This is a genomic window from Citrobacter sp. wls615 (assembly GCF_005281355.1).
GTDB lineage: Bacteria > Pseudomonadota > Gammaproteobacteria > Enterobacterales > Enterobacteriaceae > Citrobacter > Citrobacter werkmanii.
Genome location: NZ_SZXM01000062.1, coordinates 57,672 through 115,342 on the forward strand (window position 1 = coordinate 57,672; position 57,671 = coordinate 115,342).

At 52.0% G+C, this 57,671-nt stretch carries 53 protein-coding genes and 1 pseudogene (2 of these 54 cut by a window edge); 30 read left to right on the plus strand and 24 right to left on the minus strand.

Annotated elements, in window-relative coordinates:
* Together codB and FDX04_RS17225 are read left to right on the plus strand one after the other, a co-directional pair.
* Positions 1-946, plus strand: the 3' portion of a protein-coding gene (gene codB / locus FDX04_RS17220) for a cytosine permease (protein ID WP_137360140.1). The gene continues 308 nt to the left of window position 1, outside the view; 946 of the gene's 1,254 nt are visible here — the last part of the coding sequence; its start codon lies off the left edge, out of view; the stop codon is at positions 944-946.
* Complete coding sequence (locus FDX04_RS17225) at positions 933-2,213, plus strand: cytosine deaminase (protein ID WP_137360141.1); 1,281 nt, start codon at positions 933-935, stop codon at positions 2,211-2,213. Before codB ends, FDX04_RS17225 begins: the two co-directional genes overlap by 14 nt.
* Positions 2,214-2,272: 59 nt before the next feature.
* Here FDX04_RS17225 and nanQ read toward each other — a convergent pair whose 3' ends face one another.
* The 5 genes from nanQ to nanR all read right to left on the minus strand — a co-directional run bounded on the left by nanQ (position 2,273) and on the right by nanR (position 7,137).
* Positions 2,273-2,740, minus strand: coding sequence for an N-acetylneuraminate anomerase (gene nanQ / locus FDX04_RS17230; protein ID WP_137360158.1), 468 nt, complete (start codon positions 2,738-2,740; stop codon positions 2,273-2,275).
* A gap of 2 nt (positions 2,741-2,742) precedes the next feature.
* A complete protein-coding gene (gene nanK / locus FDX04_RS17235) occupies positions 2,743-3,612 on the minus strand; it encodes an N-acetylmannosamine kinase (RefSeq protein ID WP_137371273.1) in 870 nt (289 codons plus the stop codon).
* A 106-nt stretch (positions 3,613-3,718) separates the two neighbouring features.
* Complete coding sequence (nanT, locus tag FDX04_RS17240) at positions 3,719-5,209, minus strand: sialic acid transporter NanT (protein WP_038634306.1); 1,491 nt, start codon at positions 5,207-5,209, stop codon at positions 3,719-3,721.
* Between the two features lie 108 nt (positions 5,210-5,317).
* Positions 5,318-6,211: an N-acetylneuraminate lyase gene (gene nanA, locus FDX04_RS17245; protein ID WP_137371274.1), complete on the minus strand. Its 894-nt coding sequence runs from the start codon at positions 6,209-6,211 to the stop codon at positions 5,318-5,320.
* A 134-nt stretch (positions 6,212-6,345) separates the two neighbouring features.
* Positions 6,346-7,137 (minus strand): transcriptional regulator NanR, encoded by a 792-nt coding sequence (nanR, locus tag FDX04_RS17250; protein WP_137371275.1) that lies wholly within the window; start codon positions 7,135-7,137, stop codon positions 6,346-6,348.
* 359 nt (positions 7,138-7,496) lie between these two features.
* Between nanR and dcuC the strand changes: the two genes are divergently transcribed.
* Positions 7,497-8,864, plus strand: coding sequence for an anaerobic C4-dicarboxylate transporter DcuC (gene dcuC, locus FDX04_RS17255; RefSeq protein ID WP_042311319.1), 1,368 nt, complete (start codon positions 7,497-7,499; stop codon positions 8,862-8,864).
* Positions 8,865-8,920: 56 nt separating this feature from the next.
* Here dcuC and sspB read toward each other — a convergent pair whose 3' ends face one another.
* The 5 genes from sspB to zapE all read right to left on the minus strand — a co-directional run bounded on the left by sspB (position 8,921) and on the right by zapE (position 12,546).
* Positions 8,921-9,403 (minus strand): ClpXP protease specificity-enhancing factor, encoded by a 483-nt coding sequence (sspB, locus tag FDX04_RS17260; RefSeq protein WP_137371276.1) that lies wholly within the window; start codon positions 9,401-9,403, stop codon positions 8,921-8,923.
* A 5-nt stretch (positions 9,404-9,408) separates the two neighbouring features.
* Positions 9,409-10,047: a stringent starvation protein SspA gene (gene sspA, locus FDX04_RS17265; protein ID WP_003025132.1), complete on the minus strand. Its 639-nt coding sequence runs from the start codon at positions 10,045-10,047 to the stop codon at positions 9,409-9,411.
* Between the two features lie 316 nt (positions 10,048-10,363).
* Positions 10,364-10,756 (minus strand): 30S ribosomal protein S9, encoded by a 393-nt coding sequence (gene rpsI / locus FDX04_RS17270; RefSeq protein WP_003025138.1) that lies wholly within the window; start codon positions 10,754-10,756, stop codon positions 10,364-10,366.
* 15 nt (positions 10,757-10,771) lie between these two features.
* Positions 10,772-11,200 carry a 50S ribosomal protein L13 gene (gene rplM / locus FDX04_RS17275; RefSeq protein ID WP_003025141.1) on the minus strand — a complete coding sequence of 143 codons (429 nt, stop codon included), beginning with the start codon at positions 11,198-11,200 and terminating at the stop codon, positions 10,772-10,774.
* Between the two features lie 218 nt (positions 11,201-11,418).
* Positions 11,419-12,546: a cell division protein ZapE gene (gene zapE / locus FDX04_RS17280; protein ID WP_137360146.1), complete on the minus strand. Its 1,128-nt coding sequence runs from the start codon at positions 12,544-12,546 to the stop codon at positions 11,419-11,421.
* A gap of 192 nt (positions 12,547-12,738) precedes the next feature.
* On the opposite strand from zapE, the gene zapG reads away from it, so the two are divergent.
* The 3 genes from zapG (at position 12,739) to degS (ending at position 15,830) form a co-directional block, all read left to right on the plus strand.
* Positions 12,739-13,137, plus strand: coding sequence for a Z-ring associated protein ZapG (gene zapG / locus FDX04_RS17285; RefSeq protein WP_003025147.1), 399 nt, complete (start codon positions 12,739-12,741; stop codon positions 13,135-13,137).
* Between the two features lie 168 nt (positions 13,138-13,305).
* A complete protein-coding gene (degQ, locus tag FDX04_RS17290; protein WP_042311323.1) occupies positions 13,306-14,673 on the plus strand; it encodes a serine endoprotease DegQ in 1,368 nt (455 codons plus the stop codon).
* A gap of 89 nt (positions 14,674-14,762) precedes the next feature.
* On the plus strand, positions 14,763-15,830 hold the full coding sequence (gene degS / locus FDX04_RS17295) for an outer membrane-stress sensor serine endopeptidase DegS (protein ID WP_042311325.1): 1,068 nt from the start codon (positions 14,763-14,765) through the stop codon (positions 15,828-15,830).
* A gap of 147 nt (positions 15,831-15,977) precedes the next feature.
* Here degS and mdh read toward each other — a convergent pair whose 3' ends face one another.
* Positions 15,978-16,913 carry a malate dehydrogenase gene (gene mdh, locus FDX04_RS17300; protein WP_008785953.1) on the minus strand — a complete coding sequence of 312 codons (936 nt, stop codon included), beginning with the start codon at positions 16,911-16,913 and terminating at the stop codon, positions 15,978-15,980.
* A gap of 436 nt (positions 16,914-17,349) precedes the next feature.
* Between mdh and argR the strand changes: the two genes are divergently transcribed.
* Entirely contained in the window at positions 17,350-17,820 is a 471-nt protein-coding gene (argR, locus tag FDX04_RS17310; RefSeq protein WP_003025162.1) for a transcriptional regulator ArgR, read from the plus strand.
* 376 nt (positions 17,821-18,196) lie between these two features.
* Complete coding sequence (gene yhcN / locus FDX04_RS17315) at positions 18,197-18,463, plus strand: peroxide/acid stress response protein YhcN (protein WP_003828812.1); 267 nt, start codon at positions 18,197-18,199, stop codon at positions 18,461-18,463.
* 57 nt (positions 18,464-18,520) lie between these two features.
* Here yhcN and FDX04_RS17320 read toward each other — a convergent pair whose 3' ends face one another.
* From FDX04_RS17320 to aaeX, 4 genes are all read right to left on the minus strand, one after another.
* Positions 18,521-18,799 (minus strand): hypothetical protein, encoded by a 279-nt coding sequence (locus tag FDX04_RS17320; RefSeq protein ID WP_137371277.1) that lies wholly within the window; start codon positions 18,797-18,799, stop codon positions 18,521-18,523.
* Between the two features lie 119 nt (positions 18,800-18,918).
* Complete coding sequence (gene aaeB, locus FDX04_RS17325; protein ID WP_137371278.1) at positions 18,919-20,886, minus strand: p-hydroxybenzoic acid efflux pump subunit AaeB; 1,968 nt, start codon at positions 20,884-20,886, stop codon at positions 18,919-18,921.
* A gap of 5 nt (positions 20,887-20,891) precedes the next feature.
* The gene (gene aaeA, locus FDX04_RS17330; RefSeq protein ID WP_038634348.1) at positions 20,892-21,824 is read right to left on the minus strand and encodes a p-hydroxybenzoic acid efflux pump subunit AaeA; all 933 of its coding nucleotides are present in this window, start codon (positions 21,822-21,824) and stop codon (positions 20,892-20,894) included.
* 7 nt (positions 21,825-21,831) lie between these two features.
* Entirely contained in the window at positions 21,832-22,035 is a 204-nt protein-coding gene (gene aaeX / locus FDX04_RS17335; protein WP_003025177.1) for a p-hydroxybenzoic acid efflux pump operon protein AaeX, read from the minus strand.
* A 184-nt stretch (positions 22,036-22,219) separates the two neighbouring features.
* On the opposite strand from aaeX, the gene aaeR reads away from it, so the two are divergent.
* Positions 22,220-23,149, plus strand: coding sequence for an HTH-type transcriptional activator AaeR (gene aaeR / locus FDX04_RS17340; RefSeq protein ID WP_137360149.1), 930 nt, complete (start codon positions 22,220-22,222; stop codon positions 23,147-23,149).
* 86 nt (positions 23,150-23,235) lie between these two features.
* Here aaeR and tldD read toward each other — a convergent pair whose 3' ends face one another.
* The 7 genes from tldD to mreB all read right to left on the minus strand — a co-directional run bounded on the left by tldD (position 23,236) and on the right by mreB (position 33,419).
* Positions 23,236-24,681: a metalloprotease TldD gene (tldD, locus tag FDX04_RS17345; protein WP_032940819.1), complete on the minus strand. Its 1,446-nt coding sequence runs from the start codon at positions 24,679-24,681 to the stop codon at positions 23,236-23,238.
* 147 nt (positions 24,682-24,828) lie between these two features.
* Entirely contained in the window at positions 24,829-28,629 is a 3,801-nt protein-coding gene (gene yhdP, locus FDX04_RS17350; RefSeq protein WP_137360150.1) for an AsmA2 domain-containing protein YhdP, read from the minus strand.
* A gap of 110 nt (positions 28,630-28,739) precedes the next feature.
* The gene (gene rng, locus FDX04_RS17355) at positions 28,740-30,209 is read right to left on the minus strand and encodes a ribonuclease G (protein WP_003828822.1); all 1,470 of its coding nucleotides are present in this window, start codon (positions 30,207-30,209) and stop codon (positions 28,740-28,742) included.
* Positions 30,199-30,792 carry a nucleoside triphosphate pyrophosphatase gene (locus FDX04_RS17360; RefSeq protein ID WP_137360151.1) on the minus strand — a complete coding sequence of 198 codons (594 nt, stop codon included), beginning with the start codon at positions 30,790-30,792 and terminating at the stop codon, positions 30,199-30,201. Before FDX04_RS17360 ends, rng begins: the two co-directional genes overlap by 11 nt.
* Positions 30,793-30,799: 7 nt before the next feature.
* The gene (gene mreD, locus FDX04_RS17365; protein ID WP_006687810.1) at positions 30,800-31,288 is read right to left on the minus strand and encodes a rod shape-determining protein MreD; all 489 of its coding nucleotides are present in this window, start codon (positions 31,286-31,288) and stop codon (positions 30,800-30,802) included.
* Positions 31,289-32,311, minus strand: coding sequence for a rod shape-determining protein MreC (gene mreC, locus FDX04_RS17370; protein WP_042311343.1), 1,023 nt, complete (start codon positions 32,309-32,311; stop codon positions 31,289-31,291).
* A 64-nt stretch (positions 32,312-32,375) separates the two neighbouring features.
* On the minus strand, positions 32,376-33,419 hold the full coding sequence (gene mreB / locus FDX04_RS17375; protein WP_000913396.1) for a rod shape-determining protein MreB: 1,044 nt from the start codon (positions 33,417-33,419) through the stop codon (positions 32,376-32,378).
* Between mreB and FDX04_RS24235 the strand changes: the two genes are divergently transcribed.
* The gene (locus tag FDX04_RS24235; RefSeq protein ID WP_154050627.1) at positions 33,397-33,717 is read left to right on the plus strand and encodes a hypothetical protein; all 321 of its coding nucleotides are present in this window, start codon (positions 33,397-33,399) and stop codon (positions 33,715-33,717) included. The two genes, mreB and FDX04_RS24235, sit on opposite strands and share 23 nt — an antisense overlap.
* Positions 33,718-33,725: 8 nt before the next feature.
* Here FDX04_RS24235 and csrD read toward each other — a convergent pair whose 3' ends face one another.
* Positions 33,726-35,666 (minus strand): RNase E specificity factor CsrD, encoded by a 1,941-nt coding sequence (csrD, locus tag FDX04_RS17380; protein ID WP_137349690.1) that lies wholly within the window; start codon positions 35,664-35,666, stop codon positions 33,726-33,728.
* 225 nt (positions 35,667-35,891) lie between these two features.
* On the opposite strand from csrD, the gene FDX04_RS17385 reads away from it, so the two are divergent.
* The 14 genes and pseudogenes from FDX04_RS17385 to FDX04_RS17450 all read left to right on the plus strand — a co-directional run bounded on the left by FDX04_RS17385 (position 35,892) and on the right by FDX04_RS17450 (position 48,056).
* The gene (locus FDX04_RS17385; protein ID WP_137371279.1) at positions 35,892-36,866 is read left to right on the plus strand and encodes an MDR family oxidoreductase; all 975 of its coding nucleotides are present in this window, start codon (positions 35,892-35,894) and stop codon (positions 36,864-36,866) included.
* A gap of 119 nt (positions 36,867-36,985) precedes the next feature.
* The gene (gene msrP, locus FDX04_RS17390; RefSeq protein ID WP_137360153.1) at positions 36,986-37,990 is read left to right on the plus strand and encodes a protein-methionine-sulfoxide reductase catalytic subunit MsrP; all 1,005 of its coding nucleotides are present in this window, start codon (positions 36,986-36,988) and stop codon (positions 37,988-37,990) included.
* Positions 37,991-38,590: a protein-methionine-sulfoxide reductase heme-binding subunit MsrQ gene (gene msrQ, locus FDX04_RS17395; RefSeq protein WP_042311350.1), complete on the plus strand. Its 600-nt coding sequence runs from the start codon at positions 37,991-37,993 to the stop codon at positions 38,588-38,590.
* A gap of 392 nt (positions 38,591-38,982) precedes the next feature.
* The gene (accB, locus tag FDX04_RS17400) at positions 38,983-39,453 is read left to right on the plus strand and encodes an acetyl-CoA carboxylase biotin carboxyl carrier protein (RefSeq protein ID WP_003025210.1); all 471 of its coding nucleotides are present in this window, start codon (positions 38,983-38,985) and stop codon (positions 39,451-39,453) included.
* A gap of 10 nt (positions 39,454-39,463) precedes the next feature.
* Complete coding sequence (accC, locus tag FDX04_RS17405; protein ID WP_006687801.1) at positions 39,464-40,813, plus strand: acetyl-CoA carboxylase biotin carboxylase subunit; 1,350 nt, start codon at positions 39,464-39,466, stop codon at positions 40,811-40,813.
* Positions 40,814-40,922: 109 nt separating this feature from the next.
* Entirely contained in the window at positions 40,923-41,165 is a 243-nt protein-coding gene (locus tag FDX04_RS17410) for a YhdT family protein (RefSeq protein WP_006687800.1), read from the plus strand.
* A complete protein-coding gene (gene panF, locus FDX04_RS17415) occupies positions 41,155-42,606 on the plus strand; it encodes a sodium/pantothenate symporter (protein ID WP_137360154.1) in 1,452 nt (483 codons plus the stop codon). Before FDX04_RS17410 ends, panF begins: the two co-directional genes overlap by 11 nt.
* A gap of 11 nt (positions 42,607-42,617) precedes the next feature.
* Positions 42,618-43,499: a 50S ribosomal protein L11 methyltransferase gene (prmA, locus tag FDX04_RS17420; RefSeq protein WP_137371280.1), complete on the plus strand. Its 882-nt coding sequence runs from the start codon at positions 42,618-42,620 to the stop codon at positions 43,497-43,499.
* Between the two features lie 137 nt (positions 43,500-43,636).
* Positions 43,637-44,367, plus strand: a pseudogene (locus tag FDX04_RS17425) (carbonic anhydrase).
* A gap of 94 nt (positions 44,368-44,461) precedes the next feature.
* Complete coding sequence (locus FDX04_RS17430; protein ID WP_249935544.1) at positions 44,462-45,250, plus strand: carbonic anhydrase; 789 nt, start codon at positions 44,462-44,464, stop codon at positions 45,248-45,250.
* A 298-nt stretch (positions 45,251-45,548) separates the two neighbouring features.
* Positions 45,549-46,514: a tRNA dihydrouridine synthase DusB gene (gene dusB / locus FDX04_RS17435; protein WP_061382541.1), complete on the plus strand. Its 966-nt coding sequence runs from the start codon at positions 45,549-45,551 to the stop codon at positions 46,512-46,514.
* A 25-nt stretch (positions 46,515-46,539) separates the two neighbouring features.
* Entirely contained in the window at positions 46,540-46,836 is a 297-nt protein-coding gene (fis, locus tag FDX04_RS17440; protein WP_000462905.1) for a DNA-binding transcriptional regulator Fis, read from the plus strand.
* Between the two features lie 88 nt (positions 46,837-46,924).
* On the plus strand, positions 46,925-47,809 hold the full coding sequence (gene yhdJ, locus FDX04_RS17445) for an adenine-specific DNA-methyltransferase (protein WP_042311358.1): 885 nt from the start codon (positions 46,925-46,927) through the stop codon (positions 47,807-47,809).
* An 82-nt stretch (positions 47,810-47,891) separates the two neighbouring features.
* Positions 47,892-48,056 carry a DUF2556 family protein gene (locus FDX04_RS17450; protein WP_032940702.1) on the plus strand — a complete coding sequence of 55 codons (165 nt, stop codon included), beginning with the start codon at positions 47,892-47,894 and terminating at the stop codon, positions 48,054-48,056.
* A 34-nt stretch (positions 48,057-48,090) separates the two neighbouring features.
* On the opposite strand, the gene envR is transcribed toward FDX04_RS17450, so the two are convergent.
* Positions 48,091-48,747, minus strand: a complete 657-nt coding sequence (gene envR / locus FDX04_RS17455) for an acrEF/envCD operon transcriptional regulator (RefSeq protein WP_137360156.1) — start codon at positions 48,745-48,747, stop codon at positions 48,091-48,093.
* Between the two features lie 413 nt (positions 48,748-49,160).
* Here envR and FDX04_RS17460 point away from each other — a divergent pair, with 413 nt between their 5' ends.
* The 6 genes from FDX04_RS17460 to FDX04_RS17485 form a co-directional block, all read left to right on the plus strand.
* Positions 49,161-50,321 carry an efflux RND transporter periplasmic adaptor subunit gene (locus FDX04_RS17460; RefSeq protein WP_085048618.1) on the plus strand — a complete coding sequence of 387 codons (1,161 nt, stop codon included), beginning with the start codon at positions 49,161-49,163 and terminating at the stop codon, positions 50,319-50,321.
* 11 nt (positions 50,322-50,332) lie between these two features.
* Positions 50,333-53,446, plus strand: a complete 3,114-nt coding sequence (locus FDX04_RS17465) for an efflux RND transporter permease subunit (RefSeq protein ID WP_042311363.1) — start codon at positions 50,333-50,335, stop codon at positions 53,444-53,446.
* A 271-nt stretch (positions 53,447-53,717) separates the two neighbouring features.
* Complete coding sequence (locus tag FDX04_RS17470; RefSeq protein WP_003025292.1) at positions 53,718-53,939, plus strand: lipoprotein; 222 nt, start codon at positions 53,718-53,720, stop codon at positions 53,937-53,939.
* Between the two features lie 467 nt (positions 53,940-54,406).
* On the plus strand, positions 54,407-55,432 hold the full coding sequence (locus FDX04_RS17475; RefSeq protein ID WP_038634415.1) for an amino acid ABC transporter substrate-binding protein: 1,026 nt from the start codon (positions 54,407-54,409) through the stop codon (positions 55,430-55,432).
* A 69-nt stretch (positions 55,433-55,501) separates the two neighbouring features.
* Positions 55,502-56,683, plus strand: a complete 1,182-nt coding sequence (locus tag FDX04_RS17480) for an amino acid ABC transporter permease (protein ID WP_137360157.1) — start codon at positions 55,502-55,504, stop codon at positions 56,681-56,683.
* 9 nt (positions 56,684-56,692) lie between these two features.
* Positions 56,693-57,671: the 5' portion of an amino acid ABC transporter permease gene (locus tag FDX04_RS17485; RefSeq protein WP_137360160.1), read on the plus strand. 125 nt of this gene lie beyond the right edge of the window; only the first 979 of its 1,104 coding nucleotides appear in the window; it begins with the start codon at positions 56,693-56,695; its stop codon lies off the right edge, out of view.

The following is a 57,671-nucleotide window of genomic DNA, read 5'->3' on the forward strand; positions in this document are numbered from 1 at the left end:
TACCCAGGTGGGTTGGTTTGGCGTGGGTGTGGCCATGTTTGCCATTCCGGTTGGCAAAGCGACGGGAATTGACGTCAATATCCTGATTGCGGTTTCCGGTCTGCTGATGACGATGACCATCGTTTTTGGCATCTCGGCACTGACCATTTTATCTATCATCGCCGTGCCCGCCATCGTCATTCTTGGCAGCTACTCCGTCTGGCTGGCGGTAAGCGATGTCGGCGGTTTAGTCCATTTAAAAGCGATTGTGCCGCAAACGCCGCTTAATTTCTCCACCGCTCTGGCGCTGGTGGTAGGCTCGTTTGTCAGCGCCGGGACGTTAACCGCCGACTTCGTTCGCTTTGGCCGCAATGCCAAAGGCGCGGTGCTAATTGCCATGATCGCTTTTTTCCTCGGCAACTCGTTGATGTTTATCTTCGGGGCTGCGGGCGCTGCCGCTGTCGGGCAAGCGGATATTTCTGACGTGATGATAGCCCAGGGCCTGCTGCTGCCAGCGATTGTGGTACTCGGCCTGAATATCTGGACCACCAATGACAACGCGCTGTATGCATCAGGTCTGGGCTTTGCCAATATTACCGGCCTTTCCAGCCGTACGCTGTCGGTGGCTAACGGCATTATTGGCACACTCTGCGCGCTGTGGCTTTACAATAACTTTGTTGGCTGGCTAACATTTCTGTCGGCAGCGATTCCACCGATTGGCGGGGTAATTATCGCCGACTATCTGCTGAACCATCGCCGATATGCCGATTTCAGCAAAGCACGATTTATGACCGTCAACTGGATAGCTATTTTGTCCGTTGCACTGGGCATCGCCGCCGGTCACTATATTCCCGGTATTGTGCCAGTCAACGCCGTACTCGGCGGCGTATTCAGCTATATCCTGCTGAATCCACTTTTCAATCGCAGCCTTGCTAAATCACCAGAGGTCAGCCATGCAGAACAATAACATCACCATCCGTCAGGCGCGTTTACAGGGACGCGAAGGATTGTGGCAGCTCACGATTGAAAACGGGCGCTTCAGCCGGATTGAGCCTCAGGACGCAGCTGCATTGCCGCAAGGCGAAGTACTTGATGCCGAGGGCGGTCTGGCAATCCCACCTTTCGTTGAGCCACATATTCATCTGGATACCACGCAAACCGCGGGTGAGCCGAGCTGGAACCAGTCAGGTACGTTGTTTGAGGGCATTGAGCGCTGGGCCGAGCGTAAGGCAATGCTGACTCACGAAGACGTCAAAGCGCGCGCGATGCAGACCCTGAAATGGCAGATGGCGAACGGTATCCAGTATGTCCGTACCCACGTTGACGTTTCCGATCCTACGCTAACGGCTTTGAAAGCCATGCTGGAAGTGAAGCAGGAGGTTGCGCCGTGGGTAGAGCTGCAAATTGTCGCATTCCCGCAAGAAGGTATTCTGTCTTATCCCAACGGTGAAGCGCTGTTAGAAGAGGCCGTGCGTTTGGGAGCCGACGTCATCGGCGCGATTCCCCACTTTGAATTTACGCGTGAATATGGCGTGGAGTCGCTGCACAAAATCTTCGCCCTGGCGCAAAAATACGACCGACTTATCGATGTGCACTGCGACGAAATTGACGATGAGCAATCACGCTTTGTTGAAACCGTCGCAGCGCTGGCGCATCGCTACAATATGGGCGAGCGCGTGACCGCCAGTCATACCACGGCAATGCACTCCTATAACGGCGCATATGCTTCCCGTCTTTTCCGCCTGTTAAAAATGTCCGGTATTAACTTCGTGGCGAATCCGCTGGTCAATATTCACCTGCAAGGACGCTTTGACACTTATCCTAAACGCCGCGGCGTCACGCGTGTCAAAGAGATGCTGGAAGCGGAGATTAACGTCTGCTTTGGTCATGATGACGTCTTCGATCCGTGGTATCCATTAGGCACCGCAAATATGTTACAGGTGCTGCATATGGGTTTACACGTGTGCCAGTTGATGGGGTATGGGCAGATAAATGATGGACTGAATCTGATCACTACCCACAGCGCGAAAACTCTGCACCTGCAGGACTATGGCCTGAGCGTGGGGAACTCGGCGAATCTGGTGATTTTACCGGCTGAAAATGGATTTGACGCGGTTCGTCGCCAGACGCCTGCACGATATTCTATTCGTCACGGGCGAGTCATTGCCGAGACGGTCCCCAGCCAGACCATGCTGCATTTGACGCAGCCGGAAGCGGTGACGTTTAAGCGCTAAATTGTTATATCCCGTGTCGGATGGCGCAAACCTTGTCATCCGACACGTCTCTCTCATCGTCAGGCGTGTAATAAGCTGGCGCGCACCTTAATCACAACTTTTTTGATTTCCCCTGGCTCCTCCACCGCACAACCCGGTTTATGCGGCTCACCCGGCATAAAAATTGCGAATCTTCCCGGCTTTAAGGTGAGCGCCTGCTCATCGGCAATGTGATTGCACAGCTGATAATCGTCCTCAGCATGCCTTTCTTCGCACTGGCGAGCAGAATCGGTCATCCCGAACAGAATGCGTTCTTCACCGGACAACAGCACCTGAATGTCAATGTACTGCTGATGCAGCTCCGCTTTCTTTTGCTCCGGGCTCTGCGTGGCGAACTGCATGACGTTCATAAAAATATTATCGCCCTGCAGCTCATAGCGTCCTGGTGGTTTCTCCTGCGGTCTTGCCGCAACGGCCAGCGTTAGTGCTTCCTGTAATACCGGATGTAATCCGGAAGAAGGTAGTGAACGCAATTCATCTGTGATCATCATTATTCTCCCCGGGCCAACAGCGCGGCCCCCAATAATCCAGCGTCATGACGGTAATGCGCCGCCAGTAACTCCACGTGATAGGCCGCAGGCTCTTCTGCCAGATAATGTTCCACCAGCGCCAGATACCCTTCAGCCAGCCCAACGCTGCCGCCAATGACCACGCACTGGCAATCGGTCGTGGCCTTCACATCGGCGACAAGCCTTGCCAATGTTCGCGCTGAGCGATGGATCAACCGGCTGGCCTGCTCATCCCCCTGCCCGGCACGGCTAAAAATAGTTTTTGCGTCGCATCCGGCAAGCGCGCCTTCGGCAGCCGCCGCGATCCCTCGACCGGATGCGATCGCCTCAACGCAGCCCACCCGCCCGCAGCCGCACACGGGGCCATGCGGATCGGCCAGCGTGTGTCCCAGATGCCCGGCCAGACCGCCGACTCCGGTCAGCAGTTTCCCTGCACTCACGACTCCGCCGCCCACGCCGGTGGAAACGGTAATAAACACCATATCGCGGTACTCGCCGCCAAGCGCATGATACTCAGCCCACGCCGCGGCCTGCGCGTCATTGACCGCCAGCGTCGGCAAACCTGTGAGATCTTTTAGCGTTTGCCGCAACGGAAAATGCAGCAACCCGCCGAGGTTATATGGATTCAGCGCCAGCAGAGAACCCTCACGGATAATCCCCGTCGAGGCGATCGCCACCCGCTTCACCTGCTCTTGTAGCGGCGCAATCAGTGCCTGTAACGCGGCGCGCAGCGCATCCGGCGTTTTGCTGGCAGGTGTTGGCAATTCGCGCCGTTCGCGGATTCGCAGGTTGCTGTCCACCAGCGCTGCAGCCAGTTTGGTGCCACCGATATCAATCGCCAGCGTAGTCATGACGCAGCCTTCTGCTTCGCGGTGATAATCTTTTTATCCCGTTGCTTAAATAACGACATCGTTCTTCCCTTTCGCTAGTTGCCCGGTTTAGCGCCGGGCAACCCGATTAACTTTTGGATTTCACCATGGTGCTTTTGTCACCGCCGAACGGCACGGCCCCGCTAAACGGTCGACCATCGATGGCGTCATGCGTACGTAACGCTTCAGGACGCAGCCAGCGCTGTACGCGGGACGGCATATCGAGACCAATCAGCAGGATCACCACAAATGTCAGGCCGAAGGAGAGCGATCCCAACGCGGTTCCCAGATCCAGACGTTGTGCAATCAGTGCGCCGATGATCGGTGCCAGTGCCCCGCCAAGCGCCCCAACGTTGTAGGTGAAGCCCAGACCCGCAGCTCGCTGGTCGGTATCGAAATAGCCACCAATTAATTTCGGTAAGATCCCGGAGATCCCCTGACCGAGCATTTGCTGGAAAAACAGCAGCAAACCCAGGACCCAGACGTTTGAACCACCGATCGCAAATACCGGAATAATCAGTAGCTGCGAGGCCAGGAGACTGCAGACATAGGCTTTACGGGTGCCCAGCCAGTCGCCAAGAAACCCACCGACGCAACAGCCGACCGCCGCGCCAAAGCCGCTGAAGAAGAGCACTCTGGCAACCGTTGAGGGGTCATACATGAGTTCGGTTTTCAGATATGTAGGCAGCAGCGCCTGAATCGGCCACGAGTAAAGGAAGGCGAACAGCACGACGACCATCAGCATGACGCCCGTGGGCCAACGCTTACCGCTGCTTTGCACCATAAAGCTAATGAAGATAAATGCGCATATCAGCCCGAGTATCGCCACGATAGCCGCATTTTGCAGATTGCCCGCAAAGCAGAACCACAGCGCGGTTGCAGCAGCGAGAGTCATCAGAATATTGATAACCCGATGTTCGCCCCGATAGAGAATGTCCACCATCGTACGCACCGGCGCTTTGCCTTCGTGTTTCTCTTTCCAGTCTTCCGCTTCCGGAATATTTTTACGCAGCCAGAGGGCGAAGATAATCGGCAGAATGCCGATGAAGAACAGCGCGCGCCATCCCCAGACCGGGACCACCAGGCTGTAAACCTGGGCGGCGACCACTGCGCCAACGGAGAAGCCGGAGATCAGGAAACCACTGGCTTTGTTACGCAGGTGTTTAGGCCAGCTTTCAATGACATAGGTGGCACTGGATCCGTACTCGCCAGCCATCCCCATCCCGATAACCAGGCGAGCGATAAACATGGTGGTGTAGCCTGGCGCGAAGCCGCAAGCCAGCGTCCCGACAGAGAACAGAATGATGCTGGTGACCATCGCCAGACGGCGTCCGTAACGGTCGCCCATGGCCCCCAACATTAACCCGCCAAACCAGCGGGAGATAAAGGCGGCTGAGATCAAACTGGCAGCCTGCACCGTCGTCAGACCGAATTCACCTTGAACTTCGGTCAGCACAAGGGCGATTAACACAAAATCAAAACCATCAAGTAAATATCCCAGCCAGGCGGCGGAAAATGCCCGCCATTGCGCCCGATTGAGATGGCGATACCACGGGATGCTCTGGGTAGAAGTACTCATTTTACTCTCCCGACGATTTTTGTTGTTGTGCCGGATAGCGGCTTTGTCTTATCCGGCCTACGGTCGAAAATCCAGGCCGGGCGAGCAAAGCTCCCCGGCGACCCGCGATTACGCCTTTTCCGCCAGCAGTTGGTTAGCCAGCGCTTTCAGTTCTGGCAGATAGCGTTCATCTACCGAGGCAAACGGCTTACGACACAGCGGAACAGAAATCACGTCCATATAGTGCAGTACCGTTTTCAGGCCGCGGAACACGCCAACCTTAATGAGCAGATCGATAACCTTATTGCACTCAGTTTGCAGCTTTTGTGCCGTCCGAATGTCGCCTTCTTTGAGTGCTTTCACAATTCCCTGATAACGCCATCCCATGATGTTGTAAGTGCTACCGATACCGCCATCTGCACCCGCCAGCAAACCAGAAGCGAAGATCTCGTCATAACCGTTATAAAGCACCAGATCGGGATGAGCGCGGCGGATCTGTTCCATCTGATAGAGATCGCCGGAAGTTTGCTTCAGCGCGCCAACGCCAGGTAGCGTCACCAGCGTGTTGATCTGATCCAGCGTCAGTTTTACGCCGCTCAGCGCTGGGATGTTATAGACCACCATCGGCAATCCATTCGCCGAATCAATGATTGCGCGGTAGTGATCGCAGTGTTCTTCAAAACTGAACGGATAGTAAAACGGCGTGACGGCTGAAACCGCATCAAAGCCGTAGCGATGCGCGGCGCTCGCCAGTTGCTGGCTCTCTTCGGTACTCACCGTGCCAACGTGGGCGATAAGCGTCACCTTGCCTTTCGCTTCTTCGGCAACAATTTCCAGCACCTGCTCTCTTTCAACGCGGTTTTGGACAAAGGCCTCGCCCGTAGAGCCACCGACATAGAGCCCATCAATACCCTGGCCAATGTTGAAACGCACCAGCCGGCGCAGACTCTCAACATCCAGCCGCTGTTGGTTATCGAATGGGGTTAACAACGCTGGCATTACGCCTTTTAGATCTCTTGCCATAACTACCTCTGTCGATGATTAGTGTTATCTGACTGCATACCTTTATACCTGTTATACCAGATCAAATAAGCAGCAATACAATACAGAACGCTTATAGTGCGATCTGCTTCACTAAACGATCGTCAGGATCGCGATCACTTACGCAATTTTTTACTTTTGCTGAAAGCGTGCCAGGTCGCGGAAACGCTGTTGAGGTGTTCTTGCAGTGCGCGGTCAGCTTCTTCAGGATCGCGCTGGCGAATTGCCTCGACAATGGCGATATGCTGCTGATAACTCACGTTGTTGTGCTCATACAACTCTTGATCGGCAACGGTCGGGCGGGCAGCAATCAGCCAGTCTAACAGCGCAACATGGATCGCCATAAAGATGGGATTGCCCGGGATCTCCGCCAGCACACGGTGAAAATCAACGTCCGAGCGAATGAATAGCGTATTGTCATCCAGCGACTGGCTGTTGATCTCCAGTGCTTTCACCAGTCTGGCGATTTGCTCGTCAGTGGCGTGTTCTGCGGCGTATCGTACCAGGCTGGATTCAAAGAACAGTCGCAGCTGCTCGAAGTGGGCAATGCCGCCGGGATGCGCGAGGAAATCTTTGGCCATACCGGACAGCTCGCTAATAATGGTATCAGCCGAAGGACGCGAAACGCGGGCGCGCTCGCCGTTGTTGATTTGTACCAGGCCTTTGCGTTTTAACGCTGCCAGCGCTTCTCGTACAGAAGGACGACCCACGTTAAAGAAGGCCATCAGCTCCCGCTCAGACGGCAGCTGTTCTCCCTCGCCAAATTCCCGACGACGGATCATCTGCTCCAGTTCTTCTTCAACCATCTCAGACAGTTTTTTACGCGCCAGCGGGCGATTGCGTAAGCTACGGCCAATGGTGGATGGAGAGTCTTCAGCTTGCGAATCAAATGCGTTCATAGGGCCTATTCAGCTAAGTCGTGGTGACAAACAACAGCGGGTTTATCCTAACACAGGATCGAAAGCAGGGTGAAATGATGGTCATCCAGACAGGCTGACTTATGAATAATATATTTATTATTCATATTATATTTAGCTTGAACATGCCGATTACCTTTAATTAAACAAGGCTATATCGGCTTCGTGAGATTTCCGAATATGAATTTGAGAATTTATCATAACCCACTATTTTATAACATAAAATAAATTAACCATTGCGTTAAAAATAAGATATCCACTCCATAAAAAGTGTCCAGAAAAATATAACATCCGTTTTGACAACAGCATTATTACCGGATTTATCATCTTCCCTGGCATGGAGTGAAACAATGTTCGGCATCATTATCTCTGTCATCGTTTTATTAACGATGGGTTACTTGATCCTCAAAAACTACAAACCCCAGGTCGTGCTGGCAGCAGCCGGGATCTTCCTGATGATCTGCGGCGTCTGGCTGGGTTACGGCGCGCTGGTCGCTGACGATAAAAGTAGCGGCTATCTACTGGTCGATATTTACAACGAAATTCTGCGTATGCTCTCAAATCGGGCGGCAGGGCTGGGTTTATCTATCATGGCGGTGGGTGGTTATGCCCGTTATATGGACAGGATGGGGGCCAGCAGAGCGATGGTTAGCCTGTTAAGCCGACCGCTTAAGCTGATCCGTTCCCCCTATGTCGTGCTGGCCGCCACCTATGTGATTGGTCAGATCATGGCGCAGTTCATTACCAGCGCTTCCGGGTTAGGCATGCTACTGATGGTGACGCTTTTCCCAACGCTGGTCAGTCTTGGCGTGAGTCGATTATCCGCGGTTGCGGTCATTGCCACCTCGATGTCGATTGAATGGGGCATTCTGGAAACCAACTCTATTTTTGCCGCGCAGGTCGCGGGCATGAAAATCGCCACCTACTTCTTCCATTACCAGCTCCCCGTCGCTTCATGCGTCATTATCGCTGTCGCCATTGCGCATTTTTTCGTACAGCGCCGATTTGATAAAAAAACGTTACCGGAAAACAACGGGTTCGCTGAACAAAAGACGCTGGAAGATGTACCCCCGCTGTATTACGCCATTTTACCGGTGATGCCGCTGATCCTGATGTTGGGTTCGCTGTTGCTGGCACATATGGGATTAATGCAGGCAGAACTGAATCTGGTAGTGGTGATGCTCATGAGCATGACGCTGACCATGTTTGTCGAATTCCTGCATAAACATAATCTGCGCGAAACAATGGATGATGTGCAGGCTTTTTTTGACGGCATGGGGACACAGTTTGCCAACGTTGTCACACTGGTGGTCGCCGGTGAGATCTTTGCCAAAGGGTTGACGACTATCGGGACAGTGGACGCAGTGATTAAAGGCGCGGAACACTCGGGCCTTGGCGGCATCGGCGTGATGATCATCATGGCCGTGGTCATTGCCGCCTGTGCGATCGTCATGGGCTCAGGCAACGCACCGTTTATGTCTTTTGCCAGCCTGATCCCGGATATTGCCGCCGGGCTGCATATTCCGGCAGTAGTGATGATTATGCCGATGCATTTTGCCACTACGCTGGCCCGCGCGGTATCACCCATTACCGCAGTGATCGTCGTGACTTCAGGTATTGCCGGCGTGTCGCCCTTTGAGGTGGTAAAGCGCACCGCTATTCCGATGGCAGTGGGGTTTGTGGTGAATATGATAGTCACCATCGCGCTGTTTTATTGATTGCAGAGCCAGAAAACAGAACAGGCCCGAAAGGGCCTGTTTTCTTATTTCACTCTTTATTTCACTACGCGTAGCGCTGGGCGCCCGTCATCCGGATCGTTGTCGTCGCTGTTGTCAGGCTTATCGCCATCAATGACCGACATGACCGTTTCACTCTCAAAACCAGACGCTTCGTTGTCGTCATCATTTAAGCTGGCGACATCTTCGTCGTAGGCGGCTTCCGGTTCAAACATCGTACCGGCGCCGTTTTCACGAGCATAAATAGCCAGAACTGCAGCCAGCGGGACGGAAACCTGACGCGGCACACCACCGAAGCGCGCGTTAAAGCGTACTTCGTCATTTGTCAGTTCCAGGTTCCCCACCGCGCGCGGTGCAATATTCAGAACTATTTGCCCGTCACGTGCGTATTCCATCGGAACCTGCACGTCCTGGAGCGTCACATCCACCACCAGATGCGGCGTGAGCTGGTTGTCTAACAACCACTCATAGAATGCGCGCAGCAGATACGGACGGCGTGGTGTTAGCTGTGGCAAATCCATACAGGTTAACCCCGGCCCAGACGCATTTCACGTTCAGGCTCAGTCAGAGAAGCCAGGAAAGAATCACGTTCAAAGACGCGAGTCATATAACCTTTCAGTTCTTTCGAACCGGCACCGTTGAATTCAATACCCAGCTGCGGTAAACGCCACAGCAGCGGCGCCAGGTAGCAGTCTACCAGGCTGAACTCATCGCTCAGGAAGTAAGGTTTCTGACCGAATACTGGCGCGATTGCCAGCAGCTCTTCGCGCAGACGCTTACGCGCGACCTCGGCTTCAGAAGCGGAACCGTTCACGATGACGTTCATCAGCGTGTACCAGTCTTTTTCGATACGCTGCATGTACAGGCGGCTTTCACCACGCGCAACCGGGTAAACCGGCATCAGCGGCGGATGCGGGAAGCGCTCATCCAGGTATTCCATAATGATGCGAGATTCCCACAGGGTCAGCTCACGATCCACCAGTGTCGGTACGCTCTGATTCGGGTTGAGGTCGATCAGATCCTGAGGTGGATTGTCCTTCTCCACGTGCTCAATCTCGAAACTAACACCTTTTTCAGCCAGCACGATGCGGACCTGATGGCTATAGATGTCAGTAGGACCAGAAAACAGCGTCATTACCGAACGTTTGTTGGCAGCGACAGCCATGAAAACCTCCAGGTATATTCAGAATTTTTACTGCTACCAGCCACTCAGTGGCCAGCCAGAAGTGATGTCACCCAGACTCAGGAAAGCCATTACTGTTCAAAATACAAACAAAAAATGAGCGATACCTGACATTTGGGCAGAAAATTGGATGATAGTTTACCAGATTTTGTGACCTTTGTGGTGAGTCGATTCTTGAAATGGGGAAAAAGAGGTGGCAATCAGCGGATTACCGTGCTTCCACGGGGAGCAATAGTGATAAAAAAACCCGCCGAAGCGGGTTTTTTCGCAAATTGTTGTCTGCCGAAGCAGAAAGCAATTAACGTTTGGAGAACTGCGGACGACGACGTGCTTTACGCAGACCGACTTTCTTACGTTCAACCTGACGAGCATCACGGGTAACGAAGCCAGCTTTACGCAGTTCGCCACGCAGGGATTCGTCGTACTCCATCAGAGCGCGGGTGATACCGTGACGGATCGCACCAGCCTGACCAGAGATACCACCACCTTTAACAGTGATGTACAGATCCAGTTTCTCAACCATGTCGACCAGTTCCAGCGGCTGACGAACTACCATGCGGGCAGTTTCACGACCGAAGTACTGTTCCAGAGAACGTTGGTTGATTACGATTTTACCACTACCCGGTTTGATGAAAACGCGAGCTGCGGAACTTTTGCGGCGACCAGTGCCGTAGTATTGATTTTCAGCCATTGCCTATAATCCCGATTAGATGTCAAGAACTTGCGGTTGCTGTGCCGCGTGGTTGTGCTCGTTGCCAGCGTAAACTTTCAGTTTACGGAACATAGCACGACCCAGCGGGCCTTTTGGCAGCATGCCTTTAACCGCGATTTCAAGCACACGCTCAGGACGGCGAGCAATCATCTCTTCAAAGGTCGCTTGTTTGATACCACCGATGTGACCGGTGTGGTGATAGTACACTTTGTCAGTACGCTTGTTGCCGGTTACAGCAACTTTGTCAGCGTTCAGAACGATGATGTAATCACCAGTATCTACGTGCGGAGTATATTCCGCTTTGTGCTTACCGCGCAGGCGCAGAGCCAGTTCGGAAGCCAGACGGCCCAGAGTTTTACCGGTCGCGTCAACAACATACCAGTCGCGTTTTACGGTTTCTGGTTTAGCTGTAAAAGTTTTCATTAAAAGCTTACCCAAATAAATAAGTTACACGTTGGTGAACACCCAAACGTTTTGTCAGTTGAGGTTCACACGACATTGTCCAGCAAACCTACCCCTTCGAATAGCCTATGCCGGCGCATAGAAAGTTTTGGGAAAAAAACTCTCTCGTAACGTGGGGTCGCAAGATTATAGAGAAGTCAGGGTCAAAGATCGACCCCTTTATGTGATTTGCGGCAGGTTTAACCGGCTAAATGTTCACGCTTCAGATACTCCTCGCTTTGCATCTCCTGCAAACGCGACAAACAACGCTGGAATTCAAACTTCAGACGCTCGCCCTGGTAGATCTCATATAAGGGAGATGCCGCACTCACCACCAGCTTGACGTGGCGTTCGTAGAACTCATCCACCAGCGCGATAAAGCGTCGCGCCTCACTTTCCATCAGCGGGGTCATGACCGGCACATCAAACAACAGCACCGTGTGGAACAGGCGCGACAATGCAATGTAATCGTGCTGGCTGCGGGCATCGACGCAGAGCGTAGTGAATGACACCGCCAGCGTTTGGTTTTCGACGGCCAGCGTCTGCATTGGACGATGGTTGATCTCCAGCGTCGGCGCATGCTCACTTTTGGTTCCCGCTAGTGCCAGCCACAGCTTATCCATCTGCTGGCGGGTTTCCTCATTCAGAGGCGACAACCACAAATGCGCCTGCGTTAAGGTGCGCAGACGATAATCGACGCCGGCATCAACATTCATGATGTCGCAATGCTGCTTGATGGCATCAATGGCAGGAAGAAAACGCGTGCGTTGCAAACCGTTGCGATACAGGTCGTCCGGCGGAATATTGGAGGTCGCCACCAGCGTGATGCCCCGGGCAAATAGCGCCTTCATTAAGCCGCCAAGCAGCATGGCGTCGGTGATATCAGAAACAAAAAATTCGTCAAAGCACAGCACGTCCGTTTCGGCCTTAAAGCGGTCGGCAATGATTTCCAGCGGATCGCTCTGCCCCTGCAGGGCGGTAAGCTCTTCATGGACGCGCAGCATAAAGCGGTGAAAGTGCAAACGCTGTTTACGCCCGCCCGGCAGACTATGGTAGAACAGATCCATCAGCCAGGTCTTCCCGCGTCCGACCCCGCCCCACATATACAAACCACGCACCGGCGGGTTGGTCGGCGACTCACGCTTGCCCAGCAATTTGCCAAAACGCGCCATCAGACCATTCTCCTGCGGGGCAGGACGAGCTGGCGTCGTTAACGCCTGGAAAATGGTTTCCAGTCGATTCACGGCTTCTTGTTGTACGCTGTCGGGCTGATGAGTGCCGTCTGTAAGGGCTTGTTGGTAACGCGATGTCGGGGAAAGGCTTTGCATGATGTTATTGTTATTCCTTGAGAATCGATGTGCCGTCGCTCACGGTTGACGAAAAAAAGGCCGTTCTACATTACGTGATATAAACACGGGATTCCACTTCTACGGGATTAGCGGTTATAGTGGCATAATCAGGCGCAGGCATGGAGCCTACAGCCAACACCCTACGGAAACACAAGACAACGGGAGATGTTCATGACCTGGGAATATGCGCTAATTGGGTTAGTCGTCGGTATCATTATTGGTGCTGTAGCCATGCGTTTTGGTAATCGTAAATTACGCCAACAGCAGGCATTGCAGTACGAACTGGAAAAAAATAAAGCTGAGCTGGAAGAGTACCGCGAAGAGCTGGTGAGCCACTTTGCCCGCAGCGCTGAATTGCTGGATAACATGGCGGACGATTATCGTCAGATCTACCAGCATATGGCGAAAAGCTCGAGCAACCTGCTGCCGGGTATGTCGCCGGAAAACAACCCGTTCCGTAATCGTCTGGCAGAGTCCGAAGCTGGCAACGATCAGGCGCCGGTTCAGATGCCGCGTGACTATTCTGAAGGAGCCTCCGGCCTGCTGCGTAGTGGCGCAAAGCGCGACTAAACGCACATCGTTAAGAAATTTATTGGGCGCAGTAATTGCGCCCTCCGCTTCTCTTCCCGTCCCAGCTATTATTTAGTCGTTAGCCTCATTGTGACCAAACCGAAAATTCAATAACATCAAACTGTTTTGAATCATCTTCCGTTTACTCAAGGTACGAGAGCAGGATCCATGAAAAAACAAACCCAGCTGTTGAGTGCATTAGCGTTAAGTGTCGGGTTAACTCTCTCGGCGCCATTCCCGGCCGTTGCGTCGATTCCCGGCCAGGTTCCCGGTCAGGCTGCGCTTCCCAGCCTTGCCCCGATGCTGGAGAAAGTGTTACCTGCCGTGGTGAGCGTTAGGGTCGAAGGCACCGCTGTTCAAGGACAAAAAGTCCCGGAAGAGTTTAAAAAATTTTTTGGTGATGAGCTTCCCGACCAACCTTCACAACCTTTTGAAGGGCTGGGCTCAGGGGTCATTATTGATGCCGCAAAAGGCTACGTCCTGACCAATAACCACGTCATTAATCAGGCGCAAAAAATCAGCGTTCAGCTTAATGATGGCCGAGAGTTCGACGCGAAGCTGATCGGCAGTGACGATCAGAGCGATATCGCCCTGCTGCAAATTCAACACCCCAGTAACCTGACGCAAATCGCCATTGCCGACTCCGACAAACTCCGCGTGGGTGATTTCGCGGTGGCCGTCGGTAACCCGTTCGGTCTCGGGCAAACCGCCACCTCCGGCATCGTATCGGCATTAGGCCGCAGTGGGCTGAACCTGGAGGGTCTGGAAAACTTTATTCAGACCGATGCGTCCATCAACCGGGGTAACTCCGGCGGCGCGTTACTTAATCTCAACGGTGAGTTGATTGGCATTAACACCGCGATTCTGGCGCCCGGCGGCGGCAGCATCGGGATTGGCTTCGCGATCCCAAGCAACATGGCGCGCACGCTGGCCCAACAGTTGATGCAGTTTGGCGAAATCAAACGCGGTCTGTTAGGGATTAAAGGTACCGAAATGACCGCCGACATCGCCAAAGCGTTCAATCTGAATGTGCAGCGCGGGGCGTTTGTCAGCGAGGTTCTGCCCAACTCAGGTTCTGCCAAGGCGGGGGTGAAATCCGGTGACGTCATTACCAGTCTCAACGGTAAACCACTCAGCAGCTTTGCCGAACTGCGTTCACGCATTGCGACAACTGAACCAGGAACCAAGGTCAAACTGGGGCTGCTGCGTAACGGTAAACCGCTGGAGGTTGAAGTCACCCTGGATACCAGCACATCATCGTCCGCCAGTGCGGAAATGATCGCCCCTGCGTTGCAAGGCGCTACGCTCAGTGATGGTCAGTTAAAAGATGGCACTAAAGGCATCAAAATAGATAACGTTGAAAAAAGTAGTCCAGCCGCACAGGCTGGTCTGCATAAAGATGACGTTATCATTGGCGTTAACCGCGATCGCGTAAACTCGATTGCCGAAATGCGTAAGGTGCTGGAAGCGAAACCGGCGATTATCGCTCTGCAGGTGGTTCGCGGTAACGACAGTATTTACCTACTCCTGCGGTAATGCATTAAACCGGACATCAGCCCCCCGTGTGATGTCCGGTTAACTCGTGATATGCTGCTGCCGTTCCCTTTTTTAATGACGCCGCCATCATGTTTGTGAAGCTTTTACGTTCGGTCGCGATTGGTTTAATCGTCGGCGCCATTCTGCTGGCGGCGATGCCCTCTCTGCGCAAAATTAATACCCTTACTACACCGCAGTTTGACAGTGCAGATGAAACGCCCGCCAGCTATAACTCGGCGGTTCGCCGTGCTGCTCCTGCCGTCGTTAACGTTTATAACCGCAGTATGAACAGCACAGCACATAACCAGCTAGAGATCCGTACGCTCGGCTCAGGCGTTATCATGGATCAGCGCGGCTATATCATTACCAATAAGCACGTCATTAATGATGCTGACCAAATCATCGTCGCATTACAGGATGGGCGTGTATTTGAAGCGCTGCTTGTGGGGTCTGATACGTTAACCGACCTTGCGGTGCTGAAAATCAACGCCACTGGCGGGCTGCCAACAATCCCAATTAATAACAAACGCGTGCCACACATTGGTGACGTGGTACTCGCCATTGGCAACCCGTACAACCTTGGGCAAACCATCACCCAGGGGATTATCAGCGCCACCGGCCGTATTGGCCTGAACCCAACTGGGCGGCAAAACTTCCTGCAAACGGATGCCTCCATCAACCACGGAAACTCCGGCGGTGCGCTGGTCAACTCACTGGGTGAATTGATGGGGATTAACACGCTGTCGTTTGATAAGAGCAACGATGGCGAAACCCCGGAAGGGATCGGCTTTGCCATTCCTTTTCAGTTGGCAACGAAAATCATGGATAAGCTGATTCGTGACGGGCGCGTGATTCGTGGCTACATCGGCATCAGCGGTCGCGAAATTGCGCCACTGCATGCTCAGGGCGGCGGGATGGATCAAATTCAGGGCATTGTGGTTAACGAAGTAGCCCCGGATGGTCCGGCAGCGCAGGCAGGCATTCAGGTTAACGATCTGATTATCTCGGTCAATAACAAACCGGCGGTGTCTGCGCTGGAAACGATGGACCAGGTGGCAGAGATTCGACCAGGTTCAGTTATCTCCGTTGTCGTGATGCGTGATGACAAACAGTTGACGCTGCAGGTAACGATCCAGGAATACCCAGCCACCAACTAACGTCACGTCTGGCTGCCCACTTACCATAAAAAAACCGGAGCACAATTAGCTCCGGTTTTTATTAGGCATATCGTAGGGCGTTAACTCGTAATACCTGATGGTACTACGCTTATCAGGCCTACAAATACACGCAGGCCTCTCTTCGCGTTACTTAACGAACTCTTCGCCCAGAGTGATATCTTTCTTCAGCGTATCCAGCATACCTTCCAGCGAGCTTTGTTCAAACGCGCTCAGCTTGCCGATAGACTGACGCTCTTCTACGCCGTTTTTGCCCAGCAGCAGCGGCTGAGAGAAGAAGCGAGCATACTGGCCGTCGCCTTCAACGTAAGCACATTCAACCACACCTTTTTCGCCGCTCAATGCGCGAACCAGGGACAGTCCGAAACGTGCAGCAGCCTGGCCCATAGACAGGGTTGCAGAACCGCCACCGGCTTTAGCTTCCACAACTTCAGTACCCGCATTCTGGATACGTTTAGTCAGGTCAGCGGCTTCTTGTTCGGTGAAGCTTACGCCAGGAATTTGTGACAGCAGTGGCAGGATGGTCACGCCAGAGTGGCCGCCAATAACCGGAACTTCAACGTCGCCAGGTTGTTTGCCTTTCAGTTCCGCAACAAAGGTGTTGGAGCGGATGATGTCCAGCGTGGTCACGCCAAACAGTTTGTTCTTATCGTATACGCCTGCTTTTTTCAGCACTTCTGCAGCGATAGCAACGGTAGTATTCACCGGGTTGGTGATGATACCGATACACGCTTTCGGGCAGGTTTTAGCAACTTGCTGCACCAGGTTCTTCACGATACCGGCGTTGACGTTGAACAGGTCGGAACGATCCATACCCGGTTTACGCGCGACACCCGCAGAGATCAGTACTACATCAGCACCTTCCAGTGCAGGGGTAGCGTCTTCACCGCTGAAGCCTTTGATTTTCACAGCAGTAGGGATATGGCTCAAATCAACGGCCACACCAGGCGTTACTGGAGCGATGTCGTACAGGGAGAGTTCTGAACCTGAAGGCAGTTGGGTTTTTAACAGTAATGCTAGCGCCTGACCGATACCACCAGCAGCGCCGAGGACTGCAACTTTCATCCTAAACTCCTTATTATATTGATAAGCAAAATGTCTATTGCTCCGCGGCGGCGACCTTAATTCACAAATCCAATGAATACAACAACCACGCGTCAAGAATGCGTAGTCACGCAAATTTGGCTTTTATGCATTTAACTTACGTAAAATAAAACCTAAGTTACGTAATTCAAAACCACCCACACAGTAGAGCAACTTTCCAACAGGTGCTGACAATATACCCTACCCACCTCTCAAAACAACATCAATTTGATAACATTTAATTTACTTTTAACCTTATTTGCGAGCCGTGACACAGGCATGTTTCTTGATAACGAAATTTGATAAAATTCCGCTCTTTCATAACATTATTTCAGCCTTGAACAAGGCAGACTGTTTGCATAAAAATTCATCTGTATGCACAATAATGTTGTTTCTACCGCCATATTACGGGTGACTTATGCGAAGCTCGGCAAAACAAGAAGAATTAGTAAAGGCGTTTAAAGCGCTACTTAAAGAAGAAAAGTTCAGCTCTCAAGGCGAAATCGTCCTCGCGTTGCAGGACCAGGGCTTTGATAATATCAATCAGTCCAAGGTTTCACGCATGCTGACCAAATTTGGCGCCGTGCGTACCCGCAATGCGAAAATGGAAATGGTGTACTGCCTTCCGGCTGAGCTGGGCGTACCCACGACCTCCAGTCCGCTGAAAAATCTGGTGCTGGATATCGACTATAACGATGCGGTCGTGGTTATTCATACCAGCCCTGGCGCTGCTCAGTTGATTGCACGTCTGCTGGACTCATTGGGGAAAGCGGAAGGTATCCTGGGTACGATTGCCGGTGACGATACCATCTTCACCACCCCAGCTAAGGGTTTTACGGTAAAAGATCTGTACGAAGCCATTCTGGAACTGTTCGAACAAGAACTGTAATACCGCCTCCCCGTCGCCTCGCGGCGGGGGAAAACACTCTCTTTCCATCCCCTTCCATCTATTTTTCACTGCTATTGATTTAACAAATGGTGCGTTTAACCATCGAAATACATTCACATGGTGAATACGTAGTTTTAAAAACGCACATTTTGCAAAATTTTGTATACTCATGATTTTATTATATTTATCTAACAACTGGTGTTTTTAACTCCATTTTTAATTCCATTTAGTTATGAAAAACATTATTCTTAACACTTAATACCTAACGAAACAATTAGCGTGGTATTAATTTATCGAGTTATTAGTGTATACTTGATTTTGTGATGAGGGTCACGAAACGCAGACCCCTATAAAAGAATTCGACGAGGTAAATATCATGAAAATCAAAACTACTATTGCAACCTTAAGCCTTCTTTCTGTTCTCTCCTTCGGTGCAAGCGCCGCGGTTACTCAGGTGAACTCACAAGAAGCACAGAATCTGCAATCCATCGGTAGCGTCTCCGTCTCTCAGATCGGTAGTTCACCAATGGACATGCGTCAGGCTATCGCCGCTAAAGCTGAAAAAGCAGGCGCCAGCAGCTATCGCGTCACCGAACTCCGTGAAGGTGCTCACTGGCACGCTACTGCAGAACTCTACAAATAAACCCTCGTCGTCTAAGTCCGACGACTTGCCCCCGCCTGCCGGGGGCTTTTTTATGTCTTACATTGAGTGACGAACATTAAAACGCAACTGCCCTTCCAGCTCTTCTTCCGCTTCATCGAACAGTAAAATCAACGCGCCGTATCGCCTGCGTAGTTTGTCAGGCAAATGGACAAATTCAATTTCCAGCGGCAGCGGCAAGACTTCGCCGATCACTACCTCCCACAGAGAATCCAAATCAACCACCTTTTCCCGCGCCAGACCGAATGCGCGCGTGAACTCGCGGTAGAAATCACCCTGATCTTCTATCTCGTCAAAATCAAATGTATAGATGTTCATCTATAGCCACCATCCCGACGCCAGCTACTCTACAGACCACCAATATGTAAGGGTCTCTCGCATTTTCAGGTAAGTATAGCCATAAAAAAACCGACGCTTTTAGCGTCGGTTTTCAACTCTTAATTACTGACCAGCGCATGCTGGTATTTGTGCAGCATCCCGCTGAGTCGTTTTACTGGCTCGGTCACCTGCGGTGGTGCTTGCCAGATAATTAATTTTTCCTGGTAGATATCAAGCTCCTCCAGTAACTGGCTAAAGTAGCGTCGGCGCTTGTCGTCATTTCCTGCTGAAATTACGTGATCGGCGGTGCGACGCAGCTGGCGATGGAATGCGGATAAATCCTCGTTCACCGGTACCGGCGCATCACGCAGGCGCTGGTGCGCGATGATCATCGTCAGCGCCAGGCGAAACTTCGCCAGATCGCCGGGAAACTTGTTCATCAGCAAAAACAGCTGCTGATAAAGTGCCGGAAGATGATTTTCTTTACGACGGACTACGTTGGTGGTCATCGCTGAAACCGCCGCCGAGACAAACTGGTTGAGCAACACACGACCCGTTCTGTCACGAGAGTTATCACGCACCAGCAGAATGACGATAAACGCCAACACGCAGCCAACAATCTGCCCCAGCGCACTGTCAAGGAACTGGCTAAAGTGAAAGGTCATCGGGTTATCCAGCACAATGATATTAATGGTGCTGGCCAGCGCCCCCATTGATCCCAGCCGTCGTTTCTGTACCTCAATCCCCAGAAAGAATCCCAGCACCGCCAGGCTCAGACACAACAACAGCATACTTTGCTGCGTATTGGGGATTATCACCAGAAAATAGAGCGCGCCGAGCGGTAATGCCGCCAACGTACCGTAGATAAAATCTATCGCCACCATCCGGGGGTTGGGTAAGCGCATTGCCAACGAGGTGACGACCGCAATCATCACCATCGCCCCGCTGCCAGATGTCCAGCCGGTCCACAGCCAGAACAAGGTTCCCAGCACACAGGAAAGGGTGGTGCGCCAGAAGTTGACCATCGCATGGTGACGTTCGGCTGATTCAACTTTAACCACCGGCTCGCCCTGCAGGATCTCTTCTTCCGTCGCGCTAATTTTTGTATTACTCACCACACCGCGCTTCAGTAACAGGTAGCGCGTCGCCGCACCTGCCCAGCTATAAATCGTTACCGGTGTTTCACGTTCGCCGGTCCAGACAATTACCCGACGCATCCGCTTCAACTGTTTATGGACATCCTGCACCGTTTCAACCGGTGTGTCGAACAACTCGTGGAAGGTGTCAGTGATCAGTTCCGGGCGGGTATTTTGAATAAGGTAAGTTTCACAAGACTGAGTAATAAGCGTGAGCGACAGCGTGTTTAATGCTTTGAGCCTGCGATTAGCACGCACCCAACGTGAAGACTCCATATTGAGGTTACTGCGCATCCCTTCCAGCGCCGCCGTGCGACGGACTAAATCGCCCCAGGCTTTGTCCACTTCTTCACTGTCGCCATGCTTTATACACAACTGCATAAGCTGATACTGCGCCACCAGCAGGCTGTCCAGTTCGACATCAATTTCCTGTTTCACCGAGCGGGGTGAAAAGAGCAGATCGGCAACAATGGCACAGACAATCCCCATCACAATCTCGCTACAACGTTCGAGCGCAAATTGCGGCGTCAACAGCGGTTCAGCCTGGATAGTAATGACGATGATCAGCGCCGTATAGCCCGAAAGCCCCCACGCATAGGAATTCTCGATCTTCACTAGCGACGAGATCCAGGTACAAAAACCGGCCCAGATACAACACACCAGGATCATCAATAACGGGGCGCGGATCATGCTGATAATAATGATCAGTGCGGCAATACAGCCAATAAATGTCCCGACGATACGCAGCATCCCGCGATAGCGGATAGCGCCTGAATAGGGTTCCCCACCGGCGGCAAAAGCCGGGCCAGCGGCCACAATTGCCGCGGTCAACACCGCCCAGCGCGGGGTCTCAAGCTGAAAGTGAAAACCAACGAACAGCGCCAGGACAATCGCGCACGCCAGTTTTACCGCGAAGCGGATATGCTGGTTGGCAATGGAAAAAATACCCATCGCAATTAACCGAACTCGCGCAGGCGGTGCGCCATTTTACGGAAGAAGGATTCCTGACTGGCGTCGCGATCCTGCTTACCGGTGATAACAACGGTAGCCGTCGTCCCGGCTGGCCACAGAGTTCCCTGCTGCTCATCAAGACGAATGCGCACCGGCACACGCTGTGCCAGACGGACCCATTCAAGATTGGAATCAATGGTCGCCATACCTTTTGCGTCCCGCGTGCTGCTGGCATTCGTTACGCCAGCCGCCACGCTATCAACGGTACCTTTCAACACATTATTGCTACCAAGCGGGGTAATTTCAGCGCGATATCCAGGGCGTACGCCTTCCAGCTTGGTTTCTTCCATATACGCCAGGACATAGAACGAGTGCTGTTTTACCAGCGCCACCGCCGTGGAGCCACGGGTAATAAATTCGCCGCTGTAGACATTCAGGTTAGTCACCCAACCATCCGCTGGCGCACGAATAACGGTACGTTCAAGATCCAATTTTGCCAGATCGCGGGTCGCTTGCGCCTTCGCCAACTGGTGTAATACGGTTTGCAGTACGTTGTTAGACTGATCAATCTCTTCACGAGACATGGCCTGCACGCCCAGACGGTTACGACGACCGGCTTCCTGACGTTTTTCCTGCGCCAGAACCTGGTAATAAGAGACGTCGGCTTCGGCCTGTTCGAGCGCTTTTTTATAGCGCGGCTGGTCGATGGTAAACAGGACCTGATCCTTTTTCACCAGTTGGTTATCATGGACGTTAACGTTGGAAATAAGACCCGCAACGTCCGGCGCAATGGCGACGACATCTGCGCTGAAACGCGCATCACGCGTCCACGGCGACTCGGTGTAGAACACCCATGCGCGAAAAATAGCGATGAAGGCCAGAATGACCAGTACGAGAGTCATGGCCGTACGGGAGAGTTTTTTTGTTAGTGTTTTCACTTCAACCTCAAACGAACAGGCGCGTTATTAAATAGAACAGGCAGCAATACAGCGCGGTGTTAAACAGAGCCGGATGCCAGACAAAATCATAAATGCCAGTGGGAACCAGCACCCGGCGCACCAGCCAGAAAATCGCCAGTGACAAAAGCAATTCGAAAAAAATCGGTGGGAAGGACAAACCAAACACAACGATAACGGGAAACAGACTCATGTTGACCTTGGTAGCTTAAGAGAGTGCAGGTGATAGATTTTCTAGCGTATGTCACCGCAGAGAAGGGCAAGGATGAGCCAGGCGAGAGCGACATAGCCGTTATTTGAATAATAATATATTAACGTAACTGTTATGCTGTTATCTATATTATGTGATCTAAATCACTTTTAAGCCAGAGTGAATAATGGAACGATTAAAACGTATGTCGGTGTTCGCCAAAGTTGTCGAACTGGGCTCCTTCACCGCCGCCGCAAGACAGCTACAAATGAGCGTTTCATCGATAAGCCAGACGGTCTCTAAACTGGAAGATGAGCTACAGGTCAAACTGCTAAACCGCAGTACGCGCAGCATTGGGCTAACCGAAGCCGGTAAAATTTATTACCAGGGCTGCCGTCGCATGCTGCACGAAGCGCAGGATGTGCATGAGCAGCTGTATGCCTTTAATAACACTCCTATCGGCACGTTGCGTATTGGCTGTTCTTCAACCATGGCACAAAATGTCCTCGCCGGGCTGACAGCGAAAATGCTGAAAGAGTACCCCGGTCTGACGGTAAATCTGGTCACTGGCATCCCGGCACCGGATTTAATTGCCGATGGCCTGGATGTGGTTATCCGCGTCGGCGCGTTACAAGACTCCAGCCTGTTTTCACGCCGTCTGGGGGCCATGCCGATGGTGGTCTGCGCCGCTAAAAGCTATCTCGCCCAGTTTGGCGCTCCGGAAAAACCAGCCGATCTCAGCAATCACTCATGGCTGGAATACAGCGTTCGCCCGGATAATGAATTCGAGCTTATCGCCCCGGAGGGGATCTCTACCCGCCTGATTCCAGAGGGGCGCTTCGTCACCAACGATCCGATGACGCTGGTGCGTTGGCTGGCCGCAGGCGCGGGCATTGCTTATGTACCATTGATGTGGGTGATCAATGAGATCAATCGCGGCGAAGTGGAGATCCTGCTTCCCCGCTACCAGTCGGATCCGCGTCCGGTCTATGCGCTGTATACCGAAAAAGACAAACTGCCGCTTAAGGTTCAGGTAGTAATTAACTATCTGACGGATTATTTTGTCGATGTGGCACAGCTGTTCCAGGGAATGTATGGTCGAGGGAAAGAGAAATAAGAAGAGTCCAGGCCGGATAAGGCGTTGATGCCGCATCCGGCAAGATGCCCGATGGTACTGACGCTTATCGGGCCTGGATCATGATGTTATGCGGTGCCGCCGACCGTCAAATTATCGACCTTCAGCGTCGGCTGACCCACGCCAACCGGCAGGCTCTGGCCTTCTTTCCCACAAACGCCTACGCCGTTATCCAGTTTCAGATCGTTACCCACCATCGAAATTTGCTGCATCGCTTCGATACCGGAGCCAATCAGCGTCGCGCCTTTCACCGGTTTGGTCACTTTACCGTTTTCAATCAGATACGCTTCGGACGTCGAAAACACAAATTTCCCGGAGGTGATATCCACCTGGCCGCCGCCAAAGTTAGGCGCATAAATACCGTATTCAACAGATTCGATGATTTCCTGCGGCGTAGACTTCCCTGGCAACATATAGGTGTTGGTCATCCGCGGCATCGGCAGGTGCGCGTAAGATTCACGGCGTCCGTTCCCCGTTGGCGCCACACCCATCAGGCGCGCATTCAGTTTGTCCTGCATGTAGCCTTTCAGAATACCGTTTTCGATCAGCACGTTATACTGGCCCGGCGTACCTTCGTCATCAATAGCCACGGAACCACGACGGTCCGCCATGGTGCCATCATCCACAACAGTACACAGTTCTGACGCGACCAGTTCACCCATATGGCCGCTAAATACCGAGGTGCCACGGCGGTTAAAGTCGCCTTCCAGACCATGACCGACCGCTTCGTGCAGCAGAACGCCAGGCCAGCCAGCGCCGAGTACCACCGGTAACGTACCGGCCGGCGCAGCTACCGCCGAGAGATTGACCAGCGCCATGCGTACAGCCTCTTTCGCCCACGCGTCGGCACGAACGTCACCATCAAGATCGCCAAGGAAATAGTCATAGCCAAAGCGACCGCCGCCACCGCTCGCGCCGCGCTCACGTTTACCGTCTTCTTCGACCTGTACGCTGACCGACAAACGCACCAGTGGACGGACATCCGCGGCCAACGTACCGTCGGTCGCCGCCACCAGAATCAGCTCATAAACACCGGTCAGGCTGGCGGTTACTTCCTGAACGCGCTTGTCGGCAGCACGCGCAACGCTGTCAACGCGACGCAGAATATCCAGCTTCTCTTCGCGGCTCATGCTCTGTAACGGATCGACCGAAGTGTAAAGCGCCTGATGCTCTACCGCACCCAGCGTTTTTACTTTGCCGTCGCCGCTGTCGCGCACAATAGTCCGGGCAGCATGCGCACTTTGCTCCAGCGCCAGCAGGCTAATCTGGTCTGCATAGGCAAACCCCGTTTTTTCGCCGCTGATGGCACGCACGCCAACACCCTGATCGATATTGTAAGAACCATCTTTAATGATGCGGTCTTCTAAAACCCAGGATTCGTGATAGCTCGACTGAAAATAGAGATCGCCGTAATCAAGACGGCGTTCGGCCAGTTGGCCCAGGATGGCAAACAGATCCTGATGTTTCAGGCCATTCGCCGCTAGCAATTGTTCACTTACCAGGTTCAGACTCATCGTTTTGGTTACTCATTTAATTCTGCCGGATGGCGGCAAAAACGCCTTATCCGGCCTACGTTGTTAGGCTACTGTAGGCCGGATAAGCGCTGCTCCATCCGGCAATACTATGTACTGAGATTGGGGCAATTACTTGCCCCCGTCAAATCATTGCTGGCTTTCTTTGCGCGGCTGACGCAGAACTTCGTTAATCTGCGGCTTATCAACCGGACCGGTGATACGGTAACGCAGAATCGAAACTTTACTCCACAGCGGCCCCAGAACCTTACTGGCGGCAAACACCGCCGCGCCGACAATCGGGTTGACGGCGAACGCGGCGGCAACCCCAACGGTGGCTGAAATTTCAGGTGCAACAACCGCTTCCATATCCAGTTCACGGCGTACCAGATTCACCGAGCCTTTCATCGCGATGTCGGCTTCCAGACCGTCCACCAGCGTGTCGTCGGTATGCATCACGCCATCTTTAATCCACGCCGTGCTGCGAATAGAGTCGAAATAGAAGCCTTCACTGAAGGTATCGCTAAAATCAAAGCGCAGTTTACGTAGCAACGCGTCAAAGCTTAACAAGCGTAACAGCTGCCCCGCATGCCCGGTACTAAGTTCGGTAAGTTCACCTTTGCCCAACCGGGTGCGCAAAATCCCATTCAGCGACGCTTCATCCGGATCCCACGGTGGATTACGCCAGTGCAGGTCGTACTCCACATTGAACGAAGAGTTACGAATCGGCGTCGATACGCCAAAGAAACCGGCGGCAGAGTCAATTTTTTTGCCGTTCAGTTTTCCCTTCAGTGACGTACGCTCTTTACCCGGCACATTCACCCATTCGCCGTCGGCTGTCAGTCTGGCAAAGCCGGTATCCAACAGACCGTTGCTCAACGTGAGCGTATCGCCTTTGATCGCCACATCGGCATCAATACGTCCATATTTCTGTCCCCACAGCCAACACTCTGCACAGCGGAGCTGAACATCCGGCCAGCCACGGAAGCTGACGTTATTGATGGTAGAGAAAGGCGACGCTGGCGCTGTGCCGGGAGACGGCTTTGCGGCGCTCGGGTTGTAATAAAGATATTTAATGTTCGCCAGCCACGGGGCGTTATTGCGCATAGCCAGCGTGGCGTTAATCTCACGCCCCTGCGCCTGCACGCTGGAACCGCTGCCCGAAGGCTCAGACACAATACTCAAATTATTCCACTGCTGCCCCCCCAGAGACAACGATGGCGTACGTACCGTGATACGCTGTGGGAAGTTGGCGTTCGAGCCAACGTTATCCGCAGCGCCTTTCTGGAACAATGCCAGCCATTGCGCGCCATCCATAGGGGGAAGATTGAGTTCAATGCCTTGCTGATCGGGTAATGCGGGCACGGTGCGGCTTTCCGACGTCCAGATAGCGCGGTCAAGGGTCAGCTTCTGATTCAGCAGCCAGTGACTGTTAAAGTGATTCTTGCTCCCTGCATTGCCGGTGAGATCAAAGCTACGCAGATTGCCGTTGGCCTTCACGTTTACCGGCAGAGCCTCGCCGGCCGCCTTATTCAGTGGAGCGGGTAAGTGACTACTTACATTCTTCAGGTCACTCTTTAACGCAATGTCGTAGGTCGCCCCGGCATGGTACGGAAGATTGATGCCCACCTTGCCATTCCACGCCATACTGCCGCTTAACGCATCGTTCACCTGCGGCGGCAAAATCCCCATACGGTTTGGCTGCCAGTCGCCTTGCAGATTCACCGCCACCTGATAGGCTTTAGCCCCTTCGGTAGTGGAAAAGTCGACGTTCAGCGGCTGATTAAACCAGTTTGCCGTCATCGGCTCGCTCTGCAGATCGCCGTTCACAAAGCTGAATTTACCGGTCAAATTCTTCAACGTGCTGTCGAGCGGTTTAATAAACAGACTGTTATTACGCAGATTGACGTCACCTTTGGCCGTAACCAGCGAGCCATCCAACGGGATATCGAGATGTAAGCGAGCATTCACATCGCCATCAATCTGCAACTGTTCAAGCGTGGCGCCAAGAGAATCTTTTAGCGGCGTATCATCAAAATAAGGTCCAACCGCTTTGCCCGGCCCGTTGATGTCGGCATCAATCAGCAGCTTTTCTTTTGCATAGTCGGGAATATTGGCCGTCAGGTTACTGGCTTTTACGCCGCCTAAATTAACGCCATCCGTTTTCATCCACAGACCGTCGTTAATAAAGTTCAGTTCAATATTGAGGTCAGTCAACGCAGGCCAGTCGGGCTGGAAGGCGAATTTAGCATTGCGTAGCGGCACCAGGACCTGAAACTGCCCTTCATTGTGCAGATACGGGAACAAATGCGGGTTGCCGCCATACACCAGCGTGGCATTATCCGCTTCGCCACCCTGAATCGCGCCGCTGAGGTAGTCAACCAGCTCTTTGCCCATCAGATTTTCCGGGAAGTAGCGCCAGGCCTGAGAGCCGTCATCAGTACTGATCCCCGCCAGAATGCCTAACCATGGCTCGTCACCGGTCGGTTGCAGATAGCGAAAACCACCGCGCGCATGTACCGCTTTCGCTTTGACATCAATGTTGCGCCCATCTAACTGAAAACCTTTATCATTCTTCAGCCAGCTTAGCGTCGCCACGCCGTTTTCTATTTCCAATGGTGCGCGGAAGACAGTCTCATACGGCATGCGGGCTTGCTTGATGGAGGCAGTAAGCGCACCATTTTCCACGCTGCCCGCCAGCGTACCGGAGAAATGCTCAGCCCCCGGTAACAACTTCCACTGTTTCCAGGCCAGATTGGTCCACGAGGACTGGAAACGGGTCTTTTCTGTTGCCTGTAATGGGATATCCAGCGCCAGCACATCTATTTTGCCGCTCGGCTGCGTGGCGCGCCAAATATCACCCAGCGCAGGCGATAACCTTGAGGCCATCGGGCGCAACCCTTCTAATCCAGCCAGTTCCAGATTACTGGCACGAATACGAAGCTCGTCGCTGCGCTTGTTATTCTCACCACCGACTTCCTGCTCCGGGAGCCAGGCCAGCGTTAACGCCCCGCTCGGCCAGGGTTTATCATCCATGGTGATACGGGTATCGGGAATAGAGAATTGCCAGCCCGGTTGTTCCCGGCTGATGTGCGCCGTCAGATTATCAACAGAGAGCGTATGCGTGCGGTTTTCACCCAGCCAGCTGGCACCGCCTTTTTTCAGCCAGACATCCCCCCCGGAGACGACGCCTTTATTGATCGTCATCCATGCTTCCAGGCTAAAACGCGCGGTTTGCAACGCGACATTATCCTGCATCCATTTGCCCAGCCACGGTTTGACGTCAATGTCGTCGGCCTGCAACCAGACCCGACCATTATTCAATAGCCCATTATCGTCGCGCAGATCCATGCGCACCTGCATAACGCCATGCTGCCCAGTCAGACTGGAAAGACTGACCTGACCCTCAGCACGATGCCGGTTTTTACCGTTCAGCCAGGTAAGCTGAGGAATCGCCAGTTCCGCACGCTGGCCTGAGAGGGTTAAAAAGCTAATTTGACTGTCGCGGAGATCGAAATGATCAAACTGACGCAGGAAGAGATCGCTGAGGTGACCCGCTTCAATTCCATCTCCGCTTTCACTACTCTGGATAGGGGTATTGGTGCGCAACTGTAGTTGCCAGAAGGTGAGATCGCGAAACTGCCAGCGCATGTGCAACAAACTTTGCCAGACATCCAGCGCTAACGTGACGCGTTTTACCGAAAACTCACCGCCGTCTTTGAGCTGCGCGTGGATATCACGCGCTTCAAGCGTAGGGCCGAAATTTTGCCAGTTGGCGGAAAGTTGGCTGGCGGAAACGGGCAGACCGGTCGCGGATTCAATCTTACCGAGAATGGCCGGACGCCAGCTATCAAGATGAGGTAGCGCAAGGCGTAGTCCACTGACCAGCAGCGCTGCAATGACAACGAATGCGGCTCCAGTGAGCAGTAATATCCCCGGCAATCGCCTCACGCGCCTCTCCTTGTCTGCCAAAAAATGTGACTCACACCCCTTGAGTGTATATTGCCGGATGGCTGCGCTTGCGCCTTATCCGGCCTACATGCGCTGATGCTACTACTCAATTACATCATTACGACGTCGAACTGCTCCTGGTTATAGAGCGGTTCAACCTGGACTTTGACCTGTTTACCCACAAAGATTTCGACTTCTGCCAGCGCATGCGACTCTTCGCCTTTCAGGGTTTCCGCCACTGCCGGAGATGCATAAACCAGGAAGCGATCGGAGTCGTATGCATGGTGTACGCGGACAATTTCGCGCATGATTTCATAGCATACGGTTTCCACCGTTTTCACGGTACCGCGTCCATGGCAGGTAGGGCACTCATTGCACAGCACATGCTCCACGCTTTCACGCGTGCGCTTGCGCGTCATCTCTACCAGGCCCAGCTGTGAAAAACCGTTAATACTGGTTTTTACGCGGTCCTTGCTCAGAGCCTGCTCCAGAGAGTGCAACACCCGGCGCCGATGGTCTTCATTATTCATGTCGATAAAATCGATAATGATAATGCCGCCCAGATTACGCAAACGCAGCTGACGCGCAATGGCCTGCGTTGCTTCAATATTAGTATTAAAAATAGTGTCGTCGAGATTACGATGTCCAACAAACGCGCCGGTATTGATATCCACGGTGGTCATCGCTTCGGTTTGATCGATGATCAAATAGCCGCCGGATTTCAGCTCAACTTTGCGTTCAAGCGCGCGCTGGATTTCATTCTCAACGTCAAAGAGATCGAAAATGGGCTGACGTCCGCTGTAATGCTCCAGCTTGCTGGTCATCTCGGGAATGTACTCCGCCGTAAATTCCAGCAACGCCTCATAGGTCAGGCGAGAGTCGACGCGGATCCGATCAAGCTGGGCATCGGCAAAATCACGCAAAACGCGCTGCGCCAGCGCCAGTTCGCCATACATCTGATAGCGCGTTTGCGGGCGTTTTTTGCGCTCCATGACTTTCGTCCAGACGCGCTTCAGGTAGGCAGCATCCGAGGCCAGATCCTCTTCGCATACGCCTTCCGCCGCCGTACGAATGATAAATCCGCCCTGCTCATCACAGTAATCGGCTACCACTTTTTTCAGGCGTTCGCGTTCAGTTTCGCTTTCGATACGTTGGGAAACGCCAACGTGCGATGCACCCGGCATAAACACAAGATAACGGGAAGGCAGCGTAATGTCCGTCGTCAGGCGGGCGCCCTTAGTTCCCAGTGGATCTTTTACCACCTGCACCATCAAATCCTGGCCCTGGCGAACCAGTTCAGAAATGTCGCGTACGGTGAACTGTTTTTGTTCTTCACCGGCCACGCATTCGGTATGCGGCATGATGTCTGAAGCGTGAAGAAATGCGGCTTTATCCAGTCCAATATCTACAAAAGCCGCCTGCATACCCGGAAGCACACGACTTACACGACCTTTGTAGATATTGCCTACGATTCCACGTCGCGCCTCACGTTCAATATGAATTTCCTGCAGAATACCGCCATCAATGTAAGCCACCCGTGTTTCCGATGGCGTTACGTTTACCAACAATTCAGCCGTCATGTTTATCCCTTTGCTCACGCAGTGCGTTAAAATTGGTCAGCAACTCATACGTTTCTACCAGCGGTAAGCCGACTACGGCGTGATAGCTGCCATTTATCTTCCTGACAAAACAGCCACCCAACCCTTGAATACCGTATGCACCTGCTTTATCCATTGGTTCACCGCTGGCAACATAACCCGCGATGTCCTCATCGGTGAGTGCTCTGAACATCACTTCCGTCACTACCAGACAGTCCAGACTGTGCTGGCGATCGGCTAATGCCACGGCGGTCATGACCTGATGCGTGTTGCCAGACAGTTTACGCAGCATTGCGGCGGCATGGGCGGCGTCGTGCGGTTTTTCCAACACTTCGCCGTTAAGAATAACAATGGTATCCGCACCCAATACCGGCAAATCGCGCTGCGCCAGCGCAACGCCAGCCTGCGCTTTTTCGCGCGCCAGACGAGAAACGTACTGCTGCGCGCTTTCCTGCGGGTGCCGCTGTTCTTCAATCCCAGGAATCAGCCGTTCAAACGTAACACCAAGTTGAGCGAGCAGTTCCTGACGACGTGGAGAACCTGAAGCAAGATACAGAGTATTCATATCAACCTTATTGCACCGCAAACTGCTGACGGATTTTACGCATCAGTAAGAATAGCCATGGCCAGAGCACACCATTCACTACACTACTCCAGAACACTTCGGGTCTGAAAGAGACATTGATCACTAAAAACTCGGCCCAGAAAACAATAATATCCACGACCAGTGATAACAACACGACCACCAGCGCCTGTTGCCAGAGCGCGAGGTTGCGAAATAGCTGGAATTTCAGTGCAACCAGATAGGCAATGATACTCATCGACAAGGCCCGCACGCCAAGCGTGGAACCGCTAATGAGATCCAGTATGGCACCCACCACGAACCCTGTGCCCACATTGACGCGATGCGGCAGCGCCAGAATCCAATACAACAAGATGAGCAGCACCCAGTTTGGCCGGAAAACAAGAATGTCATCCGGCCAGGGCATAACTTGCAGCAACAGTGCAATAAGGAACGAAAGCCAAATAACCCAACGCCCCTGGTGACGTATGCTTGCCACTTACTGTCCTCCCGGCTTACGCGGAGCAGGTTGTGGCGGCGTGGTGTCCGTAGGCGCTGTAGTGACGCCTGTCGCAGGTGCCGGTACTGGCGCTGGCGGCCCCATAGCATCTGGCGCAGGCAGAACTTGCGGCATCATTTGCATCAAACGTTCATTGGCAACACGGTGTACTTCTTCCGGCGTCATCGGATTGGCGCCGTTACGATCGGCTCCCCACAACAGCAGCAGATAGCGCAAACGCTGCAAACCCGCGGTCGGACGTGCCTGAATGACGGTATAAGCACGCTGAGTGTCCAGCTTAACGGAAGAAACAACAGCAACCGGATAACCTTCCGGGAAGCGTCCACCCAAACCGGAAGTCACCAGCACATCGCCAACGCGAATATCGGTGTTCGCCGGCAGATGTTCGAGCTGAAGATCGTCCGTACAACCGTTGCCCGCAGCAATGACGCGAATATCGTTACGCAGAACCTGGATTGGCAGAGCATGTGTCGCATCGCAAATCAGCAGCACGCGGCTGGTCAGTTTTGCTACCGCAACGACCTGACCCACTACACCTTTGTCGCTAATAACTGGCTGACCTTCGTAGACGCCGTTAACGCTCCCTTTGTCGATCACGACCTGATCGCTGTAAGGGTCATTAACCGTTGAGATGACCTGCGTCACCATCTTTTGTTCGTCCTGACGCAATGGCGATCCCAGCAGCTCGCGCAAACGCGCGTTCTCCTGTTTATATTGCCCCAGCATCAGCAGCTCGCTATTTTTCAGCAGCAGTTCCTGACGCAGCGCCCGGTTTTCAAGTTCGAGTTGGTCACGCGAAGCCAGCGTTTGCGACACGCCGTCGAGTAATTCACGAGGACCATTAGAGATAAAGTAGAAAGGACTGACGGCGGTATCCATGTACGTTCGGATTTGACTAAACGTACCCAGGCGGCTGTCGGCAATAATAACGCCGAGCGCCACCAGCACCGCCAGAATAAGGCGAATCTGTAGCGACGGGCCACGGCTAAAAATTGGCTTCATAGTCTATGCGTATTCTCGTATCAGAGCGGAAGGGCAACCCGCGGGTCACCCTACCTGCGTCCGATTACTCTTCGCTGAACAGGTCGCCGCCGTGCATATCGATCATTTCCAGTGCTTTGCCGCCACCGCGCGCCACGCAGGTCAGCGGATCTTCAGCAACAACAACTGGAATACCGGTTTCTTCCATTAACAGACGGTCAAGGTTACGCAGCAGCGCACCGCCACCGGTCAGCACCATACCGCGCTCGGAGATGTCTGAAGCCAGCTCTGGCGGGCACTGTTCCAGTGCAACCATTACCGCGCTCACAATACCGGTCAGCGGTTCCTGCAGCGCTTCCAGAATCTCGTTGGAGTTCAGGGTAAAGCCGCGTGGAACACCCTCAGCCAGGTTACGGCCGCGAACTTCGATCTCGCGGACTTCGTCGCCCGGATAAGCGGAACCGATTTCGTGTTTAATACGTTCTGCGGTGGCTTCACCGATCAGAGAACCGTAGTTACGACGAACGTAATTAATGATGGCTTCGTCGAAGCGGTCACCACCGATACGTACGGAAGAAGAGTAAACCACACCGTTCAGGGAGATAACGGCAACTTCAGTGGTACCACCACCGATATCCACAACCATTGAACCGGTTGCTTCAGAAACTGGCAAACCCGCACCGATCGCGGCCGCCATCGGCTCTTCGATCAAAAAGACTTCACGGGCGCCTGCACCCTGAGCGGATTCACGGATCGCACGGCGTTCAACCTGGGTTGCGCCAACCGGTACACACACCAGTACGCGCGGGCTTGGACGCATGAAGCTATTGCTGTGCACTTGTTTGATAAAGTGCTGGAGCATTTTTTCAGTCACGAAGAAGTCAGCGATAACGCCGTCTTTCATTGGGCGAATTGCAGCGATATTGCCCGGTGTACGACCCAGCATCTGCTTCGCATCATGACCTACTGCAGCCACGCTTTTCGGCGAACCGGCACGATCCTGACGAATGGCCACAACAGAAGGCTCATTCAATACGATGCCTTGTCCTTTTACATAAATAAGGGTATTCGCGGTACCCAGGTCAATGGACAGGTCATTGGAAAACATGCCACGAAATTTTTTCAACATACTAAGGGATAATCCTGAAAGCTGGGGCGGAAAACAAAATCCGCTTACTTTACCAACCACACGCAGCAGCGACAAGGCGCAAAAATCATCTGCTACGGTGAAAATTAGTGCAGTTCGTTTCCTTTGTTACAAAACCGGCCTGAGTCCATCAGGGCTGAAAAAATCAGCAGCATTCCTCGCTTTTGTTTGCAACCTGTCAAAGGTCATTCACCTGCATGTTTGCTGTTACAACCTGGCGAGCAGACAAGCACACCCCCAGAAGGCACAGCGCGCGTTATTCTACGTGAAAACGAATTAAACGGCAGGTTAAACCGAATATCTTTGCGAATATTTTTTCACGTTAGTGTCAAGTGGCTGTGATGCGGCAAAAAAATCCCCTTGCCCACCAGCAACTCCGCGTTCCGTGAGCGTATGCCACTCGCTACGCGAACGAACGCCCGTGGCGTAAACCTGCGTTGGCGTGCCTGAACAGGCCTCCGCCAGGCTTTGAACCAACAGTTGGTTTTCGGTTCGCTTATCAATATTCCTCACCAGGCTTGGATGCAGCTTCAATAACTCAACGTTAAGCTCTTTAATCCAACTGGTGCTCACCAGCGTTAAACCGGCCTGCGTAACGGCGATTCGTACCCCTAGCGCATCCATCAATCGGATGACGGGCTGTAATCGGCTGATATGTTGACAGACATCTGCCTCAGCAAGTTCAATAATTATGCGTTTGCGTAGTGATTTTTCGCACTGCATCAACGTATCACGCAACCAGCGCTGAAAACGTGGGCGAATTAGCGATTCAACCGTTATCTGCATCGCCAGGCTTTCCTGCGGCCAGTAGCCCAAAAGCAGGATCAGACGGCTTAACTGCAAACGGTCATACTCTTCAGCCAGGCCAAATTGCAGCACCATCGGCATATATTCCGCCGAGATAACCTCTTCGCTGCCATCAAAAATACGGCACATCAGTTCCCGGTGGTGTACTCGCCCTTCACGCGTTACCGCAGGTTTTTGATATATTCTCGGCCCGCCCCGGCTGAGCATCTGTTCAATCAGTGTTCGCCAACGCACGTTGCCCCGGCCTTTTTCCGGCAGGGAGTCATCATAGACCGACCAGCTGTTCCCGCCCTGCAGGACCGAATTCCGGGTGGCGGCCTCAGCATGATCCATCACCTGTTCCGTCGACTGCCCACTGCGGCAAACGCAAATGCCAATATGAACCATATCGGCACGATCGATCATTTTATTAGTCGGAAGCGCATCGACCGCTTTTAATAATTGCCCGGCGATACTTTCGGCTTCTTTCAGCGTGCGATGTGGCAGCAGGATGGCAAAATCGCTACGGTGGTAGCGCGCCAGCAATGCCCCCGGATAACGCGTCATAAACGTCGACAACAAATTGATTAGCGTTGAAATTTGCTCTTCCGCCTGGGTGATTCCCCAACTATCTCGCAGCAGAGTAAAGTCCGGCAGACGCACCATCATCACGACGCCATGCGATCCCACCTTTTCTTGATCTTCCAGCAGCGTGGCCAATTGGTTATCAAAAAACAGACGGTTACTCAGCCCTGTTTTTGTATCCTGCGCAACATAGGAACGAATCAGGGTGTCCAGTCGACTACGTTGCTCGCGGGCATTTTGAATTTCAGTCAGCAACATATCGAGCGCACTGCTGGTGCGCGCTGGCCATTCATAGACCGTTCCTCGAACATTCGGCCCGCGTTCACCGTTCAGAATACGCGTGGAACGAATCTCCAGTAGCTCCTGGCCTGAAAGCTGACGCTGAAGCCAGCGTACCGACAAAAAGAGCATCAGAATAATAAATGCAATGGCCAGCGTGAGCGGCGCGGTAGTCAGGAGCGAGTGGAAATAGTTGCCCATCGGATCCTGATAAACCAGTCGCACTGACATTCCCGGATGCTTGACCAACGGTACGGTGATGTCGCGGTAGAGGTTGTTCGTTCCTGCCGGGCGGTAGCTGCTGGTTCGGGAGTGGTCATACACTGTATGCTCCCCTTGCAGCAACTCGATACGCACGATATCAACAGAAACCATCAGTTCATCGATTTGCGGTGTCAGCGAAACGAAATCGTGGGAGACAAGATGTGTATCAATCGCCGTCGCCACCGCCTGCACTCGCGTAGTGAACTTATATTGAATAGCGTTGTAGAAACTCAGCGAGCAGCCAATCAGAGTCACAAAGATCGTTAACCCAGTAAGCAGCGTGACAAAAGCTGAGAATTTCGTCGTTAATCGCATCCTTGTGTTAACTCCGACAGTTATGAAACAGGTGTAAAAGAGATAAAGCGACTCGAAAATGCAAAACTGAACGCAAAATCCGCCAATTTATGCAAACTGTGGGGGCATACTACCAAATCAGGTATATCTGGCAATTTATTGCGCAGAATCGGCATCATGTTTTGATTAGCGAGTATAGTCTTCATTAACAATTTTCCAATCCACTATATGAATTGAGGACAGGTTATGCAGGCTTTGATCTTAGAACAGCAGGACGGAAAAACCCTCGCATCCGTTCAACCCCTCGACGAAAACCAGCTCCCGGAAGGCGATGTAACGGTGGATGTCCACTGGTCGAGCCTGAACTATAAAGACGCCCTTGCTATTACCGGCAAGGGTAAAATCATTCGCAACTTTCCGATGATTCCTGGCATTGATTTCGCCGGAACCGTTCGCGCCAGCGAAGATCCCCGTTTTCATGCAGGTCAGGTAGTTTTACTGACCGGCTGGGGTGTAGGTGAAAACCATTGGGGCGGGCTGGCGGAACGTGCGCGCGTAAAAGGCGACTGGCTGGTAGCGCTGCCGCAAGGGCTGGACGGGCGTAAAGCGATGGTCATCGGTACCGCCGGTTTTACCGCCATGCTGTGCGTCATGGCGCTTGAAGATGCAGGTATTCGCCCGCAAGACGGCGAGATTGTCGTCACTGGCGCCAGCGGCGGCGTGGGCAGCACTGCCGTTGCATTACTGCATAAGCTGGGCTATCAGGTTGCGGCAGTATCAGGCCGCGAAAGCACCCACGACTACCTGAAGAGACTGGGCGCTAACCGTATTCTTGGCCGCGATGAGTTTGCTGAATCTCGCCCGTTGGAAAAACAACTGTGGGCCGGTGCAATTGATACCGTTGGCGATAAAGTGCTGGCGAAAGTCCTGGCACAGATGAACTACGGTGGCTGCGTAGCCGCCTGCGGCCTGGCAGGCGGTTTCGCGCTGCCGACCACCGTTATGCCATTCATTCTGCGTAACGTTCGTCTGCAAGGGGTGGACTCGGTGATGACCCCGCCGGCACGCCGCGCGGAAGCCTGGGCGCGTTTAGTTAAAGATCTGCCGGAATCGTTCTATGCTCAGGCCGCAACGGAGATTACGCTGGCGGATGCGCCGAAGTTCGCCGATGCCATCATCAATAACCAGGTGCAAGGTCGTACCCTGGTGAAGGTGAAATAACAGGCACCAGCGCAGAAATTTACACTTAACTAACGAAATTTCGCGGCATATATAGAGACTCCCTGCCATATTAACTACGCATCCCCTGTCTGTCATGATGCGTAAGCCGGGAGTCTGTTATGAAGAAATTACGTCCATTTACAGAAGCCGACGTCACCGCCGAGTCGGCTTTTTTTATGCAGCGCCGTCAGGTACTGCAAGCATTAGGGATCAGCGCAGCCGCGTTGTCTTTGCCCCTCTCTGCGCAGGCCGACCTTCTTAGCTGGTTTAAGGGTAATGACCGCCCTCCGGCACCTGCGGGTAAGCCGCTTAATTTCAGCAAGCCCACCGCCTGGCAAAATTCGCTTCCTTTAACGCCAGCGGATAAGGTTTCTGGCTACAACAACTTCTATGAGTTTGGTCTCGACAAAGCGGATCCAGCGGCCAACGCCGGCAGTCTGAAAACCGATCCGTGGACCTTGAAAATCACTGGCGAAGTCGCAAAACCACTCACTCTCGATCACGACGCGCTGACCGCCCGTTTCCCGCTGGAAGAACGGATTTACCGGATGCGCTGCGTGGAAGCCTGGTCAATGGTGGTGCCGTGGATTGGCTTTCCATTACATAAACTGCTGGCGCAGGTTGAACCCACCAGCAACGCAAAATATGTCGCTTTCGAAACGCGCTACGCGCCGGATGAAATGCCAGGACAGAAAGATCGTTTTATTGGCGGCGGGCTAAAGTATCCCTATGTTGAAGGGTTACGCCTGGATGAAGCAATGCATCCACTCACTCTACTTACCGTAGGGGTTTATGGTAAGGCCCTTCCGCCACAAAATGGCGCCCCCATCCGCTTAATTGTGCCGTGGAAATACGGATTTAAGGGCATAAAGTCGATCGTGAGTATCAAATTAACCCGCGAACGCCCTCCAACAACCTGGAACCTGGCCGCGCCCAATGAATATGGGTTTTATGCCAACGTGAATCCGCATGTCGATCACCCCCGCTGGTCCCAGGCCACCGAACGCTTTATTGGCGCTGGCGGTATTCTGGATGTACAGCGTCAACCCACACAGCTGTTTAACGGTTACGCCGAAGAGGTTGCTTCACTGTATCGTGGCCTTAATCTGCAGGAGAATTTTTAAGTGCGTCTGACTGCAAAGCACATTACCGGGCTGAAAGTTTGCCTGCATCTTGCCGGCTTTTTGCCGTTCATCTGGCTCTTTTGGGCGGTAAATCATGGCGGTTTGAGCGCCGATCCGGTCAAAGATATCCAGCACTTTACCGGTAGGACAGCTCTGAAATTCTTACTGGCGACCTTGCTGGTCTCTCCCCTCGCGCGCTACGCTAAACAGCCATTATTGATACGCATTCGTCGCCTGTTAGGGCTATGGTGTTTCGCCTGGGCGACGCTGCATTTAACCAGCTACGCGTTACTGGAATTGGGTATTCATAATCTGGCGCTGTTGGGGCGGGAATTAATCTCGCGACCGTATTTGATGTTGGGCATTGTCAGTTGGGTCATATTATTTGCTCTCACCTTAACGTCCACGCAATCTGCACAGCGAAAGCTGGGTAAGAATTGGCAATTTCTGCACAACTTCGTCTATCTTGTGGCGATCCTGGCACCCATACATTATCTGTGGTCGGTTAAAATTATCTCGCCTCAACCGATTATTTATGCCGCACTTGCTGCGCTGCTGTTAGCCTGCCGCTACAGGAAGTTTCGCCAGTGGTGGCGGTAGTTTCACGATATGTGCAGTGCGTTGCAAAACACGGACGATCCGATTTTCTTTACATGTTAACGGTTGATTATCTTCCCTGATAAGACCAGTATTTAGCTGCCAATTGCTACGAAATAGTTATAATGTGCGCCTTTGCTATCCCCGGTAGCGTTTTTACGGCGCGGAAAGGGTGACAATCGCATATTGAAGGTATATTTTGTCTTTTACCCGAAAATGGCAGAAGATAGCCGCACAATGACGAACAAGTCTGGCAATCTCACTTAAAGGCAACGGCACCCAGTGCAACGCCTGAGATGCGTGGCATCTTGTCACTCACTGTTATAAAAATGCTATACAGACGGCGGTAAAACGCCTGTCACAATCTCACTAAACAAAGAGTACGGAACCCACTCATGGATATTCGTAAGATTAAAAAACTGATCGAGCTGGTTGAAGAATCAGGCATCTCCGAACTGGAAATTTCTGAAGGCGAAGAGTCTGTACGCATCAGCCGTGCGGCGCCAGCTGCAAGTTTTCCAATGATGCAACAGGCTTATGCTGCACCAGTGATGCAGCAGCCAGCTCTGTCTAACGCTGTCGCACAAACTGCCTCTCCAAGTATGGAAGCTCCGGCAGCAGCGGAAATCAGTGGTCACATCGTACGCTCCCCAATGGTTGGTACGTTCTACCGCACCCCGAGCCCAGATGCGAAAGCGTTCATCGAAATCGGCCAGAAAGTGAATGCGGGCGATACCCTGTGCATCGTTGAAGCCATGAAAATGATGAACCAGATCGAAGCCGACAAATCCGGCGTCGTTAAAGCGATTCTGGTAGAAAGTGGTCAACCGGTAGAATTTGACGAGCCGCTGGTCGTCATCGAATAACGAGGCGAACATGTTGGATAAAATTGTCATCGCTAACCGCGGCGAGATTGCCTTGCGTATTCTTCGTGCCTGTAAAGAACTGGGCATCAAGACTGTCGCTGTGCATTCAAGCGCGGATCGCGATTTAAAACACGTATTGCTGGCGGATGAGACGGTCTGTATTGGCCCGGCTCCGTCCGTAAAAAGCTATCTGAACATCCCGGCTATCATTAGCGCCGCTGAAATCACCGGCGCGGTGGCAATTCATCCGGGTTATGGCTTCCTTTCTGAGAACGCCAACTTTGCAGAGCAGGTAGAACGTTCTGGCTTTATCTTCATCGGCCCAAAAGCCGACACCATCCGCCTGATGGGCGACAAAGTGTCCGCGATTACCGCGATGAAGAAAGCTGGCGTACCGACTGTTCCAGGCTCTGACGGCCCGTTGGGCGATGACATGGACGCTAACCGCGCTCATGCTAAACGCATCGGCTACCCGGTTATCATCAAAGCCTCCGGCGGCGGCGGCGGTCGCGGTATGCGCGTCGTGCGCAGCGATGCCGAACTGGCGCAATCCATCTCCATGACCAAAGCGGAAGCGAAAGCGGCTTTCAATAACGACATGGTCTACATGGAGAAATACCTGGAAAACCCACGCCACATCGAAATTCAGGTGCTGGCAGACGGTCAGGGTAACGCGATTTATCTGGCAGAGCGTGACTGCTCCATGCAGCGTCGTCACCAGAAAGTTGTCGAAGAAGCACCAGCGCCGGGCATTACCCCGGAACTGCGTCGCTACATCGGCGAGCGTTGCGCCAAAGCGTGCGTTGATATCGGCTATCGCGGGGCGGGTACTTTCGAGTTCCTGTTCGAAAACGGCGAGTTCTACTTCATTGAAATGAACACCCGTATTCAGGTTGAACACCCGGTAACCGAAATGATCACCGGCGTTGACCTGATCAAAGAGCAGCTGCGCATCGCTGCGGGTCAACCGCTGTCCATCAAGCAGGACGAAGTTATGGTTAAAGGCCATGCGGTGGAATGCCGTATCAACGCCGAAGACCCGAACACCTTCCTGCCGAGCCCGGGTAAAATCACGCGTTTCCACGCGCCGGGTGGCTTTGGTGTGCGCTGGGAGTCTCATATTTACGCAGGTTACACAGTACCTCCGTACTATGACTCAATGATCGGTAAACTGATTTGCTATGGCGAAAACCGCGACGTCGCTATCGCACGCATGAAAAACGCCTTGCAGGAACTGATCATCGACGGCATCAAAACCAACGTTGATCTGCAGATCCGTATCATGAATGACGAGCACTTCCAGCATGGTGGAACCAATATCCACTACCTGGAGAAAAAACTCGGACTTCAGGAAAAGTAAGCAAGCGTTAACACCGAAAAGGCCGGAAATTCCGGCCTTTTGTTTTTCTCCCCTCCCATACGTGCCATAAGGTACAATCCCCGCTTTCTTTATCCACAAGGGACAAAAAATGGACGCTCGTTTTGTTCAGGCCCATAAAGAGGCGCGCTGGGCGCTGTGGCTGACCCTTTTATATCTTGCCGCATGGTTAGTGGCCGCTTACTTACCAGACTCCACTCTGGGTTTTACTGGCCTGCCGCACTGGTTTGAAATGGCCTGTCTGCTGACGCCATTGGTTTTCATCGTACTGTGCTGGGCGATGGTGAAGTTTATTTATCGCGACATTCCTCTGGAGGATGATGATGCAGCTTGAAGTTATTTTGCCGCTGGTCGCCTATCTTCTGGTGGTTTTCGGCCTCTCTGTTTACGCCATGCGCAAAAGGTCGACTGGCACCTTCCTGAATGAATATTTCCTCGGCAGCCGCTCTATGGGCGGGGTCGTGTTAGCCATGACGCTAACGGCAACCTACATTAGCGCCAGCTCGTTTATCGGCGGCCCAGGTGCCGCTTACAAATACGGACTGGGATGGGTTTTGTTAGCGATGATCCAACTGCCCGCCGTCTGGTTGTCGTTGGGTATTCTCGGCAAAAAATTCGCCATTCTTGCACGCCGTTATAATGCGGTTACCCTCAACGATATGCTGTTTGCCCGCTACCAAAGCCGCCTGCTGGTATGGCTGGCGAGCCTCAGCCTGCTGGTCGCGTTTGTCGGTGCAATGACCGTACAGTTTATTGGCGGCGCGCGTTTGCTGGAAACGGCAGCGGGTATCCCTTACGAAACCGGCCTGCTGATTTTTGGCGTCAGTATCGCGTTATACACGGCGTTTGGCGGATTTCGCGCCAGCGTGTTGAACGACACGATGCAGGGCATGGTGATGCTGATTGGTACTATCGTACTGCTGGTCGGTGTCGTCCATGCCGCCGGTGGTCTCAGCAATGCGGTGGTCACTCTGCAAACCATCGATCCTAAACTGGTCTCGCCGCAGGGCGCTGATGACATTCTGTCCCCCACGTTTATGACCTCGTTCTGGGTACTGGTATGCTTTGGCGTGATTGGCCTGCCGCATACGGCGGTGCGCTGCATCTCCTATAAGGACAGCAAAGCGGTACACCGTGGAATTATCATTGGCACTATCGTAGTGGCTGTCCTGATGTTTGGTATGCATCTGGCCGGCGCGTTGGGCCGGGCGGTGATCCCTAACCTGACGGTACCGGATCTGGTTATTCCCACGCTAATGGTAAAAGTCTTGCCGCCGGTAGCAGCCGGGATCTTCCTCGCCGCGCCCATGGCCGCGATCATGTCGACGATCAATGCCCAATTGCTGCAAAGTTCCGCTACGATCATTAAAGATCTCTATCTGAACCTTCGCCCGGAACAACTGCAAAATGAAACACGGCTGAAACGCATGTCGGCAGTGATCACTCTGCTGCTGGGCGCGTTACTGCTGCTGGCCGCCTGGAAGCCGCCAGAGATGATTATCTGGCTTAACCTGCTGGCGTTTGGCGGGTTGGAAGCCGTCTTCCTATGGCCGCTGGTGCTGGGCCTTTACTGGGAGCGGGCAAACGCGGCAGGCGCACTGAGCGCAATGATTGTCGGCGGCATACTTTATGCCGTACTCGCTACTTTTAACATTCAGTACCTGGGCTTTCATCCGATTGTGCCCTCGTTACTGATAAGTTTGCTGGCTTTCCTGATCGGCAACCGTTTCGGTTCCGCCGTTCCGCAAGCCGCCATATTGACTACTGATAAATAAAGAGTTTTGCCATGCCATGGATTCAACTGAAACTGAACACGACCGGTGCAAACGCTGAAGAGTTGAGCGACGCACTGATGGAAGCGGGCTCCGTTTCCATTACCTTCCAGGATACGCATGATACGCCGGTATTTGAACCACTGCCGGGCGAGACTCGCCTGTGGGGCGATACCGACGTTATCGGCTTGTTCGATGCAGAAACCGACATGAAAGAGGTCGTTGCTGTTCTGGAGCAGCATCCGCTGCTGGGTGCTGGCTTCGCGCATAAAATCGAACAGCTTGAAGACAAAGACTGGGAACGCGAATGGATGGATAACTTCCACCCAATGCGCTTTGGTGAACGTCTGTGGATTTGCCCAAGCTGGCGCGATGTCCCGGATGAGAACGCCGTCAACGTGATGCTCGACCCGGGCCTGGCGTTTGGTACTGGCACTCACCCAACCACCTCTCTGTGCCTGCAATGGCTGGATGGTCTCGATCTTAACGGTAAAACGGTTATCGACTTTGGCTGCGGATCCGGCATCCTTGCCATTGCGGCACTGAAGCTGGGTGCGGCGAAAGCGATTGGTGTGGATATCGATCCGCAAGCGATTCAGGCCAGCCGTGATAACGCCCAGCGTAATGGTGTTTCTGAGCGTCTGGAACTTTATCTGCCTAAAGACCAGCCAGAGGCGATGAAAGCCGATGTGGTGGTCGCCAACATCCTTGCAGGCCCATTACGTGAACTGGCGCCGTTAATCAGCGTGCTGCCCGTTGAGGGCGGTTTACTGGGGCTTTCTGGTATTCTTGCCAGCCAGGCGGAAAGCGTCTGTGAAGCCTATGCCGATCTCTTTACGCTCGATCCGGTTATCGAGAAAGAAGAGTGGTGTCGCATTACCGGGCAGAAAAAATAATCCCTTCCAGTGGCCTCTCTGTAGGCCACATTTTCCCTTTTTTGTATCCTCCCGCCAACATCACAATGCTAAAATAAACCATTAACTTATTGAAGTTAATACATAAAAAATCATTTATCATTCATTGGACGAATTACATGAAATCAACTTTTGGTAAGGCGGGGCTACTGGCCCTAAGCATCATGCCCGTAACGGTATTTGCCTCTCACTGGAGCTATGAGAGAGAAGGTTCTCCTGAACACTGGGGCAGGAGTATAAAACTTGCCAGACTGGGATGAACCAATCCCCGATCAATATCGACACAACGCTCACAGCACATATCTCACCGCTTGCCACCCACTATACCGATGGGCCGGTCACACTCATCAATAATGGCCATACTGTCCAGGCGGGTCTTAAGACCACAACCGGGGACACCGTGACCATTGATGGTATAGCGTTCACTCTCCAACAGTTACATTTTCACGCACCAAGTGAAAATACCGTTCATGGCAAACATCATGCTATGGAAGCACATCTGGTACACAAAGATGCGAAAGGGGATGTAGCAGTCGTCGCGGTCATGTTTGATGTCGGAGCTGAAAACGCAGAACTAAATAAACTGTGGGCAACAATGCCCGAAAAAACTGGACAGGATGTCAGAATAACCGCGCAGATGGATCTTAACGCACTACTGCCCACTGATAAGACTTACTGGCGCTTCAGCGGCTCTCTGACGACACCGCCCTGTACCGAAGGCGTCACCTGGATTGTCCTGAAGCATCCAATAACGCTTTCCGAAGCGCAGCTTAAAAAATTCACTCAGACCATGCATCACGACAACAACCGACCAACACAACCGCTCAATGGTCGAGTGATCGTGGAGTAATTTTTTCGGCGTGGTTATCTGACCACGCCATTTTCAGACAACAGACCAGCATACTGATACTTTACCCAGCGATAAAATAACCAATTGATTTTTATTGAGTAAACGTATGCGCTTCAACCGCTTTGTAACCACTTTACTGGCAGCATGCTTAATACCCCTGATGACCCAGGCCGCGCCATGGGGATATACCGGAGAAACCGGCCCTGCGCAGTGGGGAAAAATTAGCAAAGAGTATGCAACGTGCCAGACTGGCATCAACCAGTCACCCGTTGATATCCAGACCGCGACAACCAGCAAGCTCGGCCTGCCCACGCTCGACACACAGTACATCGATAACCCGACAAGATTTCGGAGCATTAACTATACGCTGCAGGCAACAATGAGTTCCTACTCCTCTAATTTCATTAAAATTGAAGGAAGGCTCTATTATTTAAAACATTTTGATTTTCACGCCCCAAGCGAACATACCCTCAACGGTAAAAACTATCCGCTGGAGCTGCAGTTGGTCCACAAAAACCAACATGGTGATATCGCCATTGTGGCGGTCATGTTTGACATTGGTGAGCCTAACCAGGCGATTCAAAACCTGTGGGAGTCCTTTCCCACCATGGAGGGGAACAGCATGCCCATTTTTTCGCCCGTCGATATCAACCAGCTTCTACCCGATAACAAGACCTACTGGCTCTACACTGGCTCGATAACAACGCCTCCCTGTACTGAAGGCGTCACCTGGGTTGTCCTGAAAAAGCCTGTTGCCCTTTCCGCCGAGCAATTGGATAAATTTCACTACATTGTTGGGCCTGCGAACAATCGTCCACCGCAGCCGCTGAATGAACGCACGATTACTGACAGCAATTCAGGTGATACCGAGATCCTGTACTAAAATGAGGTAACGATCACACAATAGCGAGGTAATTTGCTGATTAATTCAGCAGAATATCTTGTCAGTATCTTCTGCAACTGAAGAAAAAATGAGAAGTTACGCAAAATTATATGCGTATATAAAATCGACATATTTTTTTAACGCCATGATTTATATGATTAAAAAAATTCATACGTTCATATTTACGGCAATTCATTGATCCACCTCAGTGGATTGGTCAAAGTTTGGCCTTTCATCTCGTGCAAAAAATGCGTAATATACGCCGCCTTGCAGTCACAGTATGGTCATTTCTTAACTCATGCGCATCGGACAATACCAGCTCAGAAATCGCCTGATCGCAGCACCTATGGCTGGCATCACTGACAGACCATTCAGGACGCTGTGCTATGAGATGGGAGCCGGATTGACGGTATCCGAGATGATGTCTTCTAACCCGCAGGTTTGGGAAAGCGACAAGTCTCGTTTACGGATGGTGCACGTTGATGAGCCAGGAATTCGCACGGTGCAAATTGCCGGTAGCGATCCTGTTGAGATGGCCGATGCCGCACGTATTAACGTGGAAAGCGGCGCCCAGATTATTGATATCAATATGGGGTGTCCGGCTAAAAAAGTGAATCGCAAGCTCGCAGGTTCAGCCCTCTTGCAGTACCCGGATTTAGTGAAATCAATACTAACCGAGGTCGTCAATGCAGTGGACGTTCCTGTCACACTCAAGATTCGCACCGGCTGGGCTCCGGAACACCGTAACTGCGTAGAGATTGCCCAACTGGCTGAAGACTGTGGCATTCAGGCTCTGACCATTCATGGACGCACCCGCGCCTGTTTGTTCAATGGAGATGCTGAGTACGACAGTATTCGGGCAGTTAAGCAGAAAGTTTCCATTCCGATTATCGCGAATGGCGACATTACTGACCCGCTTAAAGCCAGAGCTGTACTCGACTATACGGGGGCGGATGCCCTGATGATAGGCCGTGCAGCTCAGGGAAGACCCTGGATCTTTCGGGAAATCCAGCATTATCTGGACACTGGGGAGCTGCTGCCCCCGCTGCCACTGGCAGAGGTGAAGCGCTTGCTTTGTGCGCATGTTCGGGAACTGCACGACTTCTATGGTCAGGCAAAAGGGTACCGAATTGCGCGTAAACACGTATCCTGGTATCTCCAGGAACACGCTCCGGATGACCAGTTTCGGCGCACATTCAACGCCATTGAAGATTCCAGCGAACAGCTGGCGGCGTTGGAGGCATACTTCGAAAATTTTGCGTAAACAGAAATAAAGAGCTGACAGAACTATGTTCGAACAACGCGTAAATTCTGACGTACTGACCGTTTCTACCGTTAACTCCCAGGACCAGGTGACTCAAAAGCCCCTGCGTGACTCGGTTAAACAGGCACTGAAGAACTATTTTGCTCAATTGAATGGTCAAGACGTTAATGATCTCTATGAGCTGGTACTGGCTGAAGTAGAACAGCCCCTGTTGGACATGGTGATGCAATACACCCGCGGTAACCAGACCCGTGCTGCCCTGATGATGGGCATCAACCGTGGTACGCTGCGTAAAAAACTGAAAAAATACGGCATGAACTGATACTAATCAGTTAAATGTTTGTTTTAAAAGGCGCTACTCGGCATGGGGAAGCGCCTTTTTTATTAACGTCACACGGGAGGCTTTGGCGATGAACGCAAGATGTGAACCTGTCTATTTTGGCGATGAATCTAAAAAGATAATCCTGGGTGATGCGCTAACCGAGCTAAAAAAGCTACCCGCTGAAAGCATCGATCTCATTTTTGCCGACCCACCTTATAACATCGGCAAAGACTTTGACGGGATGGTGGAATCCTGGGACGAAGAGACCTTTCTGGCGTGGCTGTTTGAATGCATTGACGAGTGCCATCGCATTCTCAAACCACACGGTAGCATGTACATCATGAACAGTACGGAGAACATGCCGTACATCGACCTCAAATGTCGCCAGCTTTTTACCATCAAAAGCCGTATCGTGTGGTCATATGATAGCTCAGGGGTACAGGCTAAAAACTACTTTGGTTCGATGTATGAACCGATCCTGATGATGGTCAAAGATCAGAAAAACTACACGTTTAATCGTAATGATGTTCTGGTTGAAGCTAAAACGGGCGCTAAACGTGCGCTAATAGACTACAGAAAGAATCCGCCCCAGCCTTACAATCAGAAAAAAGTACCGGGCAATGTCTGGGATTTTCCCCGCGTTCGCTATCTGATGGACGAATACGAAAATCACCCCACTCAAAAACCCAAAGCCCTCCTGGAACGCATCATTCTGGCTTCCTCCAACCCGGATGACAAAGTGCTGGATCCGTTTGCCGGCAGCTTTACAACCGGCGCTACCGCAGTGGAATTAGGTCGCAAATTTGTCGGTATTGAAATCAATGCTGAGTACGTAAAAATGGGGCTCAGAAGACTGAGTATCGGTTCTCATTTTTCAGAGACTGAACTTGCAAAAGTGAAAAAACGTAAGACAAAAAACCTGTCCAAAAAGAGCCGATTAACGGCAAACAGTGGCGCTCTTTCGGCAAAGTAAAGGCATTGTAAGTCTGCTTTTCAGCTTACTGATTTCGTGTATATTCCCTGCAAGCTTAGGCATGAATACACAGGATTTAGCAATGATTCGCAAGTATTGGTGGCTGGTTGTTTTTGCGGTCTTCGTTTTTCTTTTTGATGCGCTGCTCATCCAGTGGATAGAACTGATGACAACAGAGCACGACAAGTGTCGGAATATGAACTCAGTGAATCCCCTAAAGCTGGTCAACTGCGCCGATCTCGACTAGCACCGCCGACAGCCGTCAGGCCCTGGCGGCTAAACTACCCAACCTGGTTTTCACTCTGTATTAATTGCATTACGCAGCCGTCCGGGCTTAGCATTTTTAATACATTGTCAACTAATGCTGGCGCTTGCCCATAAAGATCATAACTCTCTGGATTCATTAGCCAGTTTTTTATTATTCCGCTAAAGCTACCATGCAAAATAATTATGATGACGTCTAAATCCAGACTGGTGGCAATCAAATTTTCATCTACGCACCGTTGGAGAGAATCGCGAATGCTTTGGTGGCTGAGACCTATTTTATCGCGAATGGCCTGCTCTGATATCATATCTTTATGGAATTCGCATTTATGATATAAAATCTGCATTAATGCCTGCTGACGAGGGTTCTCCGCAATATATTGTAATCCCACCACAAATTTTTCACGCAACCGCTGTAAAGGGTTATCCCCCCAACGACCAATAAGCTTGTCCTGAATAAGATCGCGTAAGGGAGGTTGTTGTAACCATAGCTCATTAAACAATTGAGTTTTATTCTCGAAATGCCAATAAAGTGCACCCCGCGTCACATTGGCGGCATCCGCTATGTCGTTTAGCGTCGTATTACCTACGCCACGTGCGGCAAACTGTACAATCGCCGTTTCCATCAGGTGCTGTCGCGTTTTGAGGGCATCCGCTTTCGTTTTTCTGGCCATGATTCCGACTATCTGGATTGGAGTAGAGAATGATTAACTTTCTTATCTAATATTTTCTATCTGGAACAAATGTATCACTTAGCGTTTATTTAGACGAGGGCTAAAGTATTTAATTACGGACATTACACACGAATAGATAAAACAAATAACAAAAGACAATATATTCACCATTCAGATGATTATTTCGAAATGTATTTATCAGCATCATAGTGTTGCTATAAATATCACAATGAAACGGTAGCTGATTAATCTTTTTTTGCTTTTATGTGCCGTGAACCCCGCCCATAAATAAGTATTGCTTACATCGCAAGCTAATAATTTGTAGGATAGCCAACTATTATTTTTCTTGTGCGCGTTATCACCTCTGCTGTTACCCGGTTAATAACGAGCGTTCGGTTTTTTAAGGAATAGAAATGACGAAAAATGCCAGGTTTTCACTCCTGCCCTCATTCATCATCATCTCCGCTGCATTACTCGCCGGTTGTAACGATCAGGGAGAAACACAAGCACATCCCGCAGAGCCGCAGGTGACTGTCCATGTCGTCGAAAAGGCCCCTTTAGCCGTGACGACCGAATTACCCGGACGCACCACAGCATTTCGTATTGCAGAAGTCCGTCCTCAGGTTAGTGGAATTGTACTTAAACGGAATTTCACCGAGGGGAGCGATGTTGAAGCCGGTCAGTCGCTTTATCAGATCGATCCCGCGACTTACCAGGCTGACTATGACAGCGCCAAAGGCGAACTGGCAAAGAGTGAAGCAGCGGCCGCTATCGCGCATTTAACGGTAAAACGTTATGTGCCGCTGGTTGGCACCAAGTACATCAGCCAGCAAGAGTACGATCAGGCAATTGCTGATGCCCGCCAGGCCGATGCCTCCGTAATCGCGGCCAAAGCGGCGGTCGAAAGCGCACGTATCAACCTGGCCTACACCAAAGTGACATCGCCCATTAGCGGACGTATCGGTAAATCTAACGTCACCGAAGGCGCATTAGTCACGAATGGTCAGGCAACTGAGCTTGCTACCGTGCAACAGCTCGATCCTATCTATGTTGACGTGACGCAGTCCAGTAACGACTTTATGCGCCTCAAGCAGTCAATTGAACAAGGTAGTCTGCATAAAGACAGCGCCAGCAGTACCGTCGAGCTGGTGATGGAAAATGGTCAGGCATATCCGCTGAAAGGCTCATTGCAATTTTCTGATGTAACGGTTGATGAAAGCACAGGATCAATCACTCTCAGAGCCGTATTCCCTAACCCACAGCACACGCTGCTGCCAGGCATGTTTGTGCGCGCGCGCATTGATGAAGGCGTCCAGCCGAATGCCATTCTTGTTCCGCAGCAGGGTGTAACGCGCACGCCACGCGGCGATGCCACCGTGATGGTCGTTAACGACAAGAGCCAGGTTGAAGCGCGGACAGTTGTCGCCGCTCAAGCCATTGGCGACAAATGGCTCATCAGCGAAGGTCTGCAACCCGGTGACAAAGTTATCGTGAGCGGCTTACAAAAAGCACGCCCTGGCGTTCAGGTTAAAGCAACCGCCGATACTGAAACCCCAGCGACGAAAGCCCAATAAGGTAACCGGACATGGCTAACTTTTTTATCAGGCGTCCTATCTTTGCCTGGGTACTGGCCATCATTCTGATGATGGCGGGTGCTCTGGCAATTATGCAACTGCCCGTGGCGCAGTACCCGACCATCGCGCCTCCTGCCGTATCGGTTTCCGCCACCTACCCAGGTGCGGATGCGCAAACGGTACAGGATACCGTCACGCAGGTTATCGAACAGAATATGAACGGTATCGATAACCTGATGTATATGTCCTCCACCAGCGATTCTGCCGGTAGTGTGACCATCACGCTGACCTTCCAGTCCGGTACCGACCCCGATATCGCGCAGGTTCAGGTGCAAAACAAACTGCAGCTCGCCACTCCACTACTGCCGCAAGAAGTTCAGCAGCAGGGGATCAGCGTCGAGAAATCCAGTAGCAGCTTTTTGATGGTCGCGGGTTTTGTTTCTGACAACCCACAAACCACGCAGGATGACATTTCCGACTACGTCGCCTCGAACGTTAAAGACTCGATCAGCCGTCTGAATGGCGTGGGTGACGTGCAGCTGTTTGGTGCGCAGTACGCTATGCGTATCTGGCTGGATGCAAACTTGTTGAATAAGTACCAGCTCACACCGGTTGATGTGATCAATCAGTTGAAGGTGCAGAACGATCAGATTGCTGCCGGTCAGCTGGGCGGTACGCCTGCGTTGCCTAATCAGCAGCTTAATGCCTCTATCATTGCGCAAACGCGACTGAAAGACCCTGAAGAGTTCGGCAAAGTAACTTTACGCGTGAATAGCGATGGTTCGGTCGTTCACCTGAAAGACGTTGCACGCATCGAGTTGGGGGGGGAGAACTACAACGTAGTCGCGCGTATTAACGGGAAACCAGCATCCGGTCTCGGGATCAAACTGGCAACCGGGGCAAACGCGCTGGATACCGCAAACGCTATCAAAGCCAAGCTGGTTGAACTGCAACCGTTCTTCCCGCAGGGAATGAAGGTGGTCTATCCGTACGACACCACCCCGTTTGTAACCATCTCCATTCATGAAGTGGTAAAAACGCTGTTTGAAGCGATCGTGCTGGTGTTCCTGGTCATGTATTTGTTCCTGCAAAACATCCGGGCTACGCTCATTCCAACCATTGCCGTACCTGTTGTATTGTTGGGCACATTTGCCGTACTTGCCGCGTTTGGCTACTCAATAAACACCCTGACGATGTTCGGCATGGTACTCGCCATCGGCCTATTGGTTGATGATGCGATAGTGGTGGTGGAAAACGTGGAACGTGTGATGATGGAAGATAATCTACCGCCCAAAGAGGCGACGGAAAAATCCATGTCACAAATTCAGGGCGCGCTGGTCGGTATCGCCATGGTGCTGTCTGCGGTATTTATCCCGATGGCCTTCTTTGGCGGCTCAACCGGGGCTATCTATCGGCAGTTCTCTATCACCATCGTTTCTGCAATGGCGCTTTCAGTGCTGGTAGCGCTGATCCTGACTCCCGCGCTTTGTGCAACGCTGTTGAAGCCGGTATCGGCTGAACATCACGAGAATAAAAGCGGTTTCTTTGGCTGGTTTAATGCCAAATTTGATCACAGCGTCAATCATTACACCAATAGCGTCAGCGGTATTGTGCGTAAAACCGGGCGTTACCTGGTCGTCTACCTGATTATCGTGATTGGGATGGCGGTGTTGTTTATGCGCCTTCCAACCTCCTTCTTGCCAGAAGAAGATCAGGGCGTATTCCTGACAATGATTCAGCTTCCGGCCGGTGCAACGCAAGAGCGAACCCAGAAAGTGCTGGATCAGGTTACGCATTACTACCTGAACAACGAGAAAGCCAACGTCGAAAGCGTCTTTACGGTTAACGGCTTTAGCTTCAGCGGGCAAGGGCAAAACTCAGGGATGGCGTTTGTCAGCCTCAAGCCCTGGGAAGAACGCAGTGGCGACGAGAATAACGTTGAATCGATTATCGCCAGAGCAACCCGTGCGTTTAGCCAGATTCGTGACGGCTTAGTGTTCCCTTTCAACATGCCAGCCATTGTTGAACTGGGTACCGCAACCGGCTTCGACTTCGAGCTGATTGACCAGGGCGGGCTGGGGCATACCGCGTTAACACAAGCGCGTAACCAACTGCTGGGTATGGTTGCTAAACACCCTGACCTGCTGGTTCGCGTGCGTCCAAACGGTCTCGAGGATACCGCCCAGTTCAAGCTGGATGTCGATCAGGAAAAAGCTCAGGCCCTTGGTGTCTCGCTGTCCGATATTAATGAAACCATCTCCGCTGCGCTGGGTGGCTATTACGTCAATGACTTCATTGACCGTGGCCGCGTGAAAAAAGTGTACGTACAGGCCGATGCCAAATTCCGTATGTTGCCGGAAGACATCAATAATCTGTATGTTCGTAGCGCCAATGGCGAAATGGTACCGTTCTCCACGTTCAGTTCCGCACATTGGATCTACGGTTCACCACGTCTGGAACGTTACAACGGTATGCCTTCTATGGAACTGTTAGGAGAAGCTGCGCCAGGCCGAAGCACCGGTGAAGCGATGGCGCTGATGGAAAGCCTGGCAGAGAAACTGCCTAACGGTATCGGCCATGACTGGACGGGTATGTCCTATCAGGAACGACTCTCAGGGAACCAGGCGCCTGCGCTGTATGCTATCTCGCTCATCGTTGTCTTCCTTTGCCTTGCCGCATTGTATGAGAGCTGGTCGATCCCGTTCTCGGTGATGCTGGTTGTACCGCTTGGCGTGGTTGGCGCACTGCTAGCCGCATCGCTACGTGGGATGAATAACGACGTGTACTTCCAGGTTGGGTTGCTAACCACTATCGGCCTCTCGGCTAAAAACGCCATTCTGATCGTCGAGTTTGCCAAAGACCTGATGGATAAAGAGGGTAAAGGGCTGATCGAAGCGACGTTGGAGGCATCCCGCATGCGTCTTCGCCCTATCCTGATGACATCCCTGGCATTTATTCTGGGGGTTATGCCTCTGGTTATCAGCCACGGAGCGGGTAGCGGTGCACAGAATGCGGTCGGCACAGGTGTAATGGGGGGAATGCTAACCGCAACATTGTTGGCGATCTTCTTCGTTCCCGTCTTCTTCGTTGTCGTCAGACGGCGTTTTAGTCGGCACACTGATTAATTTGTAAAATAAAGGCGTCTACGGACGCCTTTTTCATCGGTACACTCTCTCTTTGTTTATTAATAAGATAGCCATTTATTTCATTTAAGTCGGTCATTAAAACCCGCCCGCAACCTTTCTTTTTATCCATTATTTTTACAATCCACATGAATTGAGATTATTCCTTCTGTCAGTCTTTTTTTAAGAGGTGGTAAAATAATGACCGAGTTCGCAGATGGCTTAGCGCTTGTCTTTGCTCAATTAGCGAAACGCTTATTTTTGAGGTAACACCATGAAAAGATTAATATCCGTTGCATTGCTTACCGCGTTTCTTGCCGGTTGTGCACACGATTCTCCTTGCGTACCTGTATACGACGATCAGGGACGCCTGGTCCATACCAATACCTGTATGAAAGGCACCACGCAGGATAACTGGGAAACAGCCGGTGCCATCGCCGGTGGCGCAGCCGCCGTTGCCGGATTGACGCTTGGGATAGTTGCCCTGACCAAATAACTCTTCTTAAAGGTTTTAAAGGCGCGGTGGTTACCGCGCTTTTAGCAATAAAATAAAATTCACATATAAGACAAAACGTTGGTTTATAGCTCTTCCTGAATAATAAAATTATTATAGATATCCCTCACATATCCACGATTTGAAAGTAGCATTTTTCCTGTTCTTTGTTACACCGCGTTTTCTTTTCATTATTCTCACGCGATCAATATTAACGTCCGAAATCGTTATCACGCGTCCTGTCTAATTTTAAAATTTTTGCGCTGAAATGTGGCTTACGTTTCAATTTTGCACCACTTCAGGGCGCTGCATTTATTTTTTCCTGTCTACACTCTGCATATTGCGTCGAATAATCGTGCGCAAAAACCTGGCACTACCTTTGCTTAAAAGAGTATGGCCAAAGCCACAGACCGGTAAAAGACGTTTTCAGAACGTTTTCATAACAATAATTCCTCCACACAGGATGCTCTATGAAAAAGATGATAATAGCCAGCCTGGCTGCGGCCGGCGTGCTCCTTGCGATAGCAAATCAGGCGCATGCCGGCGCAACACTTGATGCCGTAAAGAAAAAAGGGTTTGTGCAATGCGGGATCAGTGACGGGTTGCCTGGCTTCTCTTACGCCGATGCGAGCGGTAAGTTTTCAGGTATTGATGTCGACGTATGCCGAGGCGTTGCCTCCGCCGTATTTGGCGATGATACCAAAGTAAAATATACCCCGCTCACCGCCAAGGAACGTTTCACCGCGTTACAGTCTGGCGAAGTCGACATGCTCTCGCGTAATACCACATGGACCTCCTCTCGTGATGCAGGTATGGGCATGTCTTTCACTGGCGTAACCTATTACGATGGCATTGGTTTTCTTACCCACAATAAAGCCGGCCTGAAGAGCGCGAAAGAACTGGATGGCGCAACGGTGTGTATTCAGGCAGGAACCGATACCGAACTGAACGTGGCTGACTACTTTAAAGCCAATAATATGAAGTACACCCCTGTCACGTTTGACCGCTCGGATGAATCAGCCAAGGCTCTGGAATCAGGACGTTGTGATACGCTGGCCTCCGACCAGTCTCAGCTATATGCCCTGCGCATCAAGCTGAGCAATCCTGCAGAATGGATTGTCCTGCCAGAAGTTATCTCTAAAGAACCGTTAGGTCCGGTTGTACGTCGTGGCGACGATGAATGGTTCTCCATTGTTCGCTGGACGCTGTTCGCCATGCTGAACGCGGAAGAGATGGGGGTTAACTCGAAAAACGTTGATGAAAAAGCGGCTAATCCTGCAACGCCGGATATGGCGCATCTGCTAGGTAAAGAAGGGGATTATGGCAAGGATCTGAAGCTTGATAACAAATGGGCTTATAACATTATTAAGCAGGTAGGTAACTACTCGGAGATCTTTGAACGTAACGTTGGATCGGAAAGTCCGTTGAAGATCAAACGTGGACAGAACAACCTCTGGAACAACGGTGGCATTCAATATGCGCCACCGGTGCGCTAATGCAAAGTGATGTAACGGGCGCCGCAGCTGCGGCGCTCAGCCCAGAGCCATTGTTACCGAGGTTTTCTTATGCTTCATCGCCGCTCAACCGTAAAAGGATCGCTATCCTTTTCTAACCCTGCGGTCCGCGCCTGGTTATTCCAAATACTCGCCGTCATTGCGGTCATTAGCATTGCGGTCTATCTCATTCATAACACGATTAATAACCTGAGCAGTCGCGGTATTACCTCGGGATTTTCTTTTCTCGACCGCAGCGCGGGATTTGGTATCGTCCAGCATCTGATTGATTACGAGCAAGGCGATACCTATGGCCGCGTGTTCCTGGTCGGTCTGCTTAATACGCTGTTAGTTTCCGCACTATGTATCATCTTCGCTTCATTTCTCGGTTTCTTTCTCGGGCTGGCACGCCTGTCAGATAACTGGTTATTGCGAAAGCTCTCCACGGTCTATATCGAAACGTTCCGCAATATCCCGCCGCTATTGCAGATCTTCTTTTGGTATTTTGCCGTATTACGTAACCTACCCGGCCCACGTCAGGCAGTGAACGCGCTGGATTTGATGTTTCTGAGCAACCGGGGGCTGTATATTCCGGCGCCGCAAATGGGAGAAGGTCTTTTTGCCTTTTGTACTGCGGTCCTTATTGCCATCGCTGTCACCTTCGGACTATTTCGCTTCAACAGAATGCACCAGATCAAAACCGGTCAGTTACGCCGTACCTGGCCCACAGCTCTGGCATTATTCGTATTTTTACCGATGATTTCACAATGGTTTTTTGGCGCGGCCCTTCACTGGGATATCCCCGAGCTACGCGGTTTTAACTTCCGTGGCGGTATGGTGCTTATACCTGAACTGGCGGCTCTGACGCTGGCGCTTTCAGTGTATACCTCAGCGTTTATTGCAGAAATTATTCGGGCAGGAATTCAGGCTGTTCCTTATGGCCAACATGAGGCAGCACGCTCTCTGGGTTTGCCAAATCCGGTGACGCTCCGCCAGGTCATCATCCCACAGGCGCTGCGCGTCATCATTCCTCCACTAACCAGTCAGTACCTGAATATCGTTAAAAATTCTTCGCTCGCTGCCGCCATTGGCTACCCGGATATGGTTTCCCTGTTTGCTGGCACGGTACTCAATCAAACGGGACAAGCCATTGAAACTATTGCCATCACGATGTCGGTGTACCTGATCATCAGCCTGAGCATTTCTCTCCTGATGAATATTTATAACCGTCGTATCGCACTGATCGAGCGCTAAGGAGCCATGATGACAAAAGCACTACTGTCTCACCCCTCGCGCCAGAGCAGTAACCCGGCAAGCAGCTGTCTGTTCTGGGTTCGCAAAAACCTGTTCTCCACTTGGTCAAATAGCCTGCTCACGCTGCTATGCGTGTGGCTAATTTGGTCCTTCCTTCCACCGCTGTTGAACTGGGTATTTTTTCAGGCCAACTGGATAGGCTCTACCAGAGCTGACTGTACCAAAGCGGGGGCCTGCTGGGTGTTCATTCATGAACGCTTCGGACAATTCATGTATGGACTTTACCCACACGATCAGCGCTGGCGCATAAATCTGGCCCTGCTGATTGGCCTTGTTTCAATCGTTCCCATGTTCTGGAAAATCATTCCCCACCGTGGTCGTTATATCGCCGTTTGGGCAGTTCTTTATCCTTTGGTGGTCTGGTGGTTGATGTACGGTGGTTTTCTCGGACTTGAGCGGGTAGAAACCCGGCAGTGGGGCGGGTTAACGCTGACGCTTATCATCGCATCCGTCGGTATTGCGGGTGCACTCCCGTGGGGGATTCTACTGGCATTGGGACGTCGTTCTCATATGCCAATCGTTCGGATTTTATCCGTCATTTTTATTGAGTTCTGGCGCGGCGTACCGTTGATCACCGTCCTGTTTATGTCCTCTGTCATGCTCCCTCTGTTTATGTCGGAGGGGACCAGCATCGACAAGCTTATCCGGGCACTGGTCGGCGTCATTCTTTTCCAGTCAGCCTATGTTGCAGAGGTAGTTCGTGGGGGATTACAGGCCTTGCCAAAAGGTCAGTATGAAGCGGCTGAATCACTGGCCCTGGGGTACTGGAAAACCCAAGGGTTAGTCATTCTTCCACAAGCTCTCAAGCTGGTTATTCCTGGTTTGGTTAATACGATTATTGCCCTGTTCAAGGATACCAGTTTGGTCATCATCATCGGCCTGTTTGATCTCTTCAGCAGCGTGCAGCAAGCAACCGTGGATCCTGCAT

What these genes read in the sequence shown, in the direction of transcription:
- FDX04_RS17225 (WP_137360141.1), top strand. Translation starts at nt 933, where the DNA reads ATGCAGAACAATAACATCACCATCCGTCAGGCGCGTTTACAGGGACGC.
- nanQ (WP_137360158.1), bottom strand. Translation starts at nt 2,740, where the DNA reads ATGATCACAGATGAATTGCGTTCACTACCTTCTTCCGGATTACATCCG.
- nanK (WP_137371273.1), bottom strand. Translation starts at nt 3,612, where the DNA reads ATGACTACGCTGGCGATTGATATCGGTGGCACCAAACTGGCTGCAGCG.
- nanT (WP_038634306.1), bottom strand. Translation starts at nt 5,209, where the DNA reads ATGAGTACTTCTACCCAGAGCATCCCGTGGTATCGCCATCTCAATCGG.
- nanA (WP_137371274.1), bottom strand. Translation starts at nt 6,211, where the DNA reads ATGGCAAGAGATCTAAAAGGCGTAATGCCAGCGTTGTTAACCCCATTC.
- dcuC (WP_042311319.1), top strand. Translation starts at nt 7,497, where the DNA reads ATGTTCGGCATCATTATCTCTGTCATCGTTTTATTAACGATGGGTTAC.
- sspB (WP_137371276.1), bottom strand. Translation starts at nt 9,403, where the DNA reads ATGGATTTGCCACAGCTAACACCACGCCGTCCGTATCTGCTGCGCGCA.
- sspA (WP_003025132.1), bottom strand. Translation starts at nt 10,047, where the DNA reads ATGGCTGTCGCTGCCAACAAACGTTCGGTAATGACGCTGTTTTCTGGT.
- rpsI (WP_003025138.1), bottom strand. Translation starts at nt 10,756, where the DNA reads ATGGCTGAAAATCAATACTACGGCACTGGTCGCCGCAAAAGTTCCGCA.
- rplM (WP_003025141.1), bottom strand. Translation starts at nt 11,200, where the DNA reads ATGAAAACTTTTACAGCTAAACCAGAAACCGTAAAACGCGACTGGTAT.
- zapE (WP_137360146.1), bottom strand. Translation starts at nt 12,546, where the DNA reads ATGCAAAGCCTTTCCCCGACATCGCGTTACCAACAAGCCCTTACAGAC.
- zapG (WP_003025147.1), top strand. Translation starts at nt 12,739, where the DNA reads ATGACCTGGGAATATGCGCTAATTGGGTTAGTCGTCGGTATCATTATT.
- degQ (WP_042311323.1), top strand. Translation starts at nt 13,306, where the DNA reads ATGAAAAAACAAACCCAGCTGTTGAGTGCATTAGCGTTAAGTGTCGGG.
- degS (WP_042311325.1), top strand. Translation starts at nt 14,763, where the DNA reads ATGTTTGTGAAGCTTTTACGTTCGGTCGCGATTGGTTTAATCGTCGGC.
- mdh (WP_008785953.1), bottom strand. Translation starts at nt 16,913, where the DNA reads ATGAAAGTTGCAGTCCTCGGCGCTGCTGGTGGTATCGGTCAGGCGCTA.
- argR (WP_003025162.1), top strand. Translation starts at nt 17,350, where the DNA reads ATGCGAAGCTCGGCAAAACAAGAAGAATTAGTAAAGGCGTTTAAAGCG.
- yhcN (WP_003828812.1), top strand. Translation starts at nt 18,197, where the DNA reads ATGAAAATCAAAACTACTATTGCAACCTTAAGCCTTCTTTCTGTTCTC.
- FDX04_RS17320 (WP_137371277.1), bottom strand. Translation starts at nt 18,799, where the DNA reads ATGAACATCTATACATTTGATTTTGACGAGATAGAAGATCAGGGTGAT.
- aaeB (WP_137371278.1), bottom strand. Translation starts at nt 20,886, where the DNA reads ATGGGTATTTTTTCCATTGCCAACCAGCATATCCGCTTCGCGGTAAAA.
- aaeX (WP_003025177.1), bottom strand. Translation starts at nt 22,035, where the DNA reads ATGAGTCTGTTTCCCGTTATCGTTGTGTTTGGTTTGTCCTTCCCACCG.
- aaeR (WP_137360149.1), top strand. Translation starts at nt 22,220, where the DNA reads ATGGAACGATTAAAACGTATGTCGGTGTTCGCCAAAGTTGTCGAACTG.
- tldD (WP_032940819.1), bottom strand. Translation starts at nt 24,681, where the DNA reads ATGAGTCTGAACCTGGTAAGTGAACAATTGCTAGCGGCGAATGGCCTG.
- rng (WP_003828822.1), bottom strand. Translation starts at nt 30,209, where the DNA reads ATGACGGCTGAATTGTTGGTAAACGTAACGCCATCGGAAACACGGGTG.
- FDX04_RS17360 (WP_137360151.1), bottom strand. Translation starts at nt 30,792, where the DNA reads ATGAATACTCTGTATCTTGCTTCAGGTTCTCCACGTCGTCAGGAACTG.
- mreC (WP_042311343.1), bottom strand. Translation starts at nt 32,311, where the DNA reads ATGAAGCCAATTTTTAGCCGTGGCCCGTCGCTACAGATTCGCCTTATT.
- FDX04_RS24235 (WP_154050627.1), top strand. Translation starts at nt 33,397, where the DNA reads ATGCCACGAAATTTTTTCAACATACTAAGGGATAATCCTGAAAGCTGG.
- mreB (WP_000913396.1), bottom strand. Translation starts at nt 33,419, where the DNA reads ATGTTGAAAAAATTTCGTGGCATGTTTTCCAATGACCTGTCCATTGAC.
- csrD (WP_137349690.1), bottom strand. Translation starts at nt 35,666, where the DNA reads ATGCGATTAACGACGAAATTCTCAGCTTTTGTCACGCTGCTTACTGGG.
- FDX04_RS17385 (WP_137371279.1), top strand. Translation starts at nt 35,892, where the DNA reads ATGCAGGCTTTGATCTTAGAACAGCAGGACGGAAAAACCCTCGCATCC.
- msrP (WP_137360153.1), top strand. Translation starts at nt 36,986, where the DNA reads ATGAAGAAATTACGTCCATTTACAGAAGCCGACGTCACCGCCGAGTCG.
- accB (WP_003025210.1), top strand. Translation starts at nt 38,983, where the DNA reads ATGGATATTCGTAAGATTAAAAAACTGATCGAGCTGGTTGAAGAATCA.
- accC (WP_006687801.1), top strand. Translation starts at nt 39,464, where the DNA reads ATGTTGGATAAAATTGTCATCGCTAACCGCGGCGAGATTGCCTTGCGT.
- FDX04_RS17410 (WP_006687800.1), top strand. Translation starts at nt 40,923, where the DNA reads ATGGACGCTCGTTTTGTTCAGGCCCATAAAGAGGCGCGCTGGGCGCTG.
- panF (WP_137360154.1), top strand. Translation starts at nt 41,155, where the DNA reads ATGCAGCTTGAAGTTATTTTGCCGCTGGTCGCCTATCTTCTGGTGGTT.
- prmA (WP_137371280.1), top strand. Translation starts at nt 42,618, where the DNA reads ATGCCATGGATTCAACTGAAACTGAACACGACCGGTGCAAACGCTGAA.
- dusB (WP_061382541.1), top strand. Translation starts at nt 45,549, where the DNA reads ATGCGCATCGGACAATACCAGCTCAGAAATCGCCTGATCGCAGCACCT.
- fis (WP_000462905.1), top strand. Translation starts at nt 46,540, where the DNA reads ATGTTCGAACAACGCGTAAATTCTGACGTACTGACCGTTTCTACCGTT.
- yhdJ (WP_042311358.1), top strand. Translation starts at nt 46,925, where the DNA reads ATGAACGCAAGATGTGAACCTGTCTATTTTGGCGATGAATCTAAAAAG.
- FDX04_RS17450 (WP_032940702.1), top strand. Translation starts at nt 47,892, where the DNA reads ATGATTCGCAAGTATTGGTGGCTGGTTGTTTTTGCGGTCTTCGTTTTT.
- envR (WP_137360156.1), bottom strand. Translation starts at nt 48,747, where the DNA reads ATGGCCAGAAAAACGAAAGCGGATGCCCTCAAAACGCGACAGCACCTG.
- FDX04_RS17460 (WP_085048618.1), top strand. Translation starts at nt 49,161, where the DNA reads ATGACGAAAAATGCCAGGTTTTCACTCCTGCCCTCATTCATCATCATC.
- FDX04_RS17465 (WP_042311363.1), top strand. Translation starts at nt 50,333, where the DNA reads ATGGCTAACTTTTTTATCAGGCGTCCTATCTTTGCCTGGGTACTGGCC.
- FDX04_RS17470 (WP_003025292.1), top strand. Translation starts at nt 53,718, where the DNA reads ATGAAAAGATTAATATCCGTTGCATTGCTTACCGCGTTTCTTGCCGGT.
- FDX04_RS17475 (WP_038634415.1), top strand. Translation starts at nt 54,407, where the DNA reads ATGAAAAAGATGATAATAGCCAGCCTGGCTGCGGCCGGCGTGCTCCTT.
- FDX04_RS17480 (WP_137360157.1), top strand. Translation starts at nt 55,502, where the DNA reads ATGCTTCATCGCCGCTCAACCGTAAAAGGATCGCTATCCTTTTCTAAC.